Source organism: Pseudomonas frederiksbergensis, assembly GCF_000802155.2.
In the GTDB taxonomy this organism is placed as follows: Bacteria; Pseudomonadota; Gammaproteobacteria; order Pseudomonadales; family Pseudomonadaceae; genus Aquipseudomonas; species Aquipseudomonas frederiksbergensis_A.
Genome location: NZ_JQGJ02000028.1, coordinates 1 through 45,220 on the forward strand (window position 1 = coordinate 1; position 45,220 = coordinate 45,220).

The window sequence follows — 45,220 nt, forward strand, 5'->3', positions numbered from 1 at the left end:
GAGAGAATCCAGGCGAACTTTTCTCGTTTCTTCACCAGCTCCTTGAAGCGCGGGCTGTTTTGAATCGAGAGGTAAATGCTGTCGTTCATTGTTTTTATCCTCGCAGCACAGATTTATTTGGAACAGCTCTACTCTATGCGGCTCAAGACCAGGTTCCAGACGACCTTAGTATTAGAACGACATGACGGTATGCCAGCTTCCTACAATTTTCGTAGCTTCCCCTGTGGGAGCGGGCTTGCTCGCTCCCACAGGGGTTGCGCTGGACTAAGGATCTGCAAGCACAAAAAAACCGCATGACACAACGTCATGCGGTTTCAGGAACAGCGAAACCAGGTCGATTACTTGCCGGTCCACTCCTTCACACGATCAGGATGCTTGGCCACCCAATCCTTGGCCGCGGCGTCCGGCTTGGCGCCTTCCTGGATCGCCAGCATGACTTCGCCGATCTCGTCTTTCGACGCCCACTGGAACTTCTTCAGGAACCCGACCACTTCCGGTGCCTTGGCTTCCAGGCCCTTGCTGCCGATGCTGTTCACAGTCTCAGCCGCGCCATAGACGCCTTTCGGGTCTTCCAGGAAGCGCAGTTTCCATTTGGCGAACATCCAGTGCGGCACCCAACCGGTGACGGCGATGGACTCGTTCTTTTTCTCGGCCCGGGTCAGCTCGGCAATCATGCCGGCGCCGGAGCTGGCCTTGAGTTGATAACCGGTCAGGTCGTAATCCTTGATCGCCTGTTCGGTCTTGAGCATCACGCCTGAACCGGCGTCGATGCCGACGATGCGTTTCTTGAAAGAGTCATCGGTCTTCAGGTCTTCGAGCGACTTGGCCTTGACGTACTCCGGCACGATCAAACCGATTTTCGCGTCCTTGAAGTTAGGGCCATAGTCGACGACCTGGTCCTTGTTCTTGGTCCAGTAATCGCCATGGGTCACCGGCAACCAGGCCGATAGCATCGCATCGAGCTTGCCGGTGGCAACGCCCTGCCACATGATCCCGGTCGCGACGGCTTGCAGCTTCACGTCATAGCCGAGTTTCTGCTTGATCACTTCGGCGGCCACGTGGGTAGTCGCGACGCTGTCGGACCAGCCGTCAACGTAGCCAATGCTCAGGGTTTTGGTCTCGGCGCTTGCCAGGGTGGAGCTGATCGCCAGTACCAGTGCGGCACCTGCGCCCAAGATTCGTCGCATCTTCATCGTTACTTCCCCGAAAGTGCTGCGCTCGACGGATGCCGAGCGGCGTCAACGTATTGTTATGGTGCACAGCGCCCCCATCACGCTCGCCTGCAAACCGGTCCGAACGCCAGTGGAGTACTGACTGACTGATCATCAACCTGCGCCGATCTGGAACCTGCTCTGTCTGCGACGCTGAAGCAGCGAGAAACGACATCAGAAAGCCATTAACTGTGCTCGATGTCATGACGGAGGGAAAAAATGCGGGGTACTGGAAAACCTTAACGCGAATTGCCGCGAACAGGGTTGGCGAGCCGACCACGCAGCCTTGAAAGCGCCTGTTCTCCAAGTTGAAGAACAGGCGCCGTGATAGATTAGCTGCAATCGCCGCCGACTATTGACTCAATCTCACCCGGCGAGGCACCGTCACGCTCTTGTATGTCCTTTTTGGGTGGTAACTTTGCCACGCCGACATGTTGAAGAATTCGGACTGCGGCACCTCTCGACCGGCAAGGAAAAACCTCACATTTTTTTGAACTTCTGGAGTATTTCGGCGCCTGTACAAATATCTGATTTCAGAAGCCGTAACGCTAGTTCCGCCATCAGGTTTTTTAGAAACGATATCACCCACAGTCTCCATCAGACCGTCGATAGCAAAAAGCACTTTTTTGTTACGCTGAAAAATCTGAAACTCCAACCCAGCCTTGCTCGAGCGACGCCACATCGGCACGTTGATATCGAAAAAATTCCCCACCCCCTTTTCATCTTTCTGAAAATAACGGTTGGTGATTGCAAAATTCTTGTAAGCAATACCACGAGGATAATCCACCAATTCCGCCTTGATTTGACTATTTTCATTATAAACGCCCGCTGTCACAGTCGGCCCAAACGCTGCGTCCGTCAAATCGTTCTGCTTTAATACATTGCGTTTTTTTACCATTTCGAACCGACCGAGTTCAAGACTCCAGGATAGCACTTTGGAAAACTCTTTATGCCCTGCCCTATCTAATGCCTCCAGAGCAAAAGCGCGGGGCTCACGTAACCCGAACAGAATATCCCCTTTCTCGAAAGCGTTTACCAAATCAGCGTAGCTTGAATCAGCATCGTTGACTGGAATAATTTCCAGACCCAAACCGTCAAAAAATGTTACGGGACTATTGGCGGCCATCCGGTACAAATTTAAACCATCTGCTGCGCCATTTGGGTCCGGGCTCAACCATTGACACCACCATGGCACGTAATACCTGAAACCGAAATAATACAAACCAGTCAAGTCCAACTCCTTACCCGAATAGCGCCTTATTTTGCTGTTCGCCTTGACCCTATCGCTACCCGCCCACCAAGCAGTACAGCCGTAACTGTAGAAAACCTCTTCACTTATGATCTCTCCGTCGCCATCCAACTCGATGCAGTTTGAGCCAATCTGATCAACCAACGAGTATTGATAGATAACTGGATCACTACCAACCTGCTGGATTGCACGAACATTACATAATCCCGCATCTACATGGACGTCATGGGTTTCTTTATCAACACTGGAGCGAATTTCAAGAGCCCCCAGATAACGAGTTTCCGAGCGACTTGTTAACTCTCCTGCGGGTACCGATCCAATTTTCCTTCGCCGCTGCCCCGTATCGTCGTAGATATAAGTTTCCGAACCTGCCGTCAACCCGAAACGACTCGTCCCTCCCGCTTTTTTGAGCTGATTTCGTTCATCCCATTCCAGATCTTGTCCCGGTAATAGCTGTCGCTTGTTACCGTTCAAGTCATGCGCCAAAGCGATCTCTTCTTCAGTCGGTAGATCTCCGTCAATCTTTTCAGCGAGCGAGCGATTACTATATTTCGACACACCCATCCGCTGAGTGCGACTTCCCAGCGCCGCACAACGAAGCAGTTTTATCAAATTACCACCGGAGTCGTAGCTAAAAACCTCCGTGTAATTTTCCAACTGATTCGGATCAACTGGAGATTGTAAATCGGGTAAGCAAGGCCCGACACCACCACCGATTACTTGCCAACCGGTGGCGCGAACCAACTGATAGAGCGTGTCGTAACAGAACGTTCTTACTGGTTCGATTTTCTGGTTACGAAAGTAGCGAACAGGTAACGCCCTGTCTTCGATGGATATTATATTTCCCACGCGATCGTAGCGATAGATCAGATGCTGTAAAGGGGAGCATCCCGGTCGATAGGACCTCAACTCTTCCAACCGCCCATCTGCGGGACAATAAGCTGCAGAGCAAACCACCCTATTTGCCAGCCTCTGATGGACAATATGGTTTGCAGCATCATAAAAAATATCACCCACAACCTCTTCAGTTTCTCCTCCTAGCTTCATGTTCAGTTTTATTCCGGCCAGCTGACCACCCGCTGTGTATTCAAATAGCCGCGCATGTTGTCTAGCATCAATTTCACAAACCAGCTGTGATACAGCATTGTAACGAGACAGGGTCGTGCTTCCCTCGTCTTTTTCATGAAGCTGATCACGCTCAGACTCTAGGTCGGGCCAATGCGGTTGCTCTGCGCTTTCCAAAAAATGCCGAGTGTTTACAAGCCTATCGCCTTGCAAGGAATAGGATCGAGAGAAAACCGTCCCAGCGCCATCATCAACCCTGATTATTCTTCCGCTTTGATTAAAGTTAACAAACGCTTCGTCATTGCCAGCATATGAGTAGAAAGCACTATTCCTTGGACCCTTGTCAATTTGTCTCACAGACTCTTTGACCGGCCGTAGCTGATTGTCGTATTCAGTTTTTACGTGAGTAAAATTGCTATCCCAACATTCACATCGCTCGCCAGCAACGCCTGGCAGATACAGGCGAATCCCCGCGTCAACACTATTAATAAGCAAAGCCCGTCCAGAAAGGCTATAGATATTCTGAACATTCGGCGAAATATCAGGCTCCAAATCCATAAGCTTAAACAGCCGAGGGTCATACTGTTTTATACTTCGCCCAGCGAAATCGTTGATTTGATAGGTCACTCGCTTTTCGAGAGGATCTGCGGCTACCGCACGATGATACGCTGCAGAACGAACAGTTAAACGACGAGAATCGAATACAGTTAACGTTGGCGTCCGAAAGTGCATGGCGGTGTCCCTCCAAGAAGATAGTCGCAACGACACACACCTATTTAATACCCGAAAATAACTATTTCAACTGTCAGAAATAACAGGTCTGTAAACGGTGAATCCCAGCCTGCAATGTCGATCACCTCCCGCATGCTTGATCAGGCAAGCCGGCAGCTCCACTAGCCGCCACCACGCCCCAACGTGTATTGTCCCGCTACTATTGCGCCCCGTTCGCGCTTGTTTTTCAGCCGTCATGGCACTTGGCTTCGCTGCGGTGGTCATAGGCTGCGAACCTCATTCGGCACCTTCCTCTAAGGGATCCAGTCATGCTCCGTTCCTTGCGCTTCGCTGCCCTCCTCGGCGGCCTTATCTTGAGTGCGTCCGCGCTGGCGGCAGATATTGACGCCGCCAGCTATGGCTACCCCTTGACCAACCCGTTCGAGGCGACCATCGCCACCACGCCGCCGGACCTGCGCCCGGAGCTGCCGCTGATCGAGGACATCAATCAATCGGACCACAGCCTGACCCTGCGTCCGGAACGCGAATTCATCCTGCCAGACAATTTCTGGCCGGTGAAAAGCCTCACTTACCGCATGGCTACCCAAGACAAACCCGCACCGCTGATCTTCCTGATCGCGGGCACTGGTGCGCGCTACGACAGCACCCTCAACGAGTACCTCAAGCGCCTCTACTACAAGGCCGGATATCACGTGGTGCAGCTGTCTTCGCCCACCAGCTTCGACTTCATGAGCGCCGCTTCGCGCTTCGCCACTCCAGGCATCACCAAGGAAGATGCCGAAGACATGTACCGGGTGATGCAGGCCGTACGCGCGCAGAATCCGAAAGTGCCCGTCACCGAGTACTACCTGACCGGCTACAGCCTCGGCGCCCTCGACGCAGCCTTCGTCGCGCACCTGGACGAAACCCGCCGCAGCTTCAATTTCAAGAAGGTGCTGCTGCTTAACCCGCCGGTGAACCTCTACACGTCAATCACCAACCTGGACAAACTGGTCCAGACCGAGGTCAAGGGCATCAACAACACCACCACGTTCTATGAATTGGTGCTGAACAAGCTGACCCGCTACTTCCAGCAAAAAGGCTACATCGACCTCAACGATGCCCTGCTCTATGACTTCCAACAGTCCAAGCAGCACCTGAGCAACGAGCAGATGGCGATGCTGATCGGCACCTCGTTCCGTTTCTCGGCGGCCGATATCGCCTTTACCTCGGACCTGATCAACCGTCGCGGCTTGATCATCCCACCCAAGTTCCCGATCACCGAAAGCACCAGCCTGACGCCGTTCCTCAAGCGTGCTCTGCAATGCGATTTCGACTGCTACCTCACCGAACAGGTGATCCCGATGTGGCGCGCGCGCACCGACGGCGGCAGCCTGCTGCAACTGGTCGACCAGGTCAGCCTGTACGCGCTCAAGGATTATCTGCAGGGCAGCTCCAAGATTGCAGTCATGCACAACGCCGACGATGTGATCCTGGGTCCGGGTGACCTGGGCTTCCTGCGCAAGACCTTTGGTGATCGCTTGACGGTTTATCCATTGGGCGGCCATTGCGGCAACCTTAACTATCGCGTCAACAGCGACGCCATGCTGGAGTTCTTCCGTGGCTAAATATCTCCTGCTGATCGCCGCGTTAATGAGCGCGGGCATGGTCCACGCCGATAACAGCAAGGCCGACGCGCCCGTAGTGGTGGACTCGGACGGCTTCAAGGAGCCGCTGACCAAACTCAAGTTCAACCCGGGCCTGGATCAACGCGAGTTCGAACGTTCGACCCTCAACGCGTTGAACGTCTACGACCCGCTGGAATCCTGGAACCGCCGGGTCTATCACTTCAACTACCGCTTCGACCAATGGGTGTTCCTGCCGGTGGTGGACGGCTATCGCTACATTACCCCGGGCTTCGTGCGTACCGGTGTGAGCAACTTCTTCAACAACCTGGGAGACGTGCCGAACCTGATGAACAGCCTGCTGCAATTCAAGGGCAAGCGTTCAATGGAAACTACAGCGCGACTGTTGCTCAACACCACCGTTGGCATCGCCGGCTTGTGGGACCCGGCTACCGCCATGGGCCTGCCACGCCAGAGCGAAGACTTCGGCCAGACCCTGGGCTTCTACGGCGTGCCGGGCGGCGCGTACTTCGTACTGCCCATTTTCGGCCCGTCGAACCTGCGCGACACGTCGGGCTTGTTGGTGGACTACACCGCCGAATCGGCGATCAATTTCCTGAACGTCTCGCAAGTCAGCTCCAACCACCCGGAACTGCTGCTCCTGCGCGGCGTGGACAGGCGCTACCAGACCAGCTTCCGCTACGGCCAGCTGAACTCGCCGTTCGAGTATGAAAAAGTGCGCTACGTGTACACCGAGTCGCGGAAGTTGCAGATCGCCGAATAGGCACACGCCCTGACAAAAAAAGGCCATTCGATGGAAAACGAATGGCCTTTTTTATTACCGCTGTCTAAGCGTCCAGCCCTATTCAGCTAACTGCTACCGGCTGGTCCAACGGGTCCAGGCCGTAGTTGTTCGGCCCTTTCGTACCGCTTGCCGCCAAGCTGATAAGCACGATGAACGGACCAACCACTGGCACTAGTCCCCAGAAAATATTCAGCCCGCTTTTATTCATGTCGTGATAACGCCGCCACGTAACAGCCAATCGAGGGCAAACGGTCAGAAGGCAATAAGCCGGATACAACAATAGGAAGTAAATCTCCTTGTTCAATCCGGTGGCGATACCAAACCCAAAGAAAAGCAACCCCAAGCAGAACTCCAACAGGAAGAACATCCAATACTCTTCTCTGCTTGCGCGCCCTCTAAACGTTGCGTACTGCCGCATCACTTGCCAATACCATTTCATCAAATGCTCCCTTCGCTGGCGGAAAATTTATTCGAGCCAATACCGGCCGAATAGCGCGGGGGAGTTTATGGAAGCCCTCAATCGATAAAAGTAGGAAAAGCCTGAAAGCAGTGTCTTAAAAAGCAACGCTTCAGCCCCTCAGGGCCTTCCAGACCTTACCCACCGCCAACACACCGGCCAGCACCACCGCCCCCGCGACAATCCCCGCCACCGCATTGAGCAGCATCGGCACGATGAACCCGGCGCCACCGGCACTCGCCGCAACGCCTTCGATCCAGTGGTGCACCACTGGCACGCCGTGGGTAAGGATACCGCCGCCCACCAGGAACATGGCCGCCGTGCCGATCACCGACAGACTTTTCATCATGTAGGGCGCTGCGCGCAGGATCGCCCCGCCAATTTGCTTGGCCGCCTGCCCCGGCTTCTGCGTCAACCACAGGCCCAGGTCATCAAGCTTTACGATCCCCGCCACCAGGCCATAGACACCCACAGTCATGACAATGGCGATGCCCGACAGCACGATCACCTGCTGGGTCAGCGGCGCATCGGCGACAGTGCCGAGGGTGATAGCGATGATTTCCGCCGAAAGGATAAAGTCGGTGCGCACCGCGCCCTTGATCTTGTCCTTTTCGAAAGCCACCAGATCGACCGCCGGATCGGCCACCGCCTCGACCAGATGCGCGTGCTCAGCCTCGTCTTCGGCCTTGCTGTGAAGGAATTTGTGGGCGAGTTTTTCGAACCCTTCAAAACACAGATAGGCGCCGCCCACCATCAACAGTGGCGTCACCAGCCACGGAACGAAGGCACTGATGGCCAGCGCCGACGGCACCAGGATCAGCTTGTTGATAAAGGAACCCTTGGCTACCGCCCACACCACCGGCAGTTCCCGCTCGGCCCGCACGCCGGAAACCTGCTGGGCATTGAGTGCCAGGTCATCACCGAGCACGCCCGCGGTTTTCTTGGCGGCCATCTTGGTCATCAACGCCACATCGTCGAGCACGGTGGCAATGTCGTCGATCAGTACCAGCAAACTGCTTCCAGCCATGGAGGGGCTCCTTGAACAATAATGCTGCGCAGCATAGCGCGAGCGGCGCGTCCTTGGGGCATTCTTGAGCGTCGCGCGAGGCCGGTGCTACCATGCGCCACCGCCAGAACAGGCAAGGAACCCCAGGGTTTATGAGCACAATCCGCGAGCGCAACAAAGAACTGATCCTGCGTGCCGCCAGCGAAGAATTTGCCGACAAGGGCTTCGCCGCGACCAAAACCAGCGACATCGCGGCCAAGGCGGGCTTGCCCAAACCCAACGTCTATTACTACTTCAAATCCAAGGAAAACCTCTACCGCGAGGTGTTGGAAAGCATTATCGAGCCGATTCTCCAGGCCTCCACCCCCTTCAACGCCGATGGCGAGCCGGGCGAAGTGCTGAGCCACTACATCCGCTCCAAGATCCGAATTTCCCGCGACCTGCCCTTCGCCTCGAAAGTCTTCGCCAGTGAAATCATGCACGGCGCCCCGCACCTGAGCGCCGACCTGGTGGAACAGCTCAACGCCCAGGCCCGGCATAACATCGACTGTATCCAGACCTGGATCGACCGCGGCCAGATCGCCCCGATCGACCCCAACCACCTGATGTTCAGCATCTGGGCCGCCACCCAGACCTATGCCGACTTCGACTGGCAGATCACCGCCGTGACCGGCAAGGCCAAGCTCGATGAAGCGGATTACGAAGCGGCGGCGCAGACGATTATTCGGTTGGTCTTGAAGGGGTGCGAGGTGGACTGACGCAGCCTCCGGTCGCGTGAATGTCAGGCCTCGCTACCCATCAGCCAATGCAACGCCTGGGGCAACGAAGTTCTCCAGTCGTCAGGATAACGATGTCCTGCCTCATGTTCGACCGACCTGACCTTGTTGTCTCCAGCTTCACTGAACAGCTTGCGAAACTCTGCGCTCATTTCCTGGTTGCTGGCCGCCTCCATCTTGCCGTGGATCACAACCACTCTTTTCCCTTGAGCCAGGCTTGTAGTCGGGGTCGACTGCAACCCCCCGGGCGAAATCAGAAGCGCGCCAGCATAATCATCCGGGTGCTGCGCCAGCAAAGCCCCAGCGTGTAGAGCCCCTTGGGAGAAACCCATCAGGTAGATTTGCTTCCGGTCAGTGCATTGTCGCGTGGCCAGTTTTTTCAATCCGGATTGAACAGCTTGATGCGTGCCTTCGAAACCCGGACCGATCCAACGGAAGCTGTCGACACTGTCGGTCATTTCAGTACCGTTGATGCCCAAGAGGATCGCGCCGGTGTCCGCCAGCGACTGATAATCTTCGCCAAGCTCACCGTTGCCGCCGTATCCATGCAGCCGAACCACTACCGGTCGGCATACTGAAGACGCTGGAATACCGGAAGGATTGAGTACCGAAATCGCGCCTACTTTGTCGCGGGCGATTTGCTCGTAGCGGTTCTGGGTGTTGGCCAATACTCGCTTGTATGTGGACGTCTGGCGCAGACCGATCAAGTTCCGGTCATCGGCCATCAACGGACCGAACCACATGCCACGCTCATCGGCCACCTTCAAATAGCGCTCTGCCAGTTTGTAATCACCGCGGTAAGCAAACAGCGAGGCGACCTTGTAAGGCGCCAGCATTTGTTTGGGATCCTCACGAACCGCCGCCAGATAAACAGCGATGGCTTGCAAACTGTCGCGCCGCTCAAGCTTTTCTCCCCTTGCGATCAGGTCTTCGGCGTCATCGGCATTCATCAGCGCAGCGACTACCGGTCTAAGCGCCTGATAGGCAACCTCATCGACATCCACCTCTGCGGCTTTCAAAAGGGGGGTACAGAGGGCCACTGTCATGGTCAAAATGATGCGAAATAGCGTATTCACGCAAATCTTCCTTGATACAAAACGAGAGGGCGGCAGCTTATCGATGCGCCCCCGCTTCGTCATCGCCGCCCTGGCGAATGACTCCATTTTTTTACATCAAGACGTAACCCCCGCATCCGCCCTCAACTGCACCGCCTCCACCGCCCTCACCGCCACCTGCTCGTCCACATCCGAAACATCGCCGCTGACACCAATCGCCCCCAGCACCTTTCCCTCCTGATCCCTGATCAATACCCCACCCGGGGCTGGCACGATGTTGCTTTGGCCCAGGCCGTGCAACGCGGCAAAGAACGCCGGGCGCTGTTGGGCGTCCTGGGCGAGCAAGCGGGAGCCCTTGCCCAGGGCGATGGCGCCCCAGGCCTTGCCGATGGCGATCTGTGGGCGAAGCAGGCTCGCGCCGTCTTCACGCTGCAAGACGACCAGATGGCCGCCGCTGTCCAGGACCGCGACGGTCAAGGGTGCGGCACTGATTTCACGGCCTGCGGCAAGGGCTTGTCCGGCCAGGTTGACGGCAATTTTCAACGTTAGAACGCTCATGGGGTGCTGTCCTTCTTTTGTTATGGGAAAGCCATGGAGCTTCACTTTCAGCAAAAACCAACCCATCAAATAGAACACAACAGATTAGTTTTTTGTATACAAAAATTCGAACAAATCACCTTTTATGGCTTTACACATGTAGCAAATCAGGTCCTCCTGCGAATGAAACAGGTGCTTGAGGAAAGGGATTGACCTGCCATGCTTGCCATGAATACACTCTGCCGCACAGCCACTTGTATACAATTACAAAACGTAAAGAGGCACAAACCAATGAGCAAAATGAGAGCAATCGAAGCCGCCGTCCTGGTGATGCGCCGTGAAGGCGTGGACACCGCCTTCGGCATCCCGGGTGCTGCGATCAACCCGCTGTACTCTGCCCTGCAAAAGGTGGGTGGCATCGATCACGTCCTCGCTCGGCACGTTGAAGGCGCCTCGCACATGGCCGAGGGCTACACCCGGACCAAGGCCGGCAATATCGGTGTGTGCATCGGCACTTCCGGACCGGCCGGTACCGACATGGTCACCGGGCTCTACAGCGCATCGGCCGACTCGATCCCGATCCTCTGCATCACCGGCCAAGCGCCCCGCGCCCGTATGCACAAGGAAGATTTCCAGGCGGTGGACATCACCAGCATCGTCAAGCCAGTGACCAAGTGGGCCACCACCGTCCTGGAGCCGGGCCAAGTGCCGTATGCCTTCCAGAAAGCCTTCTTTGAAATGCGCTCCGGCCGTCCAGGCCCGGTGCTGATCGACTTGCCGTTTGATGTGCAGATGGCCGAGATCGAATTCGACATCGACGCTTACCAACCGCTGCCCTTGGCCAAGCCCGCGGCCAACCGCGTGCAGATCGAGAAAGCCTTGGCGATGCTCAATCAGGCTGAACGTCCGTTGTTGGTGGCCGGCGGCGGCATCATCAATGCCGATGCCAGCGACCTGCTGGTGGAATTCGCCGAACTGACCGGCATCCCGGTCATCCCCACCTTGATGGGCTGGGGCACCATCCCCGACGATCACCCATTGATGGTCGGCATGGTCGGCCTGCAAACCTCCCATCGCTATGGCAACGCAACACTCCTCAAGTCGGACGTGGTACTGGGCGTCGGCAACCGCTGGGCCAACCGTCACACCGGCTCGGTGGACGTCTACACCGAAGGTCGCACGTTCATTCACGTGGACATCGAGCCGACGCAGATCGGCCGCGTGTTCACTCCGGACCTGGGCATCGTTTCCGACGCCGCTTCGGCCCTGACGGTGTTCATCGAAGTCGCCCGCGAATGGCAAGCCGCCGGCAAGCTGAAGAACCGCAGCGCCTGGTTGCAGGATTGCCAGCAACGCAAGGCCAGCCTGCAGCGCAAGACGCACTTCGACAACGTGCCGGTCAAGCCACAGCGCGTCTACGAGGAAATGAACCAAGTCTTCGGCAAGGACACCTGCTACGTCAGCACCATCGGCCTGTCCCAGATCGCCGGGGCGCAGTTCCTCCACGTCTACAAGCCACGCCACTGGATCAACTGCGGCCAGGCCGGCCCCCTGGGTTGGACCATTCCGGCCGCGCTCGGGGTGGTCAAGGCCGATCCGAGCCGCAAGGTCGTGGCGCTGTCGGGCGACTATGATTTCCAGTTCATGATCGAAGAGTTGGCGGTGGGGGCTCAGTTCAAGTTGCCCTACATCCACGTCGTGGTGAATAACTCCTACCTGGGCCTGATCCGCCAGGCCCAGCGCGGTTTCGACATGGATTACTGCGTGCAGTTGTCGTTCGACAACCTCAACGCCCCGGAACTCAACGGCTATGGCGTTGACCACATCGCCGTGGCCGAGGGCCTGGGTTGCAAGGCCCTGCGGGTTTTCGAACCGTCCGGCATCCAGCCGGCGCTGCGCAAGGCCCAGGACATGATCGAAGAGTTCAAGGTGCCGGTGATCGTCGAGATCATCCTGGAACGGGTGACCAATATTTCCATGGGCACTGAGATCAACGCCGTCAACGAGTTTGAAGACCTGGCGCTGGTGGGCAACGATGCACCCACAGCCATCTCATTACTGGACTGAGGCTCGCCCCACAGGGGCCTGCCAACTATTTACAGGAGACCACCATGCCGCGTTTCGCCGCCAACCTGTCCATGCTGTTCACCGAACAGGAGTTCCTCGCCCGTTTCGAAGCCGCCGCCAAGGCTGGTTTCAGTGGAGTCGAATACCTGTTCCCCTACGATTACAGCTCCGCCGAAATCAAGGCCCAGCTCGACGCCAATGGCCTGACCCAGGTGCTGTTCAACCTGCCGGCCGGCGACTGGGCCAAGGGTGAGCGCGGCATTGCCTGCTTGCCGGACCGGGTCGAGGAGTTCCGCGCGGGGGTCGACCTGGCGATTGCCTACGCAAAAGTGCTGGGCAATACCCAAGTCAATTGCCTGGCCGGGATTCGTCCGCAGAAGTGCGACGAGGCCCTGGTGGAAAAGATCTTCATCGCCAACCTGAAGTACGCCGCCGAAAAGCTGCAAGGCGAAGGCATCAAGCTGGTGATGGAAGCCATCAATACCCGCGACATCCCAGGCTTTTATCTCAACAACACCGCCCAGGCCCTGTCGATCCGCGAGCAGGTGGGCAGCGCCAACCTGTTCCTGCAATACGACATCTATCACATGCAAATCATGGAAGGCGACTTGGCCCGGACCCTGTCGGCGCACCTGGGCGAGATCAACCATGTGCAACTGGCGGACAACCCGGGCCGCAACGAGCCGGGCACGGGCGAAATCAACTACCGCTTCCTGTTCGAACACCTGGACCGCATCGGCTACCAGGGTTGGATTGGCTGTGAATACAAGCCGCTGACCACCACCGAAGCGGGACTGGGCTGGCTGAAAACCCATAACGCGATCTGACCCACAAGAATCCGTGGGCACTTTAATAAAAGAGGATTTTCTCATGGCTAAAATCGGATTCATCGGCACCGGCATCATGGGCCACCCCATGGCATTGAACCTGCAAAAGGCCGGTCACAGCCTGTTCCTGTCCCAGCACCACGACCCGGCCCCGGCCGACCTGCTGGCCGGCGGCGCGGTGGCGTTGGCCAACCCGAAGGAAGTCGCCCAGGAAGCCGAATTCATTATCGTCATGGTCCCGGACACGCCGCAGGTCGAAGACGTGCTGTTGCGCGCCGACGGCGTGGCAGCGGGCGTGGGCAAGGGCAAAGTGGTGATCGACATGAGTTCGATCTCGCCGTCCGCCACCAAGGCCTTCGCGGCGAAGATCAATGAAAAAGGTGCGCAGTACCTCGATGCCCCGGTCTCCGGCGGCGAAGTCGGTGCCAAGGCCGCGACGCTGAGCATCATGGTGGGTGGCGACAGCGCCGCCTTCGAGCGCGCCTTGCCGCTGTTCCAGGCCATGGGCAAGAACATCACCCTGGTGGGCGGCAACGGCGACGGCCAGACCGCCAAAGTGGCGAACCAGATCATCGTCGCCCTGAACATCCAAGCCGTGGCCGAAGCGCTGTTGTTCGCCTCGAAAAACGGTGCCGACCCGGCCAAGGTTCGTGAAGCGTTGATGGGCGGTTTCGCCTCGTCGAAGATCCTCGAAGTCCACGGCGAACGCATGATCAAGGGCACCTTCGACCCGGGCTTCCGCATCAGCCTGCACCAGAAGGACCTGAACCTCGCCCTGCAAGGCGCCAAGGAACTGAACATCAACCTGCCCAACACCGCCAACGCCCAGCAAGTGTTCAGCACGTGCGCGGCGATCGGTGGCAGCAACTGGGATCACTCGGCGCTGATCAAGGGGCTGGAGCACATGGCGAATTTCTCGATCCGCGACAACTGACACGCCCTTCCCCCTTGTGGGAGCGAACTTGCTCGCCCCCACAAGGGATCTGCGTTGCCCTTCAAATAACAAAAATCCCGGGAGCCCGCCATGTCGGTCGATCCGCAACAACTGCTGCGCGAGCTGTTTGCCACAGCCATCGACGCGGCGCATCCGCAGCAAGTCCTCGAACAATACCTGCCCAGCGACCGCAGCGGTCGAGTGATCGTCATCGGTGCCGGCAAGGCCGCGGCGGCCATGGCGCAAGTCGTTGAGCGTTGCTGGCAGGGCGAAGTCAGCGGCCTGGTCGTGACCCGCTACGGCCATGGCGCGCCCTGCCAGAAAATCGAAGTGGTCGAAGCCGCTCATCCCGTGCCGGATGCCGCAGGCCTGGAAGTGGCCGGACGGGTGCTCGAACGGGTCAGCAACCTCAACGAAGACGACCGCGTGATCTTCCTGCTGTCCGGTGGGGGCTCGGCGTTGCTGGCCCTGCCGGCGGCTGGCATTACCCTGGCCGACAAACAATCGATCAATAAAGCTTTGCTCAAATCCGGCGCGACCATCGGCGAGATGAATTGCGTGCGCAAGCATCTCTCTGCGATCAAGGGCGGACGCCTGGGCAAGGCCTGCTGGCCGGCGACGGTCTACACCTATGCGATTTCCGACGTGCCCGGCGATCTCGCCACGGTCATCGCGTCCGGCCCCACCGTCGCCGATCCCAGCACCTCAGCCGAGGCCCTGGCGATTCTCAAGCGCTACGCCATTGATATCCCCGCCTCCGTACGCAACTGGCTACAGAGCCCGGAATCGGAGACCGTCAAGCCCGGCGACCCGAGCCTGGCCCGCAGTCATTTCCAATTGATCGCGCGCCCCCAGCAATCCTTGGAAGCCGCAGCCGTGAAGGCACGCCAAGCGGGTTTCAGCCCATTGATCCTCGGTGACCTGGAAGGCGAATCCCGGGAGGTGGCGAAAGTCCACGCCGGCATTGCCCGGCAAATCGCCCTGCACGGCCAACCCTTGGCAGCCCCGTGCGTGATCCTGTCTGGCGGCGAAACCACAGTCACCGTGCGCGGCAATGGCCGTGGCGGACGCAACGCCGAATTCCTGCTGAGCCTGACCGACAGCCTCAAGGGCTGTCCCGGCATCTACGCGCTCGCCGGCGACACCGATGGCATCGACGGCTCCGAAGACAACGCCGGTGCAATCATGACCCCGGACAGCTATCGCCGCGCCGCCGAGATGGGTCTCAGCGCCAGCGACGAGTTGGACAACAACAACGGCTACGGCTACTTCGCCGCGCTAAACGCGCTGGTCGTCACCGAACCGACCCGTACCAACGTCAACGACTTCCGCGCGATCCTGATACTCGAGAACCCTAAAAATGACGCCTGATAAAAAGGTCAAGATCCTCGCGACCCTCGGCCCCGCCACCCGCGGCCTCGATGATATTCGCGAACTGGTGCAGGCCGGTGTGAACATCTTTCGCCTGAACTTCAGCCACGGCGACCATGCCGACCACGCCCAGCGCTACCGGTGGATCCGCGAAGTCGAGCAGCAGCTCAATTACCCGCTGGGCATCCTGATGGACTTGCAGGGCCCGAAGCTGCGAGTCGGCAAATTTGCCGACGGCAAGGTCCTGCTGCAACGCGGCCAGGCCTTGCGCCTAGACCTGGACCCGACACCGGGCGACCAACGCCGGGTCAACCTGCCCCACCCGGAAATCATCGCGGCGCTGGAGCCGGGCATGGACTTGTTGCTCGATGACGGCAAGCTGCGCCTGCGGGTAACCGCCGGGCATGCCGACGCCATCGACACCGAGGTGCTCAACGGCGGCGAACTGTCGGACCGCAAGGGCGTGAACGTGCCCCAGGCCGTCCTCGATCTGAGCCCACTCACCGCCAAGGATCGTCGCGACTTGAGCTTCGGCCTGGAGCTGGGTGTGGATTGGGTGGCGCTGTCGTTTGTGCAGCGTCCCGAGGACATCCGCGAAGCGCGCGCGCTGATCGGCGACAAGGCGTTCCTGATGGCAAAGATCGAGAAGCCGTCAGCGGTAAGCCAACTGCGCGAGATCGCCGAATTGAGCGACGCAATCATGGTTGCCCGCGGTGATCTCGGCGTCGAAGTACCGGCCGAGAGCGTGCCGCAGATCCAGAAAAACATCATCGGCACCTGCCGCGCCCTCGGCAGACCCGTGGTAGTGGCGACGCAGATGCTCGAGTCGATGCGGTTCTCCCCGGCACCGACCCGCGCCGAAGTCACCGACGTCGCCAACGCCGTGGCCGAAGGTGCCGATGCGGTGATGCTGTCGGCGGAAACCGCTTCCGGCGATTACCCCCTCGAAGCCGTGCAGATGATGAGCAAGATCATTCGCCAAGTTGAAAACGGCCCGGACTACCAGGCACAACTGGACGTCAGCCGACCGAAAGCCGAGGCCACGGTGTCGGACGCCATCAGCTGCGCGATCCGCCGGATCAGCAATGTCCTGCCGGTGGCGGTGCTGGTGAACTACAGCGAGTCGGGCAGTTCCAGCCTGCGCGCGGCGCGGGAACGGCCGACGGTGCCGATTCTCAACCTGACGCCAAATCTGCAGGCCGCCCGCCGCCTGACCGTGGCCTGGGGGGTGCATTCGGTGGTCAATGATCGACTGCGGCAGGTGGACGAGGTGTGTTCCACGGCGCTGGAAATCGCCCAGGCCCAAGGCATGGCCCAGCGTGGCGACACTTTGCTGATCACCGCAGGCGTGCCGTTCGGGCAGCCGGGGTCGACCAATTCCCTGCGTATCGAGACGTTGATCTGATTTTTTGTGGCGAGGGAGCTTGCTCCCTCGCCACATTACTCCCTATCCCTGACCCATCATGCCCAACCATTCTTCCAGCACTCACTGCCCCGACTGGGCCACCGCCCTGCTTAACGGTTTCAGCCAGATTTTTCTCCAGCGCCATCCGCTGTGCGGAATGCTGTGCCTGTTGGCAATCTTGCTCACCGCGCCGACTTTGCTCGGCGGCGCGCTGCTGGGCGCAGTAGCCGGACTGTTGACGGCGCAGCGACGCGGTTATGCCAAGGAAGATCGGCAAGCCGGGTTGTTCAGCTACAACGGGATCCTGCTGGGATTGTTGTTGAGCCTGGCACTGCCCTGGTCGGTCTTGCTACCCCCCCTGATCATTGCCGGCGGCGGCCTCAGCGCAATACTCACCCAGCAATGGCTCAAGCGAACCCCTGGCCCGCGCTGCCTGCCCACCTATACCGCGCCATTCGTGGCGCTGGGCTGGTTGCTGCTGAGTTTCGCCCCGCCGTCGCCCGCCTCAGCGTCCGTGGAAATGACACTTCCCAAGCTGCTGCTCGCTCCTTTGAATGGCCTCGGCCAGGTCATGTTTCTCGACCAGCCGCTGGCCGGTGCGCTGGTCGTGGTCGGCCTGCTGATCGCCGATCGCCGCGCCGCTGGCTGGGCGCTGCTGGGTTCCATCGTCGGCCTTGCGTTTGCCGTGCTGCACCACGACAGCGCCCAGGCCTTATCGGGGCTGGGCGGCTATAACCCGGCGCTGGTGGCCCTGGCCCTCGGCCAACACACCCGCAAGCCATGGCTGCCGCTGGCGGGCATTGCCCTGGCGGTCGTTCTCGCACCAGGTTTCGCTGCGTTGGGCGTGGCGCCACTGACAGCGCCGTTCATCCTCGCCTGCTGGCTGGTTCGTGCGACTGGCCGACGCTGGCATCAGGCAATCCTCGACACCGCGCCTTGCGCTCTGCGGGGCAATCGCCCTAGGCTTCGCTGATTATCGATTCAGGCGAAGGTCATGGATAACAGCAACAACTGGCGTGAACGCCTCTACGTCATCATTTTCCAGACCGATACCGTGGCTGGCCGACGCTTCGACAGCACCTCGCTGCTGATCATCCTCGCCAGCCTGGTGATCGTGATGCTCGACAGCATCGACAGCGTTCACAAAAACTACGCGGCCCTGCTGGCTTATATCGAGTGGGGCTTCACCTTTATCTTTCTGGTGGAGTACGGCCTACGCTTGTACTGCTCGCCGAAACCGCTGCGCTACGCGTTCAGTTTCTATGGCCTGGTGGATCTGCTGGCGATCGTGCCGGGCATCCTGGCGCTGTACTACAGCGATGCCCAGTACCTGCTGATCGTTCGAATCATCCGCATGTTGCGGATTTTTCGCGTGCTCAAGCTCAGCCCTTACCTCAAGCAGGCCAACTATCTGCTGGCCGCGCTACGTGGCAGCAAGCAGAAAATCATCGTGTTCCTGGTCAGCGTATCAACGCTGGTGACCGTGTTCGGCACGCTGATGTACGTCATCGAAGGGCCGCAGCATGGCTTTACCAGCATTCCCAAGGGGATCTATTGGGCTATCGTGACGCTGACCACCGTGGGCTTCGGCGACATCGTGCCGAAGACGCCGCTGGGACAGGTCATTTCGTCTTTAGTGATGATCACCGGCTATTCGATCATCGCCGTACCGACGGGTATCTTCACCGCTGAACTCGCCACCGCGATGCGCGGCGACCAACTCCAGCATGACTGCCCGGTGTGCAGCAAAAACAACCATGAACATGGCGCCGCCTTCTGCTCCCGTTGCGGCAATGCGCTGTTCAAGAAAATGGAATAAGCAAAGCATTTTTAAATACTTGAAGGCCTATAAGCTAATCGCTAGTGTGCTGGCTTATCGCCCGCCTCCCAATAAAAAGGAATTCGCAGTGAAAAACTTCCTTGGCGCCTCCCTTCTCGCCGCTGGCCTGACCTTCGGCAGCCTGGCCAACGCCGCCCCAACCCTGCTGAACGTTTCCTATGACGTGATGCGCGACTTCTACAAAGATTACAACGCCGCGTTCCAGAAGCACTGGCAAGCCGAGCACAACGAGAACATCACCGTGCAAATGTCCTTCGGCGGCTCCAGCAAGCAAGCGCGCTCGGTGATCGACGGGCTGCCGGCGGATGTCATCACCATGAACATGGCCACCGACATTAACGCCTTGGCGGACAACGGCAAGCTGGTTCCGGAAAACTGGGTCACCCGGCTGCCGAACAACAGCGCACCGTTCACCTCGGCCACGGTGTTCATCGTGCGCAAGGGCAACCCGAAAGCGCTCAAGGATTGGCCCGACCTGCTCAAGGACGGCGTGCAAGTGATCGTGCCAAACCCGAAAACCTCCGGTAACGGCCGCTATACCTATCTGTCGGCGTGGGGCTATGTGCTCAAGAACGGTGGCGACGAGAACAAGGCCAAGGATTTCGTCGGCAAGTTGTTCAAGCAGGCGCCTGTGCTGGACACCGGTGGCCGCGCCGCGACGACAACGTTCATGACCAACCAGATCGGCGACGTGCTGGTGACCTTTGAAAACGAAGCGGAAATGATCGCCCGCGAGTTTGGCCGCGACCAGTTCGAAGTGGTCTACCCAAGCGTGTCCGCCGAAGCCGAGCCACCGGTGAGCGTTGTGGATAAAGTGGTCGAGAAGAAAGGCTCCCGAGAAGCCGCCGAGGCGTATCTCAAATACCTGTGGTCGCCCGAAGGCCAGGAAATCGCCGCCGCCAACTACCTGCGTCCACGGGATCCGGCGGTGCTGGCCAAATACACCGACCGCTTCCCGAAAGTCGACTTCCTGTCGGTAGAGAAAACCTTCGGCGACTGGCGCACCGTGCAGAAGACCCATTTCAATGACGGTGGGGTTTTCGATCAGATCTATAGCGGGCAATGAGGTACTGATACAGCCAGTCCGGCAAACAAGCCCTTGTGGCGAGGGAGCTTGCTCCCTCGCCACAAGGGCATTCGCTGAACCATTAACCACAGGCATGACTGATATCAGTCGCAAAGCCCTGTTCCAGAGCCCTGCAAATCTTTAGCCTCACGCCATCCTTTCAATTGATCGATGAGATTGCCATGAGTGCCCATCCCTCCTCGCCCGGCGTCACCCTGACCCGCGGCATGGTCCTGCTGTTCGCCTTCTGCTGCGGCGCGATCGTTGCCAACATCTACTACGCCCAACCCATCATCGAACTGATCGCCCCCGACGTCGGCTTGTCCAGCACCATGGCCAGCCTGATCGTCTCGCTGACTCAGATCGGTTATGCCCTGGGCCTGTTTTTCCTGGTGCCGTTGGGCGACCTGCTGGAAAACCGGCGCTTGATGATCCTCACCACACTGGTAGCGATAGCCAGCCTGCTGGGCGCGGCGTTCACCGAGCAACCGAACGTGTTCCTCATGGTCTCGCTGCTGGTGGGCTTCAGTTCCGTCTCGGTACAGGTCCTGATTCCGCTGGCCGCGCACCTGGCGCCTGAGGAATCCCGGGGACGGGTCGTCGGTGGGATCATGGGCGGCCTGTTGCTGGGGATCCTGTTGGCTCGGCCGGTCTCCAGCGTCATCGCCGATCATTTCGGCTGGCGGGCGATGTTCATCATCGCGGCCGCACTGATGGCGGCCATCAGCATCGTCCTCGCGTTGACCGTGCCCAAGCGCCAGCCCGACCACAGCGCGTCCTACGTCCAATTGCTGGGCTCGCTCGGCACCTTGTTGCGCCAGCAGCCGCAGTTGCGCCAGCGAGCGTTTTACCAAGCCTGCATGTTCGCCACGTTCAGTCTGTTCTGGACCGCCGTGCCCTTGGAGCTGGCGCGTAACCATGGCCTGTCACAGACGGAAATAGCGCTGTTCGCCCTGGTCGGGGCCATCGGCGCCATCGCCGCGCCGATTGCCGGTCGCCTGGCGGATGCCGGTCATACCCGGATCGCTTCGCTGCTGGCGATGCTGTTCGCCAGCCTGAGTTTCCTGCCGGCCTTCATCCATCCGGCCTACAGCGTGATTGGCCTGGCGGTGACCGGCGTGGTCCTGGATTTCTGCGTACAGATGAACATGGTCCTGGGCCAACGCACCATCTACGCCCTCGACGCCAAGAGCCGCAGTCGACTGAACGCGCTGTACATGACCAGCATCTTCGTCGGCGGCGCATTCGGCTCGTCGATTGCCAGCGCTGTCTATGAACACGGTGGCTGGCTGTGGGTAGTGATCGTCGGCAGCGCCTTCCCGCTGCTGGCATTGCTGCGCTTCTTGAGTGCATCGCAAAAAACGTCGTTGGCAACGGCCTGATACCGACGCGCAAAAAAAAACGCCCGACAGGTCATGGCCTGTCGGGCCTTCTTTTATTGGAGAGTTATTGGAACGGTCAGACGCGCACGTTGCCACGCGGCCCTGCAATCGCCCAGATGATCAGGCCCAATACCGGCAGCAGGAGGATCAGCAATACCCAGAGGACCTTCGCCCCGGTTCCCGCGCCACTCTTGAGTACATTGATGATCGCCCAGATATCGAGCGCCAGGATAATCAGGCCTACCAGGCCGTTGAAAGTGGAACCCATGGTGTCGCTCCCGAATGGTGATATGCCCACTTAGGATAGCGGCGCCAGGGCAAGGGTTCCGTTTTATTGCGTCAGACGTGGACCGCGATCTTGAGCGCTTCAAGGGACGGAGCCGCGGCGATGCCCACCTCGGCGCACAATTGCAGTACGCGCGGCACGTCATTGCCGTACACCAGCACCATTTGCAATTCATCGTCCAGCAATTGGCTGAAGTTCATCAGCACATAGCCGCCATTTTCCTTGTTCAGGCTGCTCATCTGGATCTGGATGCGGTTGAGCGCGGTCAGCGCTTCAGTCTTCGCCAGTTGCTTGGGCTTGAGGTTGAACGCGACGCCGGGGCCGAACGAGGCGACAATCTGCTCGAACAACTCGACATAGGTATCTGCCTGGAACAACACGGTATCCGGCAGGCTTCCCACCACCACCCACTCCCCTAGCGGGATCGGGAAGGTGTCGTCGTAGTTGATGTCCGGATTGGCCGCCAGGAAAGCCACTGGGTCCGCGTAGGCCTGGGCCGCCTCATCGGCAATCGTCTCGATCTGCGCCTCGCCCAGGCAGCCGGAGCTGATTTTGCTGATGAGTTCGACGAGTGCGGCTTTCATTGGGCTATTCCTGTGGCGATGTATTTTTGCGGGGGCGAAGGATAGCGCATCCCCCACTCCCTTTGGCGAGGTCAGCCCAACAACTTCTCCAACTGCGCCGTGGTATCCACCGCGCCCATGGTCCTGGCCGCATCCAGGGCCGAGACGCCGTTGGCATCCTTGGCCTTGGGATCGGCGCCTTTACTGATCAGGTAATCGACGATTTCGACCCGGTTGAACATCGCCGCCATCATCAATGCCGTGCGACCGTCGAACGAGGAACCTTCCACTTGCGCGCCGCCATCCACCAAGGCTGAAACCACCGCCAGATCACCCTTGAAAGCCGCACCGGCAATCGGGCTCTGGCCGTTGTCATTGCGGACTTCCGGATCGGCCTTGTGCTCCAGCAAGACTTTTACCGTCTCGACATGCCCGTGGTACGCGGCCAGCATCAGCAAGGTATCGCCCTTGTGGTTGCGCAGGTTCGGCGGCAAGCCTTTGCTCAACAGCGCGGCCATCATCGCGGCGTCGCCCTGGCGGGCAACGTTGAAAACCTGCTCCGCAAATTCCGCTGCCTCTTCCGGGGTCATCTGGCGGCTTGTATCGGACATTGGGAAAACTCCAGTTGGCTCATCGCAAAGCCGCTAGTTTCCCGAGGGACCCTGCGCCTGTCATCCCTTTTTTCTCTGCAACGGCCATAGCCAGAATCAATAGCGAAAGTGTCCGCCCTGGATCCCCATCGACAATTGCCGGTCCACCCGCACATAGGTCGAGCTGTCGGGCAGCCAGGCGTAGATCGGTTCGTCACCCGCCAGGCACGGGTCGAAAGCTTCGGCCTTGAGGCGCGTCTTCTGGTACTTGAAGGTGCCGGTGGTGTCCATCTTCACTTTGATGCGCAAGAACAGTGGTACCGCATAGGCGGGCAATTTGCATTGCAGAAACCGCAGCAGTTCGTTGAAGTCCAGGGTCGCCAGGGATTCGGCCGGGGTAATCGCGGCCATACCGGCGCGCCCATTGGTGCCGTTGATCTCAACGCCATAGGCCACCGCCTCGGCAATCTGCGGATGCTGGAGCAGCACGTTCTCGACTTCCGTGGTGGAAACGTTTTCGCCTTTCCAGCGATAAGTGTCGCCGAGACGATCGACGAATTGCCCGTGACCGAAGCCAATACTGCGCAACAGATCACCGGTATTGAAATAGCGGTCGCCAGGGACGAAGACGTCCCGGTAGATGGTTTTCTCGGTCTTCGCCGGGTCGGTGTAGCCATCCAGCGGCGCCTTCTCGTCGATGCGCGCCAATAGCAGGCCCGGCTCACCCTTGGGGACTTTTTGCATGCGTCCTTGCAGGTTGCGCAAGGGGGTCCCGCTGTCGTGGTCGTACTGCACCAACGCCCAGGCCATCAGGGAAAAACCGACGGTATTGTCAAAATTGAGGATATTGGTGAAGCCGATGTTGCCGTCGCTGGCCGCATAAAGCTCACAGATATGCCCGACACCGAAACGTGTCTTGAACGCCGCCCAGGCGCCAGGGCGCAGGCCATTGCCGATCATCTTCGTCACGCGATGCTGCCGGTCCGTGACGCTCGCCGGCTGGTCGATCAGATAGCGGCACAGCTCCCCCACGTACCCCAGGGTAGTCGCGCGATATCGACGCACGTCGCTCCAGAACTGGCTGGCGCTGAACTTGCGGCGGATCGCGAACCCCGAGGCTCCGCAGATCGCCGCGCCCCAGCAGACGCATAACCCGGTGGCGTGATACAGCGGCAGCGTGCAATAGACGATGTCTTCGGGCTTCATGTCCAAGGCGATCAGGCCGAAACTGGTGGACGTGCGCATCCAGCGCCCGTGGCGGAACACCCCTGCCTTCGGGAGGCCCGTGGTGCCGGAGGTATAGAGGTAGAAACAGGGGTCGTTGAAAAATACTCGCTGGCTGTTGGCTGGGTTCTCGCCTGGGTATTGCTCGCTTGCGTGAGTCAGGTCGACAAATCCGCACGGCACCGTGTCGCTCTGCTCGTCAGCCACCCACCAGGTTCGAGCGTCCGGCAGCCCGGTCCGACCGCGCACATCGTTGAACACAGCGACCCGCTCATCCCCGACCACCACCGCAACAGGCGTGACCAATGCAAGGCTGTGAACCAGGGCATCCTCGGTTTGCGAGGTGTTGATCATCGCACTGACGGCGCCGACCTTCGCCACCGCGAGCACGGTGACCAGCAGCTGTGGGCGGTTCTCGATAAAGATCGCTACGCAATCGCCCTTCACGATGCCTTGCGCCAACAGGTAATGGGCGATGCGGTTGGCCTGCTCGTTGACCTGTGCATAACTCAGCACCGTATCGCCGCACAGCAGCGCCGCGCCTTGGGGATTGCGTTGCGTGGCCTGCTCGAAGCACCAACCCAGGCCACAGGGCTGGGTGGGGTCCTGGACGTTTGCGAGTTTCATGCCTTTGACAATGCGGGGAACAGCGCTGGCAATGGCGGGCAACTTGCGCAGCATCATGCCCCAGGTAATGGCGTCGCTGGGTGTACGACTCATGGGTGATCCTTCCCCGGCCGACCTTATGGGTCGCGGTTCTTATGTGGGGTTACGCGAAAGCTGGATCGAAAGTACGCCAGCGATTCCAAGGCTGTACATGCGGTTTTTGCAATGTTTTGTATCCGCAGCCTTGGAACAGGCGAAACGTGAGCGCGGGGACACGGTTTGGTTCCAAAAATAATCGCCCGACCACGCAAAATGCAGGATGCACGATGGCCGTTCATGCAAGTTGCACGAAAGCGAAAATCAACCAAATTCATAAGTCTTTGTTTTTTAAGCGCTTTACGATCAATCGAATGCTGGCACAGACACTGCAACACCCCCTCCACGGTTTGCCACACCATGGAGCAATGAACGATGAATATGATTCAAGAGAAGTTTGCATCGCTGTTTTCCAACTACGAAGTCACCACTCAGGCACGCCCGGATGGCGGGATCCTGCTGACCTTGCGCAACAGCGACGGCAAACTGTTCAAACGCACGATTTCCTACGCGCAATTGCACGCCGGGGACCAATTGTCCTGGGCCATCAGTGCGATTCGCCGCGATCTGGCTGAACAAGCCAGCGAGTTGCCGCCGGTGGCGATGCTGCAGAGCCAGCATCGCTTCGCGCTACCGACCTACCACAGCGCCTGACACGCTGTGTTGGGATCAGGCCTGGAACCTCGGTTCCATGGCCTGATTTTTTTTGCCCGACCTTCAGGCGCCGAACCGCGACGGCTCGATGTCGGCAAAGCTTGCCACGGTCTCATGACCGAGCAGTTCGCCACTTTCCCGCGCCAAGCCACAGGTGGCCATCCCGGCCTCACGGGCCGCGTCCAGTTCCTGGACGATGTCCGACAGAAACAGGATCTCGGCCGGCGCAATGCCCATCGCCTCGCTGATCCGCTGGTACGACTGCGTCTCTCTCTTGGGCCCTGACGTGGTGTCGAAATAGCCGCTGAACAACGGCGACAAGTCGCCTGCCTCGGAACAACCGAAAATCAGTTTTTGCGCCTGGATCGAGCCCGAGGAATACACAAACAGCCGATAGCCTTGCTGGTGCCAGTCTTTCAGCGCCTGCACCGCATCCGGATAAACGTGACCTTTCAATTGGCCGGCCTGGTAGCCCTGCTCCCAGACCATGCCCTGCAACGCCTTGAGCGGCGTGGCCTTGCGGTCCTCGGCGATCCAGCCCAGCAGGATCGCGACGACCCGCTCGATGTCAGCGTCCGGCTCGCCGCTGTCTCGACGCACAGCGTCCAGTTGTCCGGCCACGTCGGCGCGTCCGGCGTTGTGCCGGATAAAGTCCGGCAGGTGCTCGGCGGCATAGGGAAACAGCACGTCGAAGACAAAACTCACCGCGCTGGTGGTGCCCTCGATGTCGGTGAGAATGGCTTTGATCGTCACGAAGTCAATCCTCCAGGCGCGGGAAGCGGCTGGCGATGTCGTCGCCAGTGAATTTGGCGACCCAGCCTTCCGGGTTGTTGAACAGGCGGATGGCAACGAAATGCGGGTGTTCGCCCATATCGAACCAGTGCGGCGTGCCGGCGGGCACCGAGATCAAGTCGTTTTTTTCGCACAGGACTGCATAGACGTAATCGTCGATGTGCAAGGTAAACAGGCCACGACCGGCGACGAAGAATCGCACCTCGTCCTCGCCGTGCCGGTGCTCATCGAGGAACTTGGCTCGCAGTTCGGCTTTCTGCGGATGGTCGCTGTTGAGGCTGATGACATCGACCGTGACGTAGCCGCGCTCGATCATCAGCTTGTCGATCTGGGTCTTGTACGCAGCGATCACCTCATCCTGGCTGGCGCCGGGCTGGATTCTCGTCGCAGCTTCCCAACGGTCGAACCGCACGCCTTTTTCGGCCAGGGTCGAGGCGATGTCCTCGAAATGGGTCAGTACCTTGTTCGGAATCTCGGGACTCGAGACGTGGTAGACGGACAGGCTGCTCATGGCAATGGCTCCAGCAATTATCGGTTCAGGAGTGCGCGGGTCTTGAGTTCGCACTCGAACAGGAATTCAAACGCTTCGATCTGGCGCAGCGCATCGTTCATGCCCGGCCCCCAGGTGTACAGGCCGTGGCCGCGGATCAGGTAGCCGACGCAATCGGGATGCGCCTCCAGCCAGGGTTGGACTTTGGCGGCCAGGCGCGCGATGTCCTGGTCGTTGTCGAAAATCGGTACCCGAACGCGGGATTCATGAGTCGTGACGCCGCTGAAGGCTTTTTGCAGTTCATAGTCTTCAAAGTCGATGAAGGCTTCGCGGGTCAGGCGCGACAGCACCGTGGCATTGACCGAATGGGTGTGCAGCACTGCACCGATCTGCGGGCGCCAGCGATACAACTGTGTGTGCAGCAAGGTTTCGGCCGACGGTTTCTTGCCCGGTTCCAGGCTGTTGCCATCCAGGTCGGTGGCCAGCACATCGTCGATACCCAGTTGCCCTTTGTGCTTGCCCGATACGGTGAGCAAGGCCTGGTCAGCGGATAAACGGGTCGAATAGTTGCTGCTGGTGGCCGGCGACCAGCCGCGACCGTACAAAAAACGCCCGGCGTCGATGATGTCCTGGGCGAGCTGTTCACGGGTAAGGCTCATGGCCTGTCCTCTTGCATGCGTGTGGCAATGATAACGGCTGCAGCGAAGGCTGCGAGGCTGGCGATGTTGAATGTCCAACCGGCGCCCAAGGCATTCCAGCTGTAGCCGGAATACAGTGCGCCCAACGCCCCGCCAGTCCCGGCAAGCGCGGCGTACAGCGCCTGGCCCTGGCCTTGCTGGCGCGGGCCGAAACTACGTTGCACGAAATGGATGGCAGCGGCGTGAAAACTGCCGAACGTCGCCGCGTGCAACACCTGAGCAAACAACAGTACCCAGAGGAACTCGGCCAGCGAGCCCAGCAGCAACCAGCGCAGCGCCGCCAGCAGGAAACTGACCATGAGCACCCGCCGCACGGAAAACCGCGCCAGGATCCGGCTCATGAACAGGAACACCAACACCTCGGCCACAACGCCGACGGCCCAGAGCACGCCGATCAACCCACGGCTATAGCCCAGGCGCTCCAGGTGCAACGTCAGGAAGGTGTAATACGGCCCATGGCTCATTTGCATCAGGCCGACGCAAGCATAAAACGCCAGCACGCCCGGATTGCGCAATTGCCGCAGGAAACCGTCCCCGGCCACCCGCGGCCCCTGCACCGGCTGGGCGTTGGGCACCCAGAAGCTGCTCAGCACGATGCCGCCCATGATCAAGGCCAGGGCCACCGGGTAGATGTCCAGGCTCAGCCATTGGAACAAGCGGCCAAGGACAACCACGGTGATGATGAAACCGATGGAGCCCCACAGGCGGATCTGGCTGTAGCGCGAGGCTTGCCCGCTCAAGTGGGCCAGGGTGATGACCTCGAACTGCGGCAGCACCGCATGCCAGAAGAACGCATGCAGCGCCATGACCATCGCCAGCCAGGCGTAGCTTTTGTCGATGAAGATCAGCGAAAAGCTCAACAGGGTGCAGATCGCGCCGAACCGCACGATCGCCAGGCGCCGGCCCGTGTAGTCCCCCAGCCAGCCCCAGAGGTTCGGCGCCACGCAGCGCATCAGCATGGGAATCGCCACCAGCTCGCCGATGCGCGCCGCGTTGAATCCCAGGTGATCGAAGTACAGCGCCAGGAACGGCGCAGTCGAACCGAGCAAGGCGAAATAGAACAGGTAGAAACTGGAAAGCCGCCAGTACGGCAACGCCGCCATGATCGTCAGGCCACGGCGGTCGGCAGGCCAGCCATCAAAGCTGACCCAGCACCGGCGTGCCGACTTTGACGTCGGCGTTCTGGCCGCGATGGCGCAACAGATGATCCATCAGCACGATCGCCATCATTGCTTCGGCGATCGGCGTGGCGCGAATGCCCACGCACGGGTCATGGCGGCCCTTGGTGATGACATCGACCGGGTTGCCATGAATATCGATGGAGCGGCCCGGCGTGGTAATGCTGGACGTCGGTTTCAGCGCCAGGTGGGCGACGATCGGCTGGCCCGAGGAGATGCCGCCGAGGATGCCGCCGGCGTTGTTGCTCAGGAAACCTTGCGGGGTCAGTTCGTCACGGTGCTCGGTGCCGCGTTGGGCGACGCAGGCAAAACCGGCGCCGATTTCCACGCCCTTCACCGCGTTGATGCTCATCAGCGCGTGGGCCAGTTCGGCGTCGAGGCGATCGAAGATCGGCTCGCCCAGGCCAGGCATCACACCTTCGGCGACCACGGTGATCTTCGCACCGACCGAATCCTGGTCACGGCGCAACTGGTCCATGTAGGCCTCCAGCTCCGGCACTTTGTCCGGGTCGGGGCTGAAGAAGGCATTCTGCTCCACCGAATCCCAGGTCTTGAACGGGATTTCGATCGGGCCCAGTTGGCTCATGTAGCCGCGGATGACAATGCCCTGGCTCGCCAGGTATTTCTTGGCGATCGCCCCGGCCGCCACGCGCATCGCGGTTTCCCGGGCCGAGCTGCGTCCGCCGCCGCGGTAGTCGCGCTCGCCGTATTTGTGGTGGTAGGTGTAATCGGCGTGAGCCGGGCGGAAAAGGTCCTTGATGGCCGAGTAGTCCTTGGACTTCTGGTCGGTGTTGCGGATCAGCAGGCCGATGGCGCAGCCGGTGGTGCGCCCTTCGAAGACGCCGGAGAGGATTTCGACTTCATCGGCTTCCTGGCGCTGGGTGGTGTGGCGACTGGTGCCGGGCTTGCGGCGGTCCAGGTCACGCTGAAGGTCTTCCAGGGAAATCTCCAGGCCCGGCGGGCAGCCGTCGACAATGGCGACCAACGCCGGGCCATGGCTTTCGCCCGCGGTGGTGACAGTGAACAGCTTGCCGTAGGTATTGCCGGACATGCAGGGTGCTCCGAGAAATCGCTGAGAGATCGAGATGGGCGCCAGTATACGCAGGCTCCCCGAGTAGTTCATCCTCGAACCTTATCGGTGCCCGCCAGTCCAACCGGCACCTTCGCAACTCATGGCGTCATGATGTTAAAACTGATCGTGTTGAGCCTTACCCTGTTCACTGGCCTGGCCTGCAGCCTTGCCCAGGCCACCGTGCTGCAACGTCCCATCAGCCTCGACACTGGCAACGGTGAACTTTTCGGCTCCCTGCTTCTGCCAAAATCCGACACGCCGGTGCCCGTTGTCCTGATCATTTCTGGCTCAGGCCCTACGGATCGTGACGGAAACAACCCCGAAGGCGGGCGCAACGACAGCCTCAAGCGCCTGGCCTGGGTGCTCGCCCGGCAGAATATCGCCAGCGTGCGCTACGACAAGCGCGGCGTGGCTGCCAGCCTCGCGGCCACCCCGGACGAACGCAACCTGAGCGTCGAAGCCTACGTTGCCGATGCCGTGGCCTGGAGCCACAAGCTGGCCGCCGATCCACGACTGGGCCCGTTGATCCTGCTGGGCCACAGCGAAGGCGCGCTGATTGCCAGCCTCGCGGCGCCCCAGGCCAACGCGGCGGCGGTCATTTCGGTGGCCGGCAGCGCCCGTCCGATCGACCAGGTCTTGCGTCAGCAACTCAGCGCCCGCCTGCCCCCGCCGTTGATGCTGCGCAGCAACGAGTTGCTCGACAGCCTCAAGGCCGGCCGCCCCGATCCCAATGTTCCCCCTCAATTGCAGGTCATCTTTCGCCCAAGCGTGCAGCCCTACCTGATGTCGCTGTTCCGCCAGGACCCGGCCCAGGCCTTCGCAGCCTTGAAGATGCCGGCCCTGATCATCCAGGGCAGCCACGATATCCAGGTCAGCATCGACGATGCCCGGCAATTGAAAGCGGCCAAACCCGACGCGGAGCTGGCGTTGATCAAAGGCATGAACCATGTGATGCGCATCGTGCCCAACGACGTGAAGCGGCAACTGGCCTCCTACAAGGATCCGAACCTGCCACTGGCGGCGGAGCTGGGGACGCACATCCTGCGCTTTATCGGCTCGATCGTTGCCCATTGAGCACGTGGGGCCGCGATACAGGCCAATTGCCCTCCAGTCCTGGCAAAAACGGCCGATAAACCGGTGTCGGACAGCGCAACGGCTGTCGACAAGCCGGCCTGGACAGGATTTTTGCCGTTATGACTGAAACTCAGACTTCTCCCGACACCGCCGCCGAAACGGCCGCGCCAGCAGCTCCATCGGCGCCAGAGCTGCCTTGGGCGGACGTTGAGGCCGAGCACCACAAGATGCTCCGGCTGGCCCCGCTCAAGACCGACCGCGCCACCGGTGCGCGGCCCTTGCGGTTTGTCGAGTTCAGCTATGCCGAACGCCACAGCAAGGAACGCAGCTTGCTGCGCATGATCATCCGCTTGCCTGGGCAACGGGTGCGCAAGGAGCAGAATCATCTGGATGTCTGGGCCGATCATGTCGAGAAGCGCCTGTTCTTTTCGCCGGACAGCTTGCAAGTCGAGCCCTTGAACCGAGGCATCGGCCGCTTCCTCGCCGCGCAAGGGATCACCTGGGCCAAGAAGCGCTGGTCGGGCTATCGGGTCGAAGGCACCGATCTGAACAACAAGGACGCGCTGAACGAAGACACCCGCCTGCGCCGTGATCACTTCCTCAAGGCCCACGGTTTCGAAGTGGTCTATGCCGACGCCCAACATCTCAAGGGCAGCGTCAAGCAAACACAAGTCGGTGACCTGCTGGGCGACTGGAACGCCGAGAAGCTGCAATTCGTCGAGATCCTCGAAGCCGCGCAGATGCTGCAACAGGCCGAGCAGAACCTGGCGGAGCAGGAAGTCAAACTGCAGAAGCAGGAAGAGAAGGTCAATAAATTCAAGCGTGAAGACACTGGCCTGCGCTTCACCATCACTTGCCTGGTGGCGTTTGCGATGTTCCAGGCAGGGCTGTTGATCTGGATCGCTACGCGGCATTGATCACAGCGTTGAACGCAAGGGATAGCTTTGATCCCGTGGCGAGGGAGCAAGCTCCCCGCCACCAACGCAGCCCGCCGATGAACGGACTCAAACCCGCGAAGCGAACAACGCCTGGTGCTGGCGGCACTGTTCGGCACTGAGCATGAACACACCGTGCCCACCGCGCTCGAACTCCAGCCAGGCGAAGTCGACTTCCGGGTACAGCGCCTCGACATGCACCTGGCTGTTGCCCACCTCGACGATCAACAACCCTTTTTCCGTCAGATGATCAGCCGCTTCGGCCAGCATCCGACGTACCAGGTTCAAGCCATCGTCGCCACAGGCCAGGCCCAGCTCAGGCTCGTGCTGGTATTCCTGGGGCATGTCGGCGAAATCCTCCGCATCGACATAGGGCGGGTTCGACACGATCAGGTCGAAACGTTGCCCCGGCAACCCATCGAAACCATCGCCCTGGACCGTAAACACCCGTTCATCCACACCGTGGCGCTCGATGTTCTGGTTGGCGACTTCCAGCGCCTCGAACGACAGGTCGGCCAATACCACCTCAGCCTCGGGAAACTCATAGGCGCAGGCAATCCCGATGCAACCGGAGCCAGTGCACAGGTCGAGGATTCGCGCAGGCGCCTGGCCCAACCAAGGCTCGAAGTGTTTTTCAATCAACTCACCGATGGGCGAACGCGGAATGAGCACGCGCTCGTCGACGATGAACGACATCCCGCAGAACCAAGCCTCGCCCAGCAAGTAGGCGGCTGGGATACGCTCTGCGATGCGGCGGTGCAACAGGCGCTGCACGTGCACCAATTCCTCGTCTTCGAGGCGGCAATCCAGGTAGCTGTCGGCAATTTCCCACGGCAGGTGCAATGCACCCAACACTAGTTGGCGCGCCTCGTCCCAGGCGTTGTCGGTGCCATGGCCAAAGAACAGATCCTCCCCATGGAAACGGCTGACGGCCCAACGGATATGGTCGCGCAGGGTACGAAGGCGGGAAGTGATCACGACGGCAAACTCCAGAAAAATCGACGGGCGAGTCTACCAGCCAAACGTGTGCCTACCCAAACGCGACCCGAAGCCTAAAGAAAACAGTGTTTCAAACGTAGGAATCATCCGTTTTCTGCGCGCCCCATTGAACAAGCTGTCGATCTTGACAAGGCTGTAGGCCAGCAACGACGGCGCTTGCGATGGAAGCGATTCACAGAACCGCTCCGCCAGAGGAGAATGTCGCAAAAGCCCCACTCGAAGGAGCCCCAGAATGTCCGTTCCAAAAACGATGTTTCAACTCAGCGGCCGCGGTTACGCAGCGGCCAACCTGAGTCAAGCGACGCTGATCATCATCGATGCCCAGAAAGAATACCTCGCCGGTCCCCTGGCCCTGAGCGGCATGGATGCAGCAGTCGCGAACATCAAGCAACTGCTCGGCGCAGCCCGGTCCGCCGGGCGGCCAATCGTGCATGTGCGCCACTTGGGCACCCATGGCGGGCTGTTCGATCCACAGGGCGAGCGCGGCGAGTTCATTCCGGGCCTTGAACCCCTGGGCGACGAAACCGTGATTGAAAAACTGCTGCCCAGCGCTTTCCATGGCACCGACCTGAAGAAGCGCCTGGAAGACCTCGGCCCCCTGGACCTGATCGTCTGCGGTTTCATGAGCCATTCCAGCGTCAGCACCACCGTGCGCGCCGCCAAGAACCTGGGTTTCCGCTGCACCCTGGTCGAAGACGCCTGCGCCACCCGCGACCTGCCGCACAAGGGCGGCGTGCTCAGCGCCGAACACGTGCACCAGACTGAAATGGCGATCATGGCCGATAACTTCGCCACGCTGGCCCTGACCCGCGACTTCACCTGACAGCTTCGGTGAGCGGCTTGCTGCGCCGCTCATCCGCAAAAGCCTCTCATTTCCTTCAATTGACCTAGTGTCAGGAACAACCCGAACATCTTCCGGTCGAAGGGCCGATACCCATTGAGGAAGGTCGGAATGAAGATATCCGATGGTTTTGACGCACGTCGCTTGCGGCCCAAAGGCCCGAGCAACTGGCGATTTCGTATCGGCGCGGGGTTCGCGGCGCTGCTGGCAACGCTGGGTGTGCTGCTGGCGATGGCCGGTGCCGCCAGCCTGCTCGGCCGCCCGCCCGCGCTGGGCGAGCTGAACGCCACCCCGCTGGGTTCGGCGATCATCCTGGCAGTCGGCCTGTTGGTACTGCTGCTGGGCGTCTGGCTCTGGCGCCGTTGCCGCCGTCGCGCCCGCCAATCCCTGGAGCTGGCCATGGCTCCGCACCTGATGAAAAAGCACGACTGATCCCGCCATCCGACGTTTTGTCGCGCCCTATCCCACCGGAGTTGGGTAAACTGGCCGGCCTTCGCGGAGGCTGACATGCAAGACGACGACTTTTCCCTGTTCAAAAGTGCGATCCAGGGCGTAAAACCAATCAAACACGATCGCGCCGAAACGGGCAAACCCAAGGCCGATCGCGCACAGATCGCCAAGCTGCGCCAAGCCGCCACCGTACGCACCGACGCCACGACCGTGGACGGGTTGTCCGATCAGTTCGTCATCGACGTCGGCCCTGAAGACGAGTTGATGTGGGCGCGCGACGGCGTACAGGAAAGCCAGATGCGCAAGCTCAAGGTCGGCCAGTTTCCTTTCGAAGGCAGCCTCGACCTGCACGGCATGACCGTCGAAAAGGCCCGGGAGACCCTTTGGGCGTTCCTGGCCGAAGCCACCAGATTCGAAATCCGCTGTGTGCGCGTCACCCACGGCAAGGCCGTGCGACTGGACGGCAAGCGGCCGATGATCAAGAGCCACGTCAACACTTGGCTGCGCCAGCATCCGCAAGTGCTTGGCTTCACCTCCTGCCAGGCGAAACACGGCGGCGCTGGAGCGGTGTACGTGATGCTCAAGCGCACCATGATGGAAGGCCGCGACGAGTAACCCCTCGATTGCCGAGCTTGCAGCGCCGTGTCCGCCACCGTACCCTTGCCCTTTGCGTAAAATCCCACAGGTAGTTTCATGTCTCTGGAACAGAATTACACCGCGATTCTCGGCCAACTGGGCGAGGACGTTTCCCGCGAGGGCCTGCTCGACACGCCCAAGCGCGCTGCCAAGGCCATGCAGTACCTTTGCCGCGGTTATGAACAGACCCTGGAAGAAGTCACCAACGGTGCCTTGTTCAGCTCCGATAACAGCGAGATGGTGCTGGTCAAGGACATCGAGTTGTACTCGCTGTGCGAGCACCATTTGCTGCCTTTCATCGGCAAGGCCCATGTGGCCTACATCCCGAGCGGCAAGGTATTGGGCCTGTCGAAGGTTGCGCGCATCGTCGACATGTACGCCCGTCGCCTGCAGATCCAGGAAAACCTCAGCCGCCAGATCGCCGATGCGGTCCAGCAGGTGACCGGTGCCCTGGGCGTGGCGGTGGTGATCGAGGCCAAGCACATGTGCATGATGATGCGCGGTGTGGAAAAGCAGAATTCCTCGATGATCACTTCGGTGATGCTCGGTGAGTTCCGCGAAAATGCGGCGACCCGCATGGAATTCCTCAGCCTCATCAAGTAAGTCGTCCCCACGAAGAAAACCGGCATTGATCGCCGGTTTTTTTTCGCCCATGAAAAATCAGGTAAGCTGCGCGCCCTCTTCTTCCCGCCGTGAGGCTATAACGTGATCGTCAAAGCGCTTCGAGTTGGCCTGGGCCAGCTCATCATCTTCATCGACTTCATCACCCGCCCCGGCAAGAAACAGCGCCCGGCCCAAGCCCAGGCGCAAGTTGACCAGGCGGCTCGCGGGCTTACGCTGTATCAATTCCATGCCTGCCCGTTCTGCGTGAAGACTCGCCGTGCCCTGCGCCGCCTCAACGTGCCGGTGGCCTTACGCGATGCCAAGAACAACGAGCAGGATCGCCAGACACTGCTGGAACAAGGTGGCCGGATCAAGGTGCCGTGCCTGCGTATCGAGGAAAATGGCGAGACCACCTGGATGTATGAGTCCAAGGTGATCATTGATTACCTGGATAAGCGGTTTTCGGCGGTCTGAGGATTTGTGCTGGGGTTGATGGCCCTTCGCGAGCAGGCTCGCTTCCCACATGGAAATGCAATCTTCCTGTGGGAGCCTGCTCGCGAAGCGGCCAGAGCAATCACTCCAACGTCAAGCCGCCTTCGCGGCCAAAGCCTCCCGCACCACCCCCGCCAAGCGCTTCAAACCTTCATCCAGCCGCGCCGGATCGATGTGGCTGAAGTTCAGGCGCAAATGCCCAGGATGCGTGTCCGGCTCTGGAAAGAATGGCTCACCCGGCATGAACGCCACGTCCGCCTCCAGCGCCTTGGCGAGCAAGGTCCGGGTGTCCAGCGGTTGCTTGAGCGTCAGCCAGAAAAACAATCCGCCCTGCGGCATGTTCCAGTCGGCAATGTCGGCAAAATGCCTGTGTAGCGCAGCCTGGAACCGATCGCGCCGATCCCGATAGAAATTCCTGAGTTCATGCATATGGTTGCGGTACTGCTCGGTGCCGATCCATTGCAGCGCCTGCCATTGGCCGATGCGATTGGTATGCAGGTCCGCCGATTGCTTGAGCCGCAGCAGATGCGGGAACAGGTCCGGACTGGCGATCAGATACCCGACCCGCAGGCCCGGCAACAGGGTTTTCGACACGGTGCCGGTGTAGATCCAGCTGGCCTTCTTCAGGCGACTGGCGATAGGTGTGGCGCTGCCGCCGTCGAAGGTCAGTTCGCGGTAGGGCTCGTCTTCGACCAGCGTCACGCCGAATTCATCCAAAAGCGCCGCCACTGCGTCGCGCTTGGCCTCGCTGTAGCGAACTGCCGAAGGGTTCTGGAACGTTGGGATCAGGTAGATGAACGCCGGGCGATGGCGCTCCAACCGGGCGCGCAACTGCTCCAGGTCCGGGCCGTCCGTCTCAAGGGGCACGGTGATGCAGTCAGCGCCGAACAGTTGGAAAATCTGCAGGGCCGCGAGATAAGTCGGCGCTTCGAGCATGACCTCGGTGCCGACGTCGATGTGCAACTTGGCCGCCAGATCGAGGGTTTGCTGGGAACCGCTGACCACCAGCACCTGGTTAGCCTCACAGGCCAGGCCCAACGATCGCGCCTGTGCGGCCAGTGCTTCGCGCAAGGCCGGCTCACCTTCGCTCATGCCGTATTGGCCCATGGACAGCGGCATTGCCTCCCACTCCACCTTTGGCAGCATGGCCTCCGCCGGCAGGCCACCGGCGAACGACATCACTTCCGGGCGCTGCGCCGCGGCGAGGATTTCTCGAATCAAAGAACTTTTGAGGCGCGAGACACGTTCGGAAAAAGCCATGGGGTCACCTGTAGCGAGGCGTTGGAGAAATAAGTCAAACTGCTTGACTGAAACTACTCCGTCATCTCTGGAAACGTCAATATGCTTGACCTTAAAAACCCGACATCCCAACAGATGGCCATGGAAGCGTTCTTCTTTGGTTACCAGGCGTTTACCGCCAAGGCGGATGAAATGCTCGAACGCCGTGGCTTGAGCCGAGTGCACCAGCGCATCGTTTTTTTCATTGCCCGCTACCCATCCTTGAGCGTAAAGGAGCTTCTGGCGTTGCTGGGTGTGACAAAACAAGCGCTGAACATGCCGTTGAGGCAATTGATGGAGATGCACCTGGTCAACAGCGTCGCATCCGAGACCGACAAGCGTAAGCGGCTGTTGGCATTGACCGACGAGGGCCAGCGATTTGAACAGGCACTGCGCCGTGAACAGGTGAAATTGCTGGAGCGGGTGTTTGCCGAGGCTGGGGAAGCGGCGGTGGATGGCTGGCTGGCGGTGAACCAGGCGCTCGGGAAATCTGGGGACTGAAGCCTCCCGCGCTGGCGATATAGCCCTATCGCCAAATTTTTCGTCGACAATACAGAAAACATTATTTGCTTTATTTGTATACAAAAGCATAATTCGCTTCGTGCGAGTTCCTGACCAACAGGTCAACAACTACGCCAGCCTTACCTGCCTCAAAGCCTCGCCACCACCCTCAGGGGGCGTGCGGTGCCGGAAATAACAATAAAACTCTTGAGGAGTACTCGCTGTGGAAAGCCGCAAACCCGAAGCCCAGACCTTGGATCTTTCGCCGCCGTCACGCAATGGCTGGCTGGAGCGTATCTTCAAACTCAGCTTGCATGGCACCACGGTGAAGACCGAGTTGATTGCCGGCCTGACGACGTTCATCACCATGGCCTACATCATTTTCGTCAACCCCAACATCATGGCCGACGCAGGTATCGATCATGGCGCCGCGTTCGTCGCCACCTGCATCGCCGCAGCGCTGGGTTGCCTGTTGATGGGCCTCTATGCGAATTGGCCGGTGGGCCTGGCGCCGGGCATGGGTTTGAACGCCTTCTTCACCTATACCGTGGTCGGCACCATGGGCTACAACTGGGAAACCGCCCTGGGCGCCGTGTTTGTTTCCGGCGTGCTGTTCATGGTGCTGACCTTGTCGCGGGTGCGTGAATGGCTGCTCAACAGTATTCCGGTGAGCCTTCGCTACGCCATGGGCGCGGGGGTCGGGCTGTTTCTCGGGCTGATCGGCCTGAAGACTGCCGGCATCATCGTCGACAGCCCCGCCACGTTGATCAAGCTGGGCTCGCTCCATGAACCAGGACCGCTGCTGGCTGCCGTGTGTTTCCTGATGATCGCCGTGCTGAGCTACCACCGCGTATTTGGTGCGATCCTCATCAGCATCATTGCCGTGACGCTGGCCGGCTGGGGCCTGGGGCTGGTGCACTACAACGGCGTCATGTCCGCGCCGCCAAGCCTGGCACCGACCTGGATGGCCATGGATGTGGCCGGCGTGTTCAACGTCAGCATGATCAGCGTGGTGCTGGCGTTTCTGTTTGTGCACATGTTCGACACCGCCGGCACCTTGATGGGCGTCGCCCAGCGCGCCGGCCTGGTCAAACCCGACGGCAAGATCGAAAACCTGTCCAAGGCGCTGAAGGCCGACAGTGCTTCCAGCGTCTTCGGCGCCATGGTCGGCGTGCCGCCCGTGACCAGCTACGTGGAAAGCGCCGCCGGTGTCGCGGCCGGTGGCCGCACGGGGCTTACCGCCGTGACAGTCGGTGTGCTATTTATTGCCGCCATGTTCTTCGCACCGCTGGCCGGGATGATCCCGGCCTACGCCACCGCGGGCGCCTTGATCTATGTGGCCATGCTGATGATGGGCGGCATGGCCCACATAGAATGGGACGAAGCGACCGACAGCATTCCGGCGATCGTCACCGCAATCATGATGCCCTTGACCTTCTCGGTCGCCGATGGCATCGCCCTGGGCTTCATCACCTATGTCGTGCTCAAGGCCGGCACCGGTAAACACAAGGAAATTTCCGTCAGCCTGTGGGTGCTCTGCGCGATCTTCATCGCCAAGTTCATCTTCTTGTAAGCGGCACATGCCTTACCCGCCTCACCCCGTTGGGTGGGGCTTTTGTACATCAGGAGCAAAGCAATGAATCTGGAAACCTGGTTGTTGTTCAGCGGTGCCGCCTTGGTGGTGATACTCATCCCAGGCCCGTTATCGTTGCTGATGATCAGCAACAGCCTGAACTACGGCCTGCGACGCGCCTATCCGGCGTTCCTGGGTGGAGTCATCGCCTCGATCTGCCTGTTGAGCGCCTCGGCTCTGGGGCTGGGGGCACTATTGCTGGCCTCCGAACAACTGTTCAGCGCGCTGAAGATTGTCGGCGCGCTGTACCTGTTCTACCTCGCCTGGCAGAGCTGGCAGCAATCGCGCCAGCCATCCGAGGGCGCCGAAGTGCCGCAGGCTGCCGCGGTTCCTCGTTTCCGTGCGCTGTTTGGCCGGGCATTCGTGTTGGGGGCGAGCAATCCGAAAGACATCCTGTTCTTTGCCGCATTCCTGCCGCAGTTCCTCAGCGCCGAACAGCCCTTCCTGCCACAGTTGCTGATCATGATCGCCACCTGGACGGTGCTCGATCTGGGTTGCAAAGTCATGTACGGGCTCAGCGCCCACGGAGCGGCACGCTACTTGCGCAGCGGCAAGGGGCAAAGCTGGTTCAACCGCATCAGCGCCGGGCTGTTTGGCAGCGCCGGCGCGGCCTCTCTCCTGTCCAACCATTAAGCTTGCACTCGAACCGTCTTATGGCCTGGCCATGGAAGGCTGGGAAAACATATCGCAACACCCCTTCGATATACATGTTCAGGAAACTCGTTGGATATTAGGGTTTTCCACTCGAACATGGATGTTCCGAATGCTTGAAAATCCCCCTCGTCCCTCGCCGGACGATCTTGCCGTGGTGGTTACCGATATTGGCGATCGCGCCAACGAACGGACCGCCAGCACCCTGGACTTTGGCCTGGCCGATGATGTGCCGGCTGATCGAGAACGAAAACGCAGGCGTGCCCAACTGGCCGTCGTGGACGAGTTATATGGCCCACTGAATATCGCTTCCTTGACCGTGACCCGCTCCGCCTTGGATGCGTTGGGCGCAACGATTGATGGACAGCCCCTGAACGGCCAGAACACCTTCTTGCGTATACCCAATCGATTCTTCGTCAACTCGCTGCAGTTCAGCGCGGACGCTATCGAAGCGCAGATAAGATCGATCGTCGATCCCGAAGATTACCGATTGACGACATTGCTGTTCGAACTGGCCTGCCAACGACCTCTCGCCGCCCCTCCCCTGCTGATTCAAACCGCCGATAAGCCTGCCCCGGCTAGCCTTCAAGGAAAACTGGATAAAATCCTGAGCTACGCCCAAAAGCTCAACATCCCCCAGGCCCTCCAACACACCACACTGGCCTGGGCCAACAAGGCCAAGAGCACAACCATGTCCCACACAGGCCTGGGGCTGCAGGCCTTTGGTGTCTACAGTGGTTTGCGAGGGCTGCAGGACGCTATCAAGAACAAGGACGACTACAACGTTGTCTTCAACAGCATCAGTCTCTCCGCGGAAATGACATCGATCGCCGTCGAAGACGCCGTCGTCAGGCAAGCCACGCGCATGTTCACGGCCGCTCAAGGCGCCGCCAAGGATTTCGCCCAGACACAATTGGCTTTGCGACTGCGCCGTGGCGCCGGGCTGATTGCCAGCGCACTGACGCTTCCGATCGACATTGTCAGCGCAGTCGACGCCTTCAAGGCGGCAGCTAAAAGCACCGGCAGGCAAGCGACGGACCATTACGTCAGCGCAGCCCTGAGCATCACCAGCGCGGTGATGACCGTGGGCATAGGCGTAGCAGCGTTGGCCGGCTTTTCCGCCGCCGGCCCAGTCGGCCTGGTGGCCGGCCTCGCCCTCGCGGTCGGGTCGCAGATCTGGGGGGCCGTCCGCCAAGTCGAAGAGATCGACGAGTACATCGAACTCACTGCCTATGAGCGCCTTCGCACCGGTTGGCTCGCGTTCTGGCTTCTGGAACCGGACCAGGAAATCCAGAACCGCTACATCATTGCCAAAGCCACCACCGAACACACTAAACAGCTCCAAGCCGAAGCGGCTCTCCTGTTGAAGGGACCACTGAAGGACACCACCGAAGCCATCGTGAACGGCGCGTTCCATGTAGAACTAGAAGAGGTGACTTTCAATTCAACCTCGTGGCTGACCGGTGAAAAATATCTCGAACACCATCAGCGACCGAAGATTCTAGACGGCGACGATACGGTCGATGCTCGTAATGGCGTCAATATCGATACGCCCGGGGCCACGATCGGCGCATCGGCCATGCATAAAAATGTCCACTGGAATATCGGCGACGGCAACGACACCATCCTGGGCGTCGAAAAAAAGCAGAACACCTTTCGCTACGGCAACGGCATCAAACACCTGAGCGGTGGTGAAAAAGACGATGTGTTCATGTTTGAAGGAACCAACGCGCTTCCCAACAAGCTGGAGGATAGTGTCGGACCCAGCTCGCTGGATGGCGGGCAAGGTAGCGACACACTCATCCTGGCGGGCCGGCCCGAAGGTCATCAGCTATCGAAACGGGGATACCGTGTCGATCTCGCTGGCGACCAGGTGTTCATTATCAAAGCCGACAACACAGAGCATCTCCAGACCGTACTGAAGAGTATCGAGAACATCGAGATCCACGAAGGTGGCACAAATATCATCAAGGGCACGGATGCCGCCAATATCATCAGGTCCCAGGGCCATGACAGCATCGAAGCGGGTGGCGGCGATGACAGCATTTATCTCCTGGGTGCAAATAACCTTGAGGCCGATGGCGGCCCCGGAAACGATTCATACGTCATTGCTCATAAACCCGGCTGCATAACCCTGAAGGAAGACGGACTGGATAGCAGCATTGTCCTGCTGAACTGGAGGGCAGATTTGATTGAACACTGGCAGGTCACGGGACATGACCTGACCATTGCCTCGGTTTTCGATTCGAATGATATGGATGCTCGTCACGTCGTCATCAGGGATGTGTATAAAACTGTTGGGCATCGCCGGCACCTCAACAACAAAAAGCTGATTTTCCTGACAAAAGAGGGTTACCAGCTCGCGCCAGACTTGCCTGACGTACTGGAAGGGAACGCTTCTTACAAGGCCAGCATTGTTGTAACCAAGCAAGGCACCCCCAGGAACCCTTCCATCTTGCTGGATAAAGGGACATCGATAGTTCCTCGCGACAAAGACAGCGATTACTTTTTTTCGCGCTTTGTCGGCGAAACCACAGTGGACATCAAACAACCTAGCCCCTACGCCACGACGCTCCATGTGGACTATTCAAGCGCCGAACTGACGCAAATCGAAGCCCACTACACTATCCATCTAACGAAGGACGGCGATCTCGACACCCTCCGGTATGGGAAGTGTGACCTGACGTTGCACTTCGGCAACAGTCGAGTACACATTGCGAACCTGGCAAGCTCCGATGAACGTTACACCGCCAGGGTGGCCGACCGGCGCTTGTATTCCAAGCTGAGGTTGCAACACGTTTTCATACTGGTCATGCAGGATGGAAAGTCCTATAGGCTTGCTCCCGCCTCTCCCGCCCCCGCGGTTTTCCTGGACCGCAAAATCACCAAAGCAGCCCCACTGGCCTGGACATCTGACCTGCCATTGCCACTCCCACCGACAAAGCACACCTACGCCTTCCGCCTTCCAAGGGACAAAGAGCCCTTCGTCATGGGTACCCAGGCGACATGCGCCCAGTTGACGCCGCCTCCTGTGTTGACGGGTGTTGAAGTCCTGATAGGTGAAGGCTCTACCTATCTGGTTCATTTGAAGCCACACATGACGCTACGCCTCTGCACGCCGGGCGCCCTGGCAACTGCGACGCCTCGACTGCCAGTGGCGTCCACTTGGGAACTCGACGCCACTGGCCTTGGCCACGTAACGATAAAGCTGCATCCCCAGTTGTTGCAGATCGGAAGCGTGCTCATTCATCTACCTGAATATGGCGCGCAAGACCTGATCGACCAGATAAACATCATCACTGCCAACGGCGTCGTCCATGCCGTCGACATCCTCTTTGAAAGTGTCGATGCAGACGCCATCGATGCCCGATATTTTCGCCCCCCGAAAACACCCAGCGAAACACTTCCAGTGGAACTGTCCACACTGGCCGCCACGGAAATAAAAGTACGCAATATTGCCGTCAGGGATGGTTCGGCAGGGACCGTCACCTACGATCTGGAAAAACGGACATGGTGCCTGCGTACGGATCGACTCCGCCTGCTGAAAGCGAGCGAACTCAAGAAGGTCAACCTGTGTGAACACCACATCGTTCGATTTCAGGATTTCATCCAGCGCAACCTCGACGAAACCGCCGTCTTTTCCATTGATGTATTGAAGACCCTGCGCAGCGTGTTCGTCGAGCTGTCAGAAAGGGTGACACCGACAGAAGCTGACGACCTTGAAGTTGCCACGATATTGCTCGGGGCTTTCAGCAGAACCCATTTACCCACCGAACGGTATCTCGGACAGGACATCGATCCTTTACAACTCGCCATTCAGCTCACTCTCAAATTCCTGAAACACAGCCACTAACCGGTAAATCCCTTTGCGATACATAAGTACCGCATCTGCAGCTCGAGCCTCGACGAGAATCGATATTCGAGAGCCCCTGCTCGGGCGATTTGCATTTTCATTTCTTACAAGAGACGAACGAACTGAATGGCACCTCCAAAAAAACCCCGACGCAGTGCCGGTACTTCCTCCGAAACCGGCCCTACTGCGCCCGACACGGTACCGGAAAGACCTTCCAGGCCGACAAGGCCATGGAACCCTGATACAACGCAGGATTCCGCAACGGGCCAAGCATCCGGATCGGATGCCGCGCCCTCTCCCACCGTCGTGATAGCCAACCTAAGCGCATCCGCACCCACGGCCGGTCCAAGCGCCTCGACCTCCTTGACTCGTTATTATCTCAGGAACGCTTTCTCCGACAGGCTACCCGTCGCAGACACCGCAACCGGAATCCGGACGTTTGGCACGCGCTCGTATGTCACCTTGGAAAGCGGTGAGACAGTCCAGGTGGCAAGGGATTCCGAACAACATTTCAGGGCCAAGCTGGACAGTGAGCTCCTACCTTCAGGCCCCCGCCTGGAACGCATGCCGGGCAGCTCACTCTGGCGTCAGCAAGGCGCCATGACACGAGACCAGGGGCCCCAACAACCCTCCATGCTCGACAGCTGGCGCATCTCCCCGGCGTATGCAGCATCCGATCGCATCACCATAGACGGCCATCACTACCAGACGGTGGAGAACGACAAGGCGAGGCGACGCTCCATTATCTATATCAAGGACCCCAGGCATCGTCCTTATGACTTCGATACGTTTGAAAACCTTCTTTTCTTTCATTTGCATGAGCAGCCTCGTGCCGCCATCCAGATACCGCCCGATAACCACTGGACGATTGATCCGAGACTTCCTTTTGAAAAGCCGCTGGTGGGCTATGCCATCGAGTTCTTCCCGGAACTGAGGGCGGACACCCAGAGCAAGTTTTCACGCAGACAATTTGAACTCGCCAACGACAGTTATTTCGCCGATGCTCGGGGATTGACCACGCTGAGACAGGTGTTCAACAACTGGAAGGATAAAACGGCCTCGCTGCACCCAGTGTTGACCGATCCTCTTCTGATGCTACCGACACTGCCCGTCTCTGCGGAACTTGCAGGGTTCAATCGTTCTCTTCAATTGCCACCGCCCTCCCCGACCGGACCATTGGCCCGACTGGACTTCGATCCGAGCTTTTTCTTGCCGCCGTCACGTACCTTCCCAGTGATAGCGGATGATATCGAGCTCATGAAATTCATGACCGAACGACTTGAACGCAATGGCTACACGGTTTTCCCGGCCCGTTCGTTACCGTCTTTTCCCAACGTGGTGTTCAAGCGCGCAGAGCATGACTTCATATTTTTCATGACACTGCATCGCACAGAAACCCAAGACATCATCATCCCGCGTATCAACCCAAGGGATTTCGGCATTGCGTTGTCAAATCAACTCGGTCACGAAACCATGAATGCAATGGAAAATGCCCACAACGACAATAAGCTCATCAGCCTCAGGGGCGGCATCCAGACACTTCCCAGCCACGATACGCCAACAGGGACGGTGTTCATCGTCAGGGATAATACATAGACGCCAAGTGCACCTGTCGCCCACGTTCAAAAAGACACGC

At 59.4% G+C, this 45,220-nt stretch carries 42 protein-coding genes and 1 pseudogene; 25 read left to right on the forward strand and 18 right to left on the reverse strand.

All coding sequences use genetic code 11. From position 1 onward, the window contains the following. The 3 genes and pseudogenes from JZ00_RS31020 to JZ00_RS30585 form a co-directional block, all read right to left on the reverse strand. Positions 1 to 89, reverse strand: a pseudogene (locus JZ00_RS31020) (DUF485 domain-containing protein); the annotation flags it as partial. Positions 90 to 338: 249 nt separating this feature from the next. Continuing rightward, the gene (locus JZ00_RS27475; protein WP_039594409.1) at positions 339 to 1,193 is read right to left on the reverse strand and encodes a glycine betaine ABC transporter substrate-binding protein; all 855 of its coding nucleotides are present in this window, start codon (positions 1,191 to 1,193) and stop codon (positions 339 to 341) included. 370 nt (positions 1,194 to 1,563) lie between these two features. Beyond that, the gene (locus tag JZ00_RS30585; RefSeq protein WP_082112139.1) at positions 1,564 to 4,257 is read right to left on the reverse strand and encodes an RHS repeat-associated core domain-containing protein; all 2,694 of its coding nucleotides are present in this window, start codon (positions 4,255 to 4,257) and stop codon (positions 1,564 to 1,566) included. A 308-nt stretch (positions 4,258 to 4,565) separates the two neighbouring features. Here JZ00_RS30585 and JZ00_RS27485 point away from each other — a divergent pair, with 308 nt between their 5' ends. Both JZ00_RS27485 and JZ00_RS27490 read left to right on the forward strand, forming a co-directional pair. Continuing rightward, positions 4,566 to 5,864, forward strand: coding sequence for a serine/threonine protein kinase (locus JZ00_RS27485; protein ID WP_039594408.1), 1,299 nt, complete (start codon positions 4,566 to 4,568; stop codon positions 5,862 to 5,864). Then, positions 5,857 to 6,645: an MlaA family lipoprotein gene (locus tag JZ00_RS27490; protein WP_039594407.1), complete on the forward strand. Its 789-nt coding sequence runs from the start codon at positions 5,857 to 5,859 to the stop codon at positions 6,643 to 6,645. Before JZ00_RS27485 ends, JZ00_RS27490 begins: the two co-directional genes overlap by 8 nt. 82 nt (positions 6,646 to 6,727) lie before the next feature. Here JZ00_RS27490 and JZ00_RS27495 read toward each other — a convergent pair whose 3' ends face one another. Both JZ00_RS27495 and JZ00_RS27500 read right to left on the reverse strand, forming a co-directional pair. Continuing rightward, complete coding sequence (locus JZ00_RS27495; protein WP_039594406.1) at positions 6,728 to 7,105, reverse strand: DUF805 domain-containing protein; 378 nt, start codon at positions 7,103 to 7,105, stop codon at positions 6,728 to 6,730. Between the two features lie 130 nt (positions 7,106 to 7,235). Then, a complete protein-coding gene (locus JZ00_RS27500) occupies positions 7,236 to 8,150 on the reverse strand; it encodes a DUF808 domain-containing protein (RefSeq protein WP_039594405.1) in 915 nt (304 codons plus the stop codon). Positions 8,151 to 8,281: 131 nt separating this feature from the next. On the opposite strand from JZ00_RS27500, the gene JZ00_RS27505 reads away from it, so the two are divergent. Then, the gene (locus JZ00_RS27505; RefSeq protein ID WP_039594404.1) at positions 8,282 to 8,887 is read left to right on the forward strand and encodes a TetR/AcrR family transcriptional regulator; all 606 of its coding nucleotides are present in this window, start codon (positions 8,282 to 8,284) and stop codon (positions 8,885 to 8,887) included. A 23-nt stretch (positions 8,888 to 8,910) separates the two neighbouring features. On the opposite strand, the gene JZ00_RS27510 is transcribed toward JZ00_RS27505, so the two are convergent. Together JZ00_RS27510 and JZ00_RS27515 are read right to left on the reverse strand one after the other, a co-directional pair. Then, positions 8,911 to 9,981, reverse strand: coding sequence for an alpha/beta hydrolase (locus tag JZ00_RS27510; protein WP_052680806.1), 1,071 nt, complete (start codon positions 9,979 to 9,981; stop codon positions 8,911 to 8,913). A 96-nt stretch (positions 9,982 to 10,077) separates the two neighbouring features. Beyond that, on the reverse strand, positions 10,078 to 10,518 hold the full coding sequence (locus JZ00_RS27515; protein WP_039594403.1) for a GlcG/HbpS family heme-binding protein: 441 nt from the start codon (positions 10,516 to 10,518) through the stop codon (positions 10,078 to 10,080). Between the two features lie 270 nt (positions 10,519 to 10,788). Between JZ00_RS27515 and gcl the strand changes: the two genes are divergently transcribed. The 9 genes from gcl (at position 10,789) to JZ00_RS27560 (ending at position 21,389) form a co-directional block, all read left to right on the forward strand. Continuing rightward, entirely contained in the window at positions 10,789 to 12,564 is a 1,776-nt protein-coding gene (gene gcl / locus JZ00_RS27520; protein WP_039594402.1) for a glyoxylate carboligase, read from the forward strand. Positions 12,565 to 12,608: 44 nt separating this feature from the next. After that, positions 12,609 to 13,391 carry a hydroxypyruvate isomerase gene (hyi, locus tag JZ00_RS27525; RefSeq protein ID WP_039594401.1) on the forward strand — a complete coding sequence of 261 codons (783 nt, stop codon included), beginning with the start codon at positions 12,609 to 12,611 and terminating at the stop codon, positions 13,389 to 13,391. Between the two features lie 43 nt (positions 13,392 to 13,434). Beyond that, on the forward strand, positions 13,435 to 14,325 hold the full coding sequence (locus tag JZ00_RS27530) for a 2-hydroxy-3-oxopropionate reductase (protein WP_039594400.1): 891 nt from the start codon (positions 13,435 to 13,437) through the stop codon (positions 14,323 to 14,325). Between the two features lie 90 nt (positions 14,326 to 14,415). Beyond that, a complete protein-coding gene (locus tag JZ00_RS27535; protein ID WP_039594399.1) occupies positions 14,416 to 15,696 on the forward strand; it encodes a glycerate kinase type-2 family protein in 1,281 nt (426 codons plus the stop codon). Further along, a complete protein-coding gene (pyk, locus tag JZ00_RS27540) occupies positions 15,686 to 17,101 on the forward strand; it encodes a pyruvate kinase (protein ID WP_039594398.1) in 1,416 nt (471 codons plus the stop codon). Before JZ00_RS27535 ends, pyk begins: the two co-directional genes overlap by 11 nt. A gap of 58 nt (positions 17,102 to 17,159) precedes the next feature. After that, on the forward strand, positions 17,160 to 18,074 hold the full coding sequence (locus JZ00_RS27545; protein ID WP_039594397.1) for an urea transporter: 915 nt from the start codon (positions 17,160 to 17,162) through the stop codon (positions 18,072 to 18,074). A 21-nt stretch (positions 18,075 to 18,095) separates the two neighbouring features. Next, positions 18,096 to 18,920, forward strand: a complete 825-nt coding sequence (locus JZ00_RS27550) for an ion transporter (protein ID WP_039594396.1) — start codon at positions 18,096 to 18,098, stop codon at positions 18,918 to 18,920. An 88-nt stretch (positions 18,921 to 19,008) separates the two neighbouring features. Then, positions 19,009 to 20,007, forward strand: coding sequence for a sulfate ABC transporter substrate-binding protein (locus tag JZ00_RS27555; protein WP_039594395.1), 999 nt, complete (start codon positions 19,009 to 19,011; stop codon positions 20,005 to 20,007). Between the two features lie 182 nt (positions 20,008 to 20,189). Further along, complete coding sequence (locus JZ00_RS27560) at positions 20,190 to 21,389, forward strand: MFS transporter (protein ID WP_039594394.1); 1,200 nt, start codon at positions 20,190 to 20,192, stop codon at positions 21,387 to 21,389. Positions 21,390 to 21,465: 76 nt separating this feature from the next. Here JZ00_RS27560 and JZ00_RS27565 read toward each other — a convergent pair whose 3' ends face one another. The 4 genes from JZ00_RS27565 to JZ00_RS27580 form a co-directional block, all read right to left on the reverse strand. Further along, complete coding sequence (locus JZ00_RS27565) at positions 21,466 to 21,657, reverse strand: PLDc N-terminal domain-containing protein (protein ID WP_039594393.1); 192 nt, start codon at positions 21,655 to 21,657, stop codon at positions 21,466 to 21,468. Positions 21,658 to 21,728: 71 nt separating this feature from the next. Then, positions 21,729 to 22,259 (reverse strand): hypothetical protein, encoded by a 531-nt coding sequence (locus JZ00_RS27570; protein ID WP_039594392.1) that lies wholly within the window; start codon positions 22,257 to 22,259, stop codon positions 21,729 to 21,731. 71 nt (positions 22,260 to 22,330) lie between these two features. Continuing rightward, on the reverse strand, positions 22,331 to 22,849 hold the full coding sequence (locus JZ00_RS27575; RefSeq protein ID WP_039594391.1) for an ankyrin repeat domain-containing protein: 519 nt from the start codon (positions 22,847 to 22,849) through the stop codon (positions 22,331 to 22,333). A gap of 96 nt (positions 22,850 to 22,945) precedes the next feature. After that, positions 22,946 to 24,772, reverse strand: a complete 1,827-nt coding sequence (locus tag JZ00_RS27580) for a long-chain-acyl-CoA synthetase (protein WP_039594390.1) — start codon at positions 24,770 to 24,772, stop codon at positions 22,946 to 22,948. 357 nt (positions 24,773 to 25,129) lie between these two features. Between JZ00_RS27580 and JZ00_RS27585 the strand changes: the two genes are divergently transcribed. After that, positions 25,130 to 25,408 (forward strand): DUF3509 domain-containing protein, encoded by a 279-nt coding sequence (locus JZ00_RS27585; RefSeq protein WP_030142324.1) that lies wholly within the window; start codon positions 25,130 to 25,132, stop codon positions 25,406 to 25,408. Between the two features lie 63 nt (positions 25,409 to 25,471). Here the strand turns inward: JZ00_RS27585 and mtnC are convergent, their stop codons facing one another. The 5 genes from mtnC to aroC are packed head-to-tail and all read right to left on the reverse strand — an operon-like array spanning position 25,472 to position 29,617. Continuing rightward, positions 25,472 to 26,161 (reverse strand): acireductone synthase, encoded by a 690-nt coding sequence (gene mtnC, locus JZ00_RS27590; RefSeq protein WP_039594389.1) that lies wholly within the window; start codon positions 26,159 to 26,161, stop codon positions 25,472 to 25,474. Between the two features lie 4 nt (positions 26,162 to 26,165). After that, entirely contained in the window at positions 26,166 to 26,711 is a 546-nt protein-coding gene (locus tag JZ00_RS27595) for a 1,2-dihydroxy-3-keto-5-methylthiopentene dioxygenase (protein ID WP_039594388.1), read from the reverse strand. A 17-nt stretch (positions 26,712 to 26,728) separates the two neighbouring features. Next, positions 26,729 to 27,349, reverse strand: coding sequence for a methylthioribulose 1-phosphate dehydratase (locus JZ00_RS27600; RefSeq protein ID WP_039594387.1), 621 nt, complete (start codon positions 27,347 to 27,349; stop codon positions 26,729 to 26,731). Next, positions 27,346 to 28,494: an MFS transporter gene (locus JZ00_RS27605; RefSeq protein ID WP_200900501.1), complete on the reverse strand. Its 1,149-nt coding sequence runs from the start codon at positions 28,492 to 28,494 to the stop codon at positions 27,346 to 27,348. The genes JZ00_RS27600 and JZ00_RS27605 overlap by 4 nt, the downstream gene beginning before the upstream one ends. Positions 28,495 to 28,525: 31 nt before the next feature. Then, positions 28,526 to 29,617, reverse strand: a complete 1,092-nt coding sequence (aroC, locus tag JZ00_RS27610) for a chorismate synthase (protein ID WP_039594385.1) — start codon at positions 29,615 to 29,617, stop codon at positions 28,526 to 28,528. Between the two features lie 129 nt (positions 29,618 to 29,746). On the opposite strand from aroC, the gene JZ00_RS27615 reads away from it, so the two are divergent. Then, positions 29,747 to 30,712, forward strand: a complete 966-nt coding sequence (locus JZ00_RS27615; protein WP_039594384.1) for an alpha/beta hydrolase — start codon at positions 29,747 to 29,749, stop codon at positions 30,710 to 30,712. Positions 30,713 to 30,831: 119 nt separating this feature from the next. Beyond that, positions 30,832 to 31,629, forward strand: a complete 798-nt coding sequence (locus JZ00_RS27620) for a hypothetical protein (RefSeq protein ID WP_039594383.1) — start codon at positions 30,832 to 30,834, stop codon at positions 31,627 to 31,629. An 87-nt stretch (positions 31,630 to 31,716) separates the two neighbouring features. On the opposite strand, the gene prmB is transcribed toward JZ00_RS27620, so the two are convergent. Next, positions 31,717 to 32,625 (reverse strand): 50S ribosomal protein L3 N(5)-glutamine methyltransferase, encoded by a 909-nt coding sequence (gene prmB / locus JZ00_RS27625; protein WP_039594382.1) that lies wholly within the window; start codon positions 32,623 to 32,625, stop codon positions 31,717 to 31,719. 253 nt (positions 32,626 to 32,878) lie between these two features. On the opposite strand from prmB, the gene JZ00_RS27630 reads away from it, so the two are divergent. From JZ00_RS27630 to JZ00_RS27650, 5 genes are all read left to right on the forward strand, one after another. Further along, positions 32,879 to 33,469, forward strand: a complete 591-nt coding sequence (locus JZ00_RS27630; protein WP_039594381.1) for a cysteine hydrolase family protein — start codon at positions 32,879 to 32,881, stop codon at positions 33,467 to 33,469. Positions 33,470 to 33,598: 129 nt separating this feature from the next. Next, positions 33,599 to 33,919, forward strand: coding sequence for a hypothetical protein (locus JZ00_RS27635; protein ID WP_039594380.1), 321 nt, complete (start codon positions 33,599 to 33,601; stop codon positions 33,917 to 33,919). A gap of 75 nt (positions 33,920 to 33,994) precedes the next feature. Beyond that, positions 33,995 to 34,552, forward strand: a complete 558-nt coding sequence (locus tag JZ00_RS27640; protein ID WP_039594379.1) for a Smr/MutS family protein — start codon at positions 33,995 to 33,997, stop codon at positions 34,550 to 34,552. Between the two features lie 78 nt (positions 34,553 to 34,630). Beyond that, positions 34,631 to 35,176: a GTP cyclohydrolase I FolE gene (gene folE / locus JZ00_RS27645; protein WP_030142335.1), complete on the forward strand. Its 546-nt coding sequence runs from the start codon at positions 34,631 to 34,633 to the stop codon at positions 35,174 to 35,176. Between the two features lie 102 nt (positions 35,177 to 35,278). Continuing rightward, on the forward strand, positions 35,279 to 35,650 hold the full coding sequence (locus JZ00_RS27650; RefSeq protein ID WP_039594378.1) for a glutathione S-transferase N-terminal domain-containing protein: 372 nt from the start codon (positions 35,279 to 35,281) through the stop codon (positions 35,648 to 35,650). A 111-nt stretch (positions 35,651 to 35,761) separates the two neighbouring features. On the opposite strand, the gene JZ00_RS27655 is transcribed toward JZ00_RS27650, so the two are convergent. Beyond that, positions 35,762 to 36,928 (reverse strand): aminotransferase-like domain-containing protein, encoded by a 1,167-nt coding sequence (locus JZ00_RS27655; RefSeq protein ID WP_039594377.1) that lies wholly within the window; start codon positions 36,926 to 36,928, stop codon positions 35,762 to 35,764. 81 nt (positions 36,929 to 37,009) lie between these two features. On the opposite strand from JZ00_RS27655, the gene JZ00_RS27660 reads away from it, so the two are divergent. The 5 genes from JZ00_RS27660 to JZ00_RS27680 all read left to right on the forward strand — a co-directional run bounded on the left by JZ00_RS27660 (position 37,010) and on the right by JZ00_RS27680 (position 45,180). Then, positions 37,010 to 37,447, forward strand: coding sequence for a MarR family winged helix-turn-helix transcriptional regulator (locus tag JZ00_RS27660; RefSeq protein WP_039594376.1), 438 nt, complete (start codon positions 37,010 to 37,012; stop codon positions 37,445 to 37,447). Positions 37,448 to 37,670: 223 nt separating this feature from the next. Further along, a complete protein-coding gene (locus tag JZ00_RS27665) occupies positions 37,671 to 39,020 on the forward strand; it encodes an NCS2 family permease (RefSeq protein ID WP_039594375.1) in 1,350 nt (449 codons plus the stop codon). Between the two features lie 63 nt (positions 39,021 to 39,083). Next, entirely contained in the window at positions 39,084 to 39,713 is a 630-nt protein-coding gene (locus tag JZ00_RS27670; RefSeq protein ID WP_039594374.1) for a LysE family translocator, read from the forward strand. Positions 39,714 to 39,843: 130 nt separating this feature from the next. Next, complete coding sequence (locus JZ00_RS27675) at positions 39,844 to 43,584, forward strand: calcium-binding protein (protein WP_052742389.1); 3,741 nt, start codon at positions 39,844 to 39,846, stop codon at positions 43,582 to 43,584. A gap of 462 nt (positions 43,585 to 44,046) precedes the next feature. Beyond that, complete coding sequence (locus JZ00_RS27680; RefSeq protein ID WP_152668481.1) at positions 44,047 to 45,180, forward strand: hypothetical protein; 1,134 nt, start codon at positions 44,047 to 44,049, stop codon at positions 45,178 to 45,180. Positions 45,181 to 45,220 lie beyond the last annotated feature (40 nt).

Excerpts from the sequence above, each read along its gene's own strand:
- JZ00_RS27475 (WP_039594409.1), bottom strand. The coding sequence starts at position 1,193 with ATGAAGATGCGACGAATCTTGGGCGCAGGTGCCGCACTGGTACTGGCG.
- JZ00_RS30585 (WP_082112139.1), bottom strand. The coding sequence starts at position 4,257 with ATGCACTTTCGGACGCCAACGTTAACTGTATTCGATTCTCGTCGTTTA.
- JZ00_RS27485 (WP_039594408.1), top strand. The coding sequence starts at position 4,566 with ATGCTCCGTTCCTTGCGCTTCGCTGCCCTCCTCGGCGGCCTTATCTTG.
- JZ00_RS27495 (WP_039594406.1), bottom strand. The coding sequence starts at position 7,105 with ATGAAATGGTATTGGCAAGTGATGCGGCAGTACGCAACGTTTAGAGGG.
- JZ00_RS27500 (WP_039594405.1), bottom strand. The coding sequence starts at position 8,150 with ATGGCTGGAAGCAGTTTGCTGGTACTGATCGACGACATTGCCACCGTG.
- JZ00_RS27505 (WP_039594404.1), top strand. The coding sequence starts at position 8,282 with ATGAGCACAATCCGCGAGCGCAACAAAGAACTGATCCTGCGTGCCGCC.
- JZ00_RS27515 (WP_039594403.1), bottom strand. The coding sequence starts at position 10,518 with ATGAGCGTTCTAACGTTGAAAATTGCCGTCAACCTGGCCGGACAAGCC.
- gcl (WP_039594402.1), top strand. The coding sequence starts at position 10,789 with ATGAGCAAAATGAGAGCAATCGAAGCCGCCGTCCTGGTGATGCGCCGT.
- hyi (WP_039594401.1), top strand. The coding sequence starts at position 12,609 with ATGCCGCGTTTCGCCGCCAACCTGTCCATGCTGTTCACCGAACAGGAG.
- JZ00_RS27530 (WP_039594400.1), top strand. The coding sequence starts at position 13,435 with ATGGCTAAAATCGGATTCATCGGCACCGGCATCATGGGCCACCCCATG.
- JZ00_RS27535 (WP_039594399.1), top strand. The coding sequence starts at position 14,416 with ATGTCGGTCGATCCGCAACAACTGCTGCGCGAGCTGTTTGCCACAGCC.
- pyk (WP_039594398.1), top strand. The coding sequence starts at position 15,686 with ATGACGCCTGATAAAAAGGTCAAGATCCTCGCGACCCTCGGCCCCGCC.
- JZ00_RS27545 (WP_039594397.1), top strand. The coding sequence starts at position 17,160 with ATGCCCAACCATTCTTCCAGCACTCACTGCCCCGACTGGGCCACCGCC.
- JZ00_RS27550 (WP_039594396.1), top strand. The coding sequence starts at position 18,096 with ATGGATAACAGCAACAACTGGCGTGAACGCCTCTACGTCATCATTTTC.
- JZ00_RS27560 (WP_039594394.1), top strand. The coding sequence starts at position 20,190 with ATGAGTGCCCATCCCTCCTCGCCCGGCGTCACCCTGACCCGCGGCATG.
- JZ00_RS27565 (WP_039594393.1), bottom strand. The coding sequence starts at position 21,657 with ATGGGTTCCACTTTCAACGGCCTGGTAGGCCTGATTATCCTGGCGCTC.
- JZ00_RS27570 (WP_039594392.1), bottom strand. The coding sequence starts at position 22,259 with ATGAAAGCCGCACTCGTCGAACTCATCAGCAAAATCAGCTCCGGCTGC.
- JZ00_RS27575 (WP_039594391.1), bottom strand. The coding sequence starts at position 22,849 with ATGTCCGATACAAGCCGCCAGATGACCCCGGAAGAGGCAGCGGAATTT.
- JZ00_RS27580 (WP_039594390.1), bottom strand. The coding sequence starts at position 24,772 with ATGAGTCGTACACCCAGCGACGCCATTACCTGGGGCATGATGCTGCGC.
- JZ00_RS27585 (WP_030142324.1), top strand. The coding sequence starts at position 25,130 with ATGAATATGATTCAAGAGAAGTTTGCATCGCTGTTTTCCAACTACGAA.
- JZ00_RS27595 (WP_039594388.1), bottom strand. The coding sequence starts at position 26,711 with ATGAGCAGCCTGTCCGTCTACCACGTCTCGAGTCCCGAGATTCCGAAC.
- JZ00_RS27600 (WP_039594387.1), bottom strand. The coding sequence starts at position 27,349 with ATGAGCCTTACCCGTGAACAGCTCGCCCAGGACATCATCGACGCCGGG.
- aroC (WP_039594385.1), bottom strand. The coding sequence starts at position 29,617 with ATGTCCGGCAATACCTACGGCAAGCTGTTCACTGTCACCACCGCGGGC.
- JZ00_RS27615 (WP_039594384.1), top strand. The coding sequence starts at position 29,747 with ATGATGTTAAAACTGATCGTGTTGAGCCTTACCCTGTTCACTGGCCTG.
- JZ00_RS27620 (WP_039594383.1), top strand. The coding sequence starts at position 30,832 with ATGACTGAAACTCAGACTTCTCCCGACACCGCCGCCGAAACGGCCGCG.
- JZ00_RS27630 (WP_039594381.1), top strand. The coding sequence starts at position 32,879 with ATGTCCGTTCCAAAAACGATGTTTCAACTCAGCGGCCGCGGTTACGCA.
- JZ00_RS27635 (WP_039594380.1), top strand. The coding sequence starts at position 33,599 with ATGAAGATATCCGATGGTTTTGACGCACGTCGCTTGCGGCCCAAAGGC.
- JZ00_RS27640 (WP_039594379.1), top strand. The coding sequence starts at position 33,995 with ATGCAAGACGACGACTTTTCCCTGTTCAAAAGTGCGATCCAGGGCGTA.
- folE (WP_030142335.1), top strand. The coding sequence starts at position 34,631 with ATGTCTCTGGAACAGAATTACACCGCGATTCTCGGCCAACTGGGCGAG.
- JZ00_RS27655 (WP_039594377.1), bottom strand. The coding sequence starts at position 36,928 with ATGGCTTTTTCCGAACGTGTCTCGCGCCTCAAAAGTTCTTTGATTCGA.
- JZ00_RS27660 (WP_039594376.1), top strand. The coding sequence starts at position 37,010 with ATGCTTGACCTTAAAAACCCGACATCCCAACAGATGGCCATGGAAGCG.
- JZ00_RS27670 (WP_039594374.1), top strand. The coding sequence starts at position 39,084 with ATGAATCTGGAAACCTGGTTGTTGTTCAGCGGTGCCGCCTTGGTGGTG.
- JZ00_RS27675 (WP_052742389.1), top strand. The coding sequence starts at position 39,844 with ATGCTTGAAAATCCCCCTCGTCCCTCGCCGGACGATCTTGCCGTGGTG.